This is a genomic window from Streptomyces sp. NPDC054883, assembly GCF_053610645.1.
Genome location: NZ_JBSGYT010000039.1, coordinates 1 through 57671, shown reverse-complemented (window position 1 = coordinate 57671; position 57671 = coordinate 1). Strand labels below are relative to the sequence as shown.

The 57671-nt window shown below is 72.7% G+C and carries 44 protein-coding genes, 10 tRNA genes and 1 other RNA gene (1 of these 55 running past the window's edge); 29 read left to right on the top strand and 26 right to left on the bottom strand.

Going from position 1 to position 57671, the window contains the following annotated elements; genetic code table 11:
* Positions 1–281: the 5' end (the start) of a scabin-related ADP-ribosyltransferase gene (locus ACWGH1_RS25450; protein WP_453357646.1), read on the bottom strand. It extends 409 nt beyond the left edge of the window; 281 of the gene's 690 nt are visible here — the first part of the coding sequence; its start codon is at positions 279–281; its stop codon lies off the left edge, out of view.
* A gap of 989 nt (positions 282–1270) precedes the next feature.
* Positions 1271–1358: transfer RNA gene (locus ACWGH1_RS25445), tRNA-Ser, on the bottom strand.
* A gap of 108 nt (positions 1359–1466) precedes the next feature.
* Here ACWGH1_RS25445 and ffs point away from each other — a divergent pair.
* The 6 genes from ffs (at position 1467) to ACWGH1_RS25415 (ending at position 9696) form a co-directional block, all read left to right on the top strand.
* Positions 1467–1565: signal recognition particle sRNA small type (gene ffs / locus ACWGH1_RS25440), an RNA gene on the top strand.
* A gap of 65 nt (positions 1566–1630) precedes the next feature.
* Complete coding sequence (locus ACWGH1_RS25435) at positions 1631–3787, top strand: DNA polymerase III subunit gamma and tau (protein ID WP_453409021.1); 2157 nt, start codon at positions 1631–1633, stop codon at positions 3785–3787.
* Positions 3788–3847: 60 nt separating this feature from the next.
* Complete coding sequence (gene purD / locus ACWGH1_RS25430; protein WP_453357533.1) at positions 3848–5101, top strand: phosphoribosylamine--glycine ligase; 1254 nt, start codon at positions 3848–3850, stop codon at positions 5099–5101.
* A gap of 277 nt (positions 5102–5378) precedes the next feature.
* Positions 5379–6974, top strand: a complete 1596-nt coding sequence (locus tag ACWGH1_RS25425) for a hypothetical protein (RefSeq protein ID WP_453356215.1) — start codon at positions 5379–5381, stop codon at positions 6972–6974.
* Positions 6975–7153: 179 nt separating this feature from the next.
* Positions 7154–8632: a N,N-dimethylformamidase beta subunit family domain-containing protein gene (locus ACWGH1_RS25420; protein ID WP_453356216.1), complete on the top strand. Its 1479-nt coding sequence runs from the start codon at positions 7154–7156 to the stop codon at positions 8630–8632.
* A 113-nt stretch (positions 8633–8745) separates the two neighbouring features.
* Positions 8746–9696, top strand: coding sequence for a phosphoribosylaminoimidazolesuccinocarboxamide synthase (locus tag ACWGH1_RS25415; RefSeq protein WP_453356217.1), 951 nt, complete (start codon positions 8746–8748; stop codon positions 9694–9696).
* Between the two features lie 47 nt (positions 9697–9743).
* Here the strand turns inward: ACWGH1_RS25415 and ACWGH1_RS25410 are convergent.
* The 6 genes from ACWGH1_RS25410 to ACWGH1_RS25385 form a co-directional block, all read right to left on the bottom strand.
* Positions 9744–9816: transfer RNA gene (locus ACWGH1_RS25410), tRNA-Gly, on the bottom strand.
* A 22-nt stretch (positions 9817–9838) separates the two neighbouring features.
* Positions 9839–10450, bottom strand: a complete 612-nt coding sequence (locus tag ACWGH1_RS25405; RefSeq protein ID WP_453355428.1) for a response regulator transcription factor — start codon at positions 10448–10450, stop codon at positions 9839–9841.
* Positions 10447–11694, bottom strand: coding sequence for a sensor histidine kinase (locus tag ACWGH1_RS25400; RefSeq protein WP_453355429.1), 1248 nt, complete (start codon positions 11692–11694; stop codon positions 10447–10449). Before ACWGH1_RS25400 ends, ACWGH1_RS25405 begins: the two co-directional genes overlap by 4 nt.
* 76 nt (positions 11695–11770) lie before the next feature.
* Positions 11771–11843, bottom strand: a tRNA-Gly gene (locus ACWGH1_RS25395).
* A gap of 82 nt (positions 11844–11925) precedes the next feature.
* Positions 11926–11997, bottom strand: a tRNA-Gly gene (locus ACWGH1_RS25390).
* Between the two features lie 88 nt (positions 11998–12085).
* Entirely contained in the window at positions 12086–12403 is a 318-nt protein-coding gene (locus tag ACWGH1_RS25385; protein WP_453355427.1) for a histone-like nucleoid-structuring protein Lsr2, read from the bottom strand.
* 326 nt (positions 12404–12729) lie between these two features.
* Here ACWGH1_RS25385 and purS point away from each other — a divergent pair, with 326 nt between their 5' ends.
* The 5 genes from purS to ACWGH1_RS25360 all read left to right on the top strand — a co-directional run bounded on the left by purS (position 12730) and on the right by ACWGH1_RS25360 (position 17331).
* Positions 12730–12975, top strand: coding sequence for a phosphoribosylformylglycinamidine synthase subunit PurS (purS, locus tag ACWGH1_RS25380; protein ID WP_042801325.1), 246 nt, complete (start codon positions 12730–12732; stop codon positions 12973–12975).
* Between the two features lie 2 nt (positions 12976–12977).
* The gene (gene purQ, locus ACWGH1_RS25375; RefSeq protein WP_453355426.1) at positions 12978–13658 is read left to right on the top strand and encodes a phosphoribosylformylglycinamidine synthase subunit PurQ; all 681 of its coding nucleotides are present in this window, start codon (positions 12978–12980) and stop codon (positions 13656–13658) included.
* Positions 13655–15904 (top strand): phosphoribosylformylglycinamidine synthase subunit PurL, encoded by a 2250-nt coding sequence (purL, locus tag ACWGH1_RS25370; RefSeq protein ID WP_453355425.1) that lies wholly within the window; start codon positions 13655–13657, stop codon positions 15902–15904. The genes purQ and purL overlap by 4 nt, the downstream gene beginning before the upstream one ends.
* Before the next feature lie 76 nt (positions 15905–15980).
* Positions 15981–16772: a sterol carrier family protein gene (locus ACWGH1_RS25365; protein WP_453355277.1), complete on the top strand. Its 792-nt coding sequence runs from the start codon at positions 15981–15983 to the stop codon at positions 16770–16772.
* Between the two features lie 40 nt (positions 16773–16812).
* Positions 16813–17331 carry an META domain-containing protein gene (locus ACWGH1_RS25360; RefSeq protein WP_453355275.1) on the top strand — a complete coding sequence of 173 codons (519 nt, stop codon included), beginning with the start codon at positions 16813–16815 and terminating at the stop codon, positions 17329–17331.
* 4 nt (positions 17332–17335) lie between these two features.
* On the opposite strand, the gene ACWGH1_RS25355 is transcribed toward ACWGH1_RS25360, so the two are convergent.
* Together ACWGH1_RS25355 and ACWGH1_RS25350 are read right to left on the bottom strand one after the other, a co-directional pair.
* Positions 17336–18781: a sulfatase family protein gene (locus ACWGH1_RS25355; protein WP_453355276.1), complete on the bottom strand. Its 1446-nt coding sequence runs from the start codon at positions 18779–18781 to the stop codon at positions 17336–17338.
* Between the two features lie 164 nt (positions 18782–18945).
* On the bottom strand, positions 18946–19041 hold the full coding sequence (locus ACWGH1_RS25350) for a putative leader peptide (RefSeq protein ID WP_324617183.1): 96 nt from the start codon (positions 19039–19041) through the stop codon (positions 18946–18948).
* Positions 19042–19188: 147 nt separating this feature from the next.
* Here ACWGH1_RS25350 and purF point away from each other — a divergent pair, with 147 nt between their 5' ends.
* On the top strand, positions 19189–20706 hold the full coding sequence (gene purF / locus ACWGH1_RS25345) for an amidophosphoribosyltransferase (RefSeq protein WP_136210585.1): 1518 nt from the start codon (positions 19189–19191) through the stop codon (positions 20704–20706).
* Positions 20707–20838: 132 nt separating this feature from the next.
* On the top strand, positions 20839–21909 hold the full coding sequence (gene purM / locus ACWGH1_RS25340) for a phosphoribosylformylglycinamidine cyclo-ligase (protein ID WP_399277368.1): 1071 nt from the start codon (positions 20839–20841) through the stop codon (positions 21907–21909).
* A gap of 96 nt (positions 21910–22005) precedes the next feature.
* Here purM and ACWGH1_RS25335 read toward each other — a convergent pair whose 3' ends face one another.
* Positions 22006–22269, bottom strand: coding sequence for a DUF3073 domain-containing protein (locus ACWGH1_RS25335; RefSeq protein WP_136210589.1), 264 nt, complete (start codon positions 22267–22269; stop codon positions 22006–22008).
* 312 nt (positions 22270–22581) lie between these two features.
* Positions 22582–23691: a Leu/Phe/Val dehydrogenase gene (locus ACWGH1_RS25330; RefSeq protein ID WP_453356993.1), complete on the bottom strand. Its 1110-nt coding sequence runs from the start codon at positions 23689–23691 to the stop codon at positions 22582–22584.
* 195 nt (positions 23692–23886) lie between these two features.
* Between ACWGH1_RS25330 and ACWGH1_RS25325 the strand changes: the two genes are divergently transcribed.
* Both ACWGH1_RS25325 and bldC read left to right on the top strand, forming a co-directional pair.
* A complete protein-coding gene (locus ACWGH1_RS25325; RefSeq protein ID WP_453356994.1) occupies positions 23887–24741 on the top strand; it encodes a hypothetical protein in 855 nt (284 codons plus the stop codon).
* Between the two features lie 659 nt (positions 24742–25400).
* A complete protein-coding gene (gene bldC, locus ACWGH1_RS25320) occupies positions 25401–25607 on the top strand; it encodes a developmental transcriptional regulator BldC (RefSeq protein WP_003949541.1) in 207 nt (68 codons plus the stop codon).
* A 621-nt stretch (positions 25608–26228) separates the two neighbouring features.
* Here bldC and ACWGH1_RS25315 read toward each other — a convergent pair.
* Positions 26229–26302, bottom strand: a tRNA-Asp gene (locus ACWGH1_RS25315).
* 70 nt (positions 26303–26372) lie between these two features.
* Positions 26373–30296 carry an ATP-dependent RNA helicase HrpA gene (hrpA, locus tag ACWGH1_RS25310; protein ID WP_453409020.1) on the bottom strand — a complete coding sequence of 1308 codons (3924 nt, stop codon included), beginning with the start codon at positions 30294–30296 and terminating at the stop codon, positions 26373–26375.
* Positions 30297–30414: 118 nt separating this feature from the next.
* Between hrpA and ACWGH1_RS25305 the strand changes: the two genes are divergently transcribed.
* The 3 genes from ACWGH1_RS25305 to ACWGH1_RS25295 all read left to right on the top strand — a co-directional run bounded on the left by ACWGH1_RS25305 (position 30415) and on the right by ACWGH1_RS25295 (position 32373).
* Entirely contained in the window at positions 30415–30762 is a 348-nt protein-coding gene (locus tag ACWGH1_RS25305) for a hypothetical protein (RefSeq protein WP_453409019.1), read from the top strand.
* 61 nt (positions 30763–30823) lie between these two features.
* Positions 30824–31546, top strand: a complete 723-nt coding sequence (locus tag ACWGH1_RS25300; RefSeq protein ID WP_453356716.1) for a DsbA family protein — start codon at positions 30824–30826, stop codon at positions 31544–31546.
* Positions 31543–32373, top strand: coding sequence for a cytochrome c biogenesis CcdA family protein (locus ACWGH1_RS25295; protein WP_453356717.1), 831 nt, complete (start codon positions 31543–31545; stop codon positions 32371–32373). Before ACWGH1_RS25300 ends, ACWGH1_RS25295 begins: the two co-directional genes overlap by 4 nt.
* A 38-nt stretch (positions 32374–32411) precedes the next feature.
* Here the strand turns inward: ACWGH1_RS25295 and ACWGH1_RS25290 are convergent.
* The 3 genes from ACWGH1_RS25290 to ACWGH1_RS25280 form a co-directional block, all read right to left on the bottom strand.
* Positions 32412–32488 (bottom strand) — tRNA-Phe (locus ACWGH1_RS25290).
* Between the two features lie 22 nt (positions 32489–32510).
* Positions 32511–32584, bottom strand: a tRNA-Asp gene (locus ACWGH1_RS25285).
* A 38-nt stretch (positions 32585–32622) separates the two neighbouring features.
* A tRNA-Glu gene (locus tag ACWGH1_RS25280) sits at positions 32623–32695 on the bottom strand.
* A gap of 111 nt (positions 32696–32806) precedes the next feature.
* On the opposite strand from ACWGH1_RS25280, the gene ACWGH1_RS25275 reads away from it, so the two are divergent.
* From ACWGH1_RS25275 to crcB, 3 genes are read left to right on the top strand one after another with little or no spacing between them, the layout of a single operon-like run.
* Positions 32807–33157 carry a metallopeptidase family protein gene (locus ACWGH1_RS25275; RefSeq protein ID WP_453356718.1) on the top strand — a complete coding sequence of 117 codons (351 nt, stop codon included), beginning with the start codon at positions 32807–32809 and terminating at the stop codon, positions 33155–33157.
* On the top strand, positions 33154–33633 hold the full coding sequence (locus ACWGH1_RS25270; protein WP_453356719.1) for a FluC/FEX family fluoride channel: 480 nt from the start codon (positions 33154–33156) through the stop codon (positions 33631–33633). Before ACWGH1_RS25275 ends, ACWGH1_RS25270 begins: the two co-directional genes overlap by 4 nt.
* On the top strand, positions 33630–34004 hold the full coding sequence (crcB, locus tag ACWGH1_RS25265) for a fluoride efflux transporter CrcB (protein WP_453356720.1): 375 nt from the start codon (positions 33630–33632) through the stop codon (positions 34002–34004). The genes ACWGH1_RS25270 and crcB overlap by 4 nt, the downstream gene beginning before the upstream one ends.
* Positions 34005–34435: 431 nt before the next feature.
* Here the strand turns inward: crcB and ACWGH1_RS25260 are convergent, their stop codons facing one another.
* Entirely contained in the window at positions 34436–34615 is a 180-nt protein-coding gene (locus tag ACWGH1_RS25260; protein WP_453357307.1) for a hypothetical protein, read from the bottom strand.
* Positions 34616–34917: 302 nt separating this feature from the next.
* On the opposite strand from ACWGH1_RS25260, the gene ACWGH1_RS25255 reads away from it, so the two are divergent.
* On the top strand, positions 34918–37128 hold the full coding sequence (locus tag ACWGH1_RS25255; RefSeq protein ID WP_453409018.1) for a DEAD/DEAH box helicase: 2211 nt from the start codon (positions 34918–34920) through the stop codon (positions 37126–37128).
* Positions 37129–37280: 152 nt separating this feature from the next.
* Here the strand turns inward: ACWGH1_RS25255 and ACWGH1_RS25250 are convergent.
* A tRNA-Lys gene (locus ACWGH1_RS25250) sits at positions 37281–37353 on the bottom strand.
* 312 nt (positions 37354–37665) lie between these two features.
* Here ACWGH1_RS25250 and ACWGH1_RS25245 point away from each other — a divergent pair.
* The 3 genes from ACWGH1_RS25245 (at position 37666) to ACWGH1_RS25235 (ending at position 40485) form a co-directional block, all read left to right on the top strand.
* Positions 37666–37739: transfer RNA gene (locus ACWGH1_RS25245), tRNA-Met, on the top strand.
* A 200-nt stretch (positions 37740–37939) separates the two neighbouring features.
* Positions 37940–39112, top strand: coding sequence for a PP2C family protein-serine/threonine phosphatase (locus tag ACWGH1_RS25240; RefSeq protein WP_453353202.1), 1173 nt, complete (start codon positions 37940–37942; stop codon positions 39110–39112).
* A gap of 317 nt (positions 39113–39429) precedes the next feature.
* Positions 39430–40485, top strand: coding sequence for a M23 family metallopeptidase (locus tag ACWGH1_RS25235; protein ID WP_453353201.1), 1056 nt, complete (start codon positions 39430–39432; stop codon positions 40483–40485).
* On the opposite strand, the gene ACWGH1_RS25230 is transcribed toward ACWGH1_RS25235, so the two are convergent.
* From ACWGH1_RS25230 to ACWGH1_RS25215, 4 genes are all read right to left on the bottom strand, one after another.
* Positions 40475–41767, bottom strand: coding sequence for a PrsW family intramembrane metalloprotease (locus tag ACWGH1_RS25230; protein WP_453353200.1), 1293 nt, complete (start codon positions 41765–41767; stop codon positions 40475–40477). The genes ACWGH1_RS25235 and ACWGH1_RS25230 overlap by 11 nt on opposite strands.
* A gap of 43 nt (positions 41768–41810) precedes the next feature.
* Positions 41811–42623 (bottom strand): tRNA (guanosine(46)-N7)-methyltransferase TrmB, encoded by an 813-nt coding sequence (gene trmB, locus ACWGH1_RS25225; RefSeq protein WP_453353199.1) that lies wholly within the window; start codon positions 42621–42623, stop codon positions 41811–41813.
* Positions 42624–42745: 122 nt separating this feature from the next.
* Complete coding sequence (gene lhgO / locus ACWGH1_RS25220; protein ID WP_453353203.1) at positions 42746–43948, bottom strand: L-2-hydroxyglutarate oxidase; 1203 nt, start codon at positions 43946–43948, stop codon at positions 42746–42748.
* Between the two features lie 61 nt (positions 43949–44009).
* The gene (locus ACWGH1_RS25215) at positions 44010–45587 is read right to left on the bottom strand and encodes a sporulation protein (RefSeq protein ID WP_453353198.1); all 1578 of its coding nucleotides are present in this window, start codon (positions 45585–45587) and stop codon (positions 44010–44012) included.
* A gap of 655 nt (positions 45588–46242) precedes the next feature.
* On the opposite strand from ACWGH1_RS25215, the gene ACWGH1_RS25210 reads away from it, so the two are divergent.
* Positions 46243–48498 carry an asparagine synthase-related protein gene (locus tag ACWGH1_RS25210; protein WP_453353197.1) on the top strand — a complete coding sequence of 752 codons (2256 nt, stop codon included), beginning with the start codon at positions 46243–46245 and terminating at the stop codon, positions 48496–48498.
* Between the two features lie 142 nt (positions 48499–48640).
* Here the strand turns inward: ACWGH1_RS25210 and ACWGH1_RS25205 are convergent, their stop codons facing one another.
* Complete coding sequence (locus ACWGH1_RS25205) at positions 48641–50560, bottom strand: sigma-70 family RNA polymerase sigma factor (protein ID WP_453409017.1); 1920 nt, start codon at positions 50558–50560, stop codon at positions 48641–48643.
* A 274-nt stretch (positions 50561–50834) separates the two neighbouring features.
* On the bottom strand, positions 50835–51605 hold the full coding sequence (locus ACWGH1_RS25200) for a TetR/AcrR family transcriptional regulator (RefSeq protein ID WP_453354520.1): 771 nt from the start codon (positions 51603–51605) through the stop codon (positions 50835–50837).
* A gap of 341 nt (positions 51606–51946) precedes the next feature.
* On the opposite strand from ACWGH1_RS25200, the gene ACWGH1_RS25195 reads away from it, so the two are divergent.
* Both ACWGH1_RS25195 and ACWGH1_RS25190 read left to right on the top strand, forming a co-directional pair.
* Positions 51947–53386 carry an NAD(P)/FAD-dependent oxidoreductase gene (locus ACWGH1_RS25195; protein WP_453354519.1) on the top strand — a complete coding sequence of 480 codons (1440 nt, stop codon included), beginning with the start codon at positions 51947–51949 and terminating at the stop codon, positions 53384–53386.
* 156 nt (positions 53387–53542) lie between these two features.
* Positions 53543–55273, top strand: coding sequence for an ATP-binding SpoIIE family protein phosphatase (locus ACWGH1_RS25190; RefSeq protein WP_453354523.1), 1731 nt, complete (start codon positions 53543–53545; stop codon positions 55271–55273).
* Positions 55274–55343: 70 nt separating this feature from the next.
* Here ACWGH1_RS25190 and ACWGH1_RS25185 read toward each other — a convergent pair whose 3' ends face one another.
* On the bottom strand, positions 55344–56633 hold the full coding sequence (locus tag ACWGH1_RS25185) for an MFS transporter (RefSeq protein ID WP_453354522.1): 1290 nt from the start codon (positions 56631–56633) through the stop codon (positions 55344–55346).
* A 123-nt stretch (positions 56634–56756) separates the two neighbouring features.
* Between ACWGH1_RS25185 and ACWGH1_RS25180 the strand changes: the two genes are divergently transcribed.
* Entirely contained in the window at positions 56757–57290 is a 534-nt protein-coding gene (locus ACWGH1_RS25180) for a MarR family winged helix-turn-helix transcriptional regulator (protein ID WP_136210625.1), read from the top strand.
* Positions 57291–57671: the final 381 nt, after the last annotated feature.

The following is a 57671-nucleotide window of genomic DNA, read 5'->3' as shown; positions in this document are numbered from 1 at the left end:
TTGAAGAGCTCCTCGACGGTTTCGCGGGTGTCGCCGCGCCAGAGGGTGTTGGTGTCGTCGCGCCACTGCCAGTTCTCGTCGAGGGCGGTGGCGGCGACGGCGTGGGCGATCAGTGGGTTCGTCGTCGTACGCCACCAGTCCGCGGCCCGGTACTCCGTGACGGGACCGCAGGGGGAGGTCAGGTCGGCGGTGGGCGCGGTCGGCGCGGCGACGGCGGGGGAGACGGCGACGGCGGAGACGACGGAAACGGCGGCGAGTAGACGCAGAGCGGCCTGCAACATGGTGGGAGCCCATCGGTCGGTCAACAGGACGGGCCCTTTATAGACGCGCCTCCTCCCGCCCCGGCCGACCCCGGCCCGCGGTCCACCCGCACGGGGGGAACAGTCGTACTGGCGAAAGGATTTGCCGCCCCACCGCGCCGCGCGGTGGGAACCGGGTTCGGCCTACGCGGGCATCACGCCCTGAACCCGGGAGGGCGAAGACGCGTTCGACGTCCCGCAGGTGGCACCAGGCTTCGAGACAGGGCGGGTCGCGGACGAGGCTCTCCAGGATGCGCACGGTGCGGGCTCCTGCAGTGGCGACGTAGTCGACCGTGACGGCCGTGCCCGAGTCGATGGCACGGGCCGGCCGGCGGACATCGCTGTACGACGGTTGCTCCGCGTATCCGGCGACGATCTCCTCGGTATCCGTCCCGAAGGGAACCCCGCCGGGTCCGAACGGGCCGGGTTCCGGTGCGCTCGGCGGGACGGTCAGGAGCCGGGCGGCCAGGGCGGGCGGTCGGGGCGGCGGCGGGAGCGCCGGCCGGCCGGGCGGCCGCTGGTCGAGGCGTACGACGGCAGAACCACCGAGCAGCGCCGGGACCGGGTCCTCTCCCGGCCCAAGGTCGCCGACACCGGTCATCGGCGACGTCGCCGCCTCGGACGCACCCCGGGCCGCGAGGTCGAGCCGGGTGATCACCTTCCGGTCGCCGCGCACGGTCAGGGCCGGGGTTCCGCAGTCGGCTGACGGTGAACCGGCCGGCGCAGTGGACAGACCGCGTGGCCGGGCGCGCGGTGCCGTGGAAGGCGCGGCTGGTGTGCCGGGAACGGTGGACCGCCGCGCCAGGGCGGACGCCCGCCGGCGCCCGCGCGCGGCCTCCGGCGCGACCGGTACCGCGCCGATCCTCCCGTCGTAGCCGCAGAAGGCGCACTGACAGTCGTACGCCGTCGGTGGAACGCAGAAGGCCCCGGCCGGTTTCCCGGTCGGGGCCTTCAAGTGCCCGGTGAGGCACTGGCGGAGGATACGAGATTCGAACTCGTGAGGGGTTGCCCCCAACACGCTTTCCAAGCGTGCGCCCTAGGCCACTAGGCGAATCCTCCGCCGCAAACAATACAAGACGTTGAGGGGTGCTCGCGAACGTGATCGTCGGCCGGTGGTCCCGCAGGGGGGCGGGTCGATTCCGGGGGGTTCCATCCGCTAGGGTGGGGCCCAGCCCCTCACGTGGCGCTATCTCACCCAACTCCCCCAGGGCCGGAAGGCAGCAAGGGTAAGTGGGCTCTGGCGGGTGCGTGGGGGGCGCTTTGCGTTCCGGGGCCGGGTCGCGGAGTCGGGTGGGCCGCCGTTGTCGGTGGGCCCGGATAACCTCGTAGACGTGTCGTCCCTTGCGCTGTACCGCCGCTACCGCCCCGAGTCGTTCGCCGAGGTCATCGGGCAGGAGCATGTCACTGTCCCCCTGATGCAGGCCCTGCGGAACAACCGGGTCAATCACGCGTACCTGTTCAGCGGGCCGCGCGGCTGCGGCAAGACCACCAGTGCGCGGATCCTCGCCCGGTGCCTGAACTGTGAGCAAGGTCCCACTCCCGAACCCTGCGGGGAATGCCAGTCCTGCCGCGACCTCGCGCGCAACGGCCCCGGGTCCATCGACGTCATCGAGATCGACGCCGCCTCGCACGGTGGTGTGGACGACGCCCGTGACCTGCGGGAAAAGGCGTTCTTCGGGCCGGCTTCCAGCCGCTACAAGATCTACATCATCGACGAGGCCCACATGGTCACCTCGGCGGGCTTCAACGCCCTGCTGAAGGTGGTCGAGGAGCCCCCGGAGCACCTCAAGTTCATCTTCGCCACGACCGAGCCGGAGAAGGTGATCGGGACGATCCGGTCCCGGACGCACCACTACCCCTTCCGGCTGGTGCCCCCCGGCACCCTGCGCGACTACCTCGGCGAGGTCTGCGCGCGGGAGGAGGCCACCGTCGAGGACGGGGTGCTGCCGCTCGTGGTCCGGGCGGGCGCCGGGTCGGTGCGTGACTCCATGTCCGTGATGGACCAGCTGCTCGCGGGCGCGGCCGACCAGGGTGTGACGTACGCCATGGCGACCTCCCTGCTCGGTTACACGGACGGCTCGCTGCTGGACGCCGTGGTCGACGCCTTCGCCGCCGGGGACGGGGCAGCGGCCTTCGAGGTCGTGGACCGAGTGGTGGAGGGCGGCAACGACCCGCGCCGGTTCGTCGCCGACCTGCTGGAGCGGCTGCGCGACCTGGTGATCCTGGCCGCGGTGCCCGATGCCGGGGAGAAGGGGCTCATCGACGCCCCCGCCGATGTCGTCGAGCGCATGCAGGCCCAGGCCGCCGTCTTCGGCGCGGCCGAGCTGTCGCGGGCCGCCGACCTGGTCAACACCGGGCTCACCGAGATGCGGGGGGCGACCTCGCCCCGGCTCCAGCTGGAGCTGATCTGCGCCCGGGTGCTGCTGCCCGCCGCCTTCGATGACGAGCGGTCCTTCCAGGCCCGGCTCGACCGACTGGAGCGGAGCGGGTTCACCGCCCCCGGCGTCGCCGCCGCGCCCGCCGCGATGCCTGCCATGGGGTACGTCCCCGGCCCCGAGGCCCACCCGATGGCGCCGGCCGGCCCCGCCGGCGGTGTCGCCGCGGCACGTGCCGCGGTACGGGCCCCGGAGCCCGAGCCGCAGCAGCCGTCGCCCGTGCAGCCGGAGCCCGGCCCCGCACCTGCGGCCCAGGCCGCGCCCGCCCCCGCACCGCAGCCCGCCGCGCCCGCGCCCGGCGCCTGGCCGGGGGCCGCCCAGCCGGGCGGTGGCGCCGCCGCACCGGGGGCCTGGCCCGGAGCCGCCGCGCCCGCCACCCCCGCGGCCGGGGCCTGGCCGACCGCCGCGGCCACTCCGCCCGCCGCGGGCCCCGCCCCGGTGCCCGCACCGCAGCCCGCCGCACCGGCGGCGCCCGCCGGGCCCGCCCCCGGGATGGCCGCCGGCGTCGGCCAGGTGCAGGCGATGTGGCCCGGCGTGCTGGAGGCCGTCAAGAACCGCCGCCGTTTCACCTGGATCCTGCTCAGCCAGAACGCCCAGGTCACGGGCTTCGACGGGACGACCCTCCAGCTCGGCTTCCCCAACGTCGGGGCCCGCGACAACTTCGCGAGCAGCGGCAGCGAAGACGTCCTCAAGGCGGTCCTGGCCGAGCAGTTCCAGGTCCACTGGAAGATCGACGCGGTCGTGGGCGGTGGCGGAGGCCAGCCGTCCGGGTCGGCCCCGGCCCCGTACACGCCGCCCTCGGCCCCGGCGCCGCCCTCGCAGCAGTCTCCGGCCCCGCAGCAGCAGCCCTGGCACCAGTCGCCCCAGCAGCAGCACCAGCAGACGCCGCCCGCACCGCAGCCCCCCGTGCAGCAGGCGCCGCCGCCGGTCGCCCCCGAGGACGACGTGCCAGAGGAGGACGATCCCGACCTCGTCGAGAGCGCGCTGACCGGACACGACCTGATCGTGCGCGAGCTCGGAGCCACCGTCATAGAGGAATATACGAACGAGTAGAGGCCCGTAATTGGGTGGCCGCACGAAGCCGGCCCGGCCACCCGGGCTAGGCTGCATGACGTGAAGGTCCTCGTCATCGGCGGCGGCGCCCGCGAACACGCCCTGTGCCGCTCTCTGTCCCTCGACCCCGACGTCAACGCGCTGTACTGCGCTCCCGGCAACGCCGGCATCTCCGAGGTGGCCGAGCTGCGCCCGGTCGACGCCCTCGACGGCGGGGCCGTGGCCCGGCTGGCCACCGAGCTCGGTGCCGACCTGGTCGTGGTCGGCCCGGAGGCCCCGTTGGTCGCCGGCGTCGCCGACGCCGTCCGCGCCGTCGGCATCCCCGTCTTCGGCCCGTCCGCCGAGGCGGCGCAGCTGGAGGGCTCCAAGGCCTTCGCCAAGGACGTGATGGCGGCGGCCGGGGTCCCGACCGCGCGCAGCTACGTCTGCACCACCCCGGAAGAGGTGGACGCCGCCCTCGACGCCTTCGGCGCGCCCTACGTCGTCAAGGACGACGGCCTGGCGGCGGGCAAGGGCGTCGTGGTCACCGAGGACCGGGCGGAGGCCCGCGCACACGCGCTCGCCTGCGACCGCGTCGTCATCGAGGAGTTCCTCGACGGCCCCGAGGTCTCCCTCTTCGCCATCACCGACGGCGTGACCGTGCTGCCGCTCCAGCCGGCCCAGGACTTCAAGCGCGCGCTCGACGGCGACGAGGGCCCCAACACCGGGGGCATGGGTGCGTACTCCCCGCTGCCCTGGGCCGACCCGAAGCTGGTCGAGGAGGTCATGCAGAGCGTCCTCCAGCCGACCGTGGACGAGCTGCGCCACCGCGGCACGCCCTTCTCCGGCCTGCTCTACGCCGGACTGGCGATCACCTCGCGCGGTGTCCGGGTCATCGAGTTCAACGCCCGGTTCGGCGACCCCGAGACCCAGGTGGTCCTGGCCCGGCTGCGCACCCCGCTGGCGAGCGTGCTGCTGAACGCGGCCCGGGGCACCCTGCACGCGGAGCCCCCGCTCAGCTGGCGCGAGGACGCGGCCGTCACGGTCGTCATCGCGTCGCACAACTACCCCGGCACCCCGCGCACCGGCGACCCCATCGAGGGCCTGGCCGAGGTGGCCGCCGAGGACGCCCCCGAGGCCTACGTCCTGCACGCCGGGACCCGCCGCGAGGGCGACGCGGTCGTCAGCGCGGGCGGTCGGGTGCTGTCGGTGACGGCGACCGGTTCCGACCTGGCACAGGCGCGCGAGCGGGCGTATAAGGCCGTCGCGCGGATCGGGCTCGACGGCTCGCAGTACCGGACGGACATCGCGGCCAGGGCGGCCGAAGGCCGCTGACCAGCGGTTCCACGTCCTTCGCGGGCCCGGGTGCGCAGAGCGCGCCCGGGCCCGCGCGTGCGAGTGCAGCCGCCCGCGCTCGAAGGCGGCCAGCTTTACCCAAAGCCATTCCATCGGGTGATCGTGTCGCGGTCTGCCTGACGCCCGGCCCCGCCCCAACTAGGGTGCGGCGCAAGCATTCCGGCACATGGCCCACCGGCATTGCGATGTCAGTGGCGGGTGTCACAGTGGGGGAGTGAGCAAAGCCGCCGCAGGGCAGAGGGGGTGAGGTCCGGCCGTGTCCGGAATCGGTTCGATCGCTGAAGTGGGCGTGCCGTCCGCGCGTTCCCGCGCCCTCGCCGTGCTGCGCGTTCGCAGCAGGGCGCTGGCCGTCGTGCTACTGCCGGCCGCCGTCGCCGTGGTGCTCCTGACCGGGCTCACGACGGGCCGGCTGGCCGGTGACCCGTGGCCCCTGGTGACCCTCGTCGTCTGTGTGGCCGCCGCGCTGGTGCTGCTCGTCGGCGGGACGTTCGCCGCGGTGGTGCTGCGCGCGGGGCCGGCCCTGACGCCGACGGTGCCGCTGTCGGAGGCGGCCGCGCCCGACCTCTACCGGCTGGTGCGGGACCTCGCCGACCGGATGGACGTCCCCGCGCCCTCGGCGATAGCCCTGACCCCGGACTGCGACAGCTGGCTGGAAGACCGTACGCACCCGGCCCACCGCCGGTCCGGGATAGCGGCGGGCCGGCCGGAGTCCGCGCCCGGCGCGGCCCCCGTGCTGGTGATCGGGTCGCCGTTCCTGTGGTGGATGCGGGTCGCGGAGCTGCGCGCCGTGCTCGCGCCGGTCGTCGCGGGTACGGGCCCTTCCGCGCACCCGGACATAGCCGACGCGCGCGGCTTCGTGCGGGGGCTGGACGCCGCGGTGGACGTGGCGTCCCGCCGTGGGATGGGCTGGATCGCCCGGCCGGCCGGGCTGCTGCTGAGGCTGTGCCGGGTGGACGCGGCGGAGATGGAGCGCGGGGTGGCGGCCGCCGCCTCCGACCGCGCCCAGGACGTGGACTACGGGCTGCGCATCATGGCCCAGGAGCAGGTCGGGCTCGCCTACGCGGGCTGGGACCGGCTGCTCACCCGGGTCGCGCTGCCGGCCTGGCGGATGGGCCGGTGGCCGGCGCGGCTCGACGCCGGGGTGGTTTCCGCCCTGACCGAGCTGTCCCGGCGGGACCGGCTGGCCGAGGGGTTCACCTCCCGGCTCGGCGAGCGGCCCGCCTGTGACCTGCTGGAACAGCCGGGCGCGGTGGACGAGGCGGCTTCGCTGCTGGCCGCGCGGCTGTTCCACGGCGGTCCGGCCGAGGCGGGACCGCAGTGGTCGCCGGTGGACTGGGCGGAGTACCCGCAACAGGTCGTGGACCGCAAGTGGCGCCTGGAGGCTGCCCGGCTGCACGCGGCCCTCGACGCGCTGGCGGTGCCCGCGGGGCCTCCGGTGGAGCGGGTGCTGGGCTTCCTCACGGACACCGGCGGGCAGGGCGCCGCCGGGGAGTCCCTGGCCGGTCACCTGGCGCGGGAGGAACGGTCCGCCACCGGCGGCCCGGAGCCGGGCGCGGGCAAGGCGCGGGCCGCCGACGCGGTGCCGCTGTTCCCGCTCCAGGAGCCGAGGAGCGGGCGGGACCTGCTTGCCGACCACGTCACGGCGCTGGTGTGCTGCGCGGCGGTGGATTCCGCCGGGGCGGAGCCGGGCCTGGACTGGCTGGACGGCCCCGTGTTGCGGGTGGCGGGCGAGCGGCGTTCCGACCTGGCGCCGAGCGTGCTCTGCCTGGTGGAGGACGGCGACCCGGAGCCCCTGCGGGCGTGGCTCGCGAAGATCGGCCTCCGACCGGAGAAGCCGGTCCGGCTGGTCTGAGGCCCCGCACCCGGGCTTCCGCCGCGCCCACCCCGGCGCGCCGACATCGGCGGTATTCCCCCGCAAGTTGGTTTCCGGGAGGTCTTTTCGCGACGAACGGTGATGGAGTGCGTGCGTTATGTGATGTGCTGGGGAAACGTGGATGTGCGTTCGGGGGAGCGAGGGAGGGGAACAGCGGTATGGCTACGGACCAGATCCGGCGGTGGGAGTCAGGTGCGCTCGCGCACGCGGTGACCGACCCCTTCGGCCAAGGCCCGCTGCCCTGGTTCCGGGGCAGCGAACTGTACTTCGACGACACCGGCCACGTCGTGCCCTGGTACGTCGACCCGGCCGTCGCCCCCGGCCAGATCCCCCGCGCCCGCAGCAACGGCGGCCCCCGCACCGCGGACGACGTGCACCGGCAGATCAAGGGCTTCGCCTCCACCGGGGCCGTCGCCCCCGGCGAGGCCATCGACTTCCACATCACCGTCGACCCGCCCCAGCAGTTCTCCGTCGACATCTACCGCATCGGCCACTACGGCGGCGACGGCGCCAGCAAGATCCACTCCAGCCCCCGGCTCTCCGGCATCGTCCAGCCCGCCCCGCTCACCGCCGACCGCACGGTCTCGTGCCACCACTGGTGGCTGTCCTGGCGGCTCCAGGTGCCCTCGTACTGGAGCCTCGGCGCGTACGTGGCCGTCCTCACCACCGTCGACGGCTACCGGTCCCACATCCCGTTCACGGTCCGGGACGACCACCGCGCCGATCTGCTCCTGCTGCTCCCGGACATCACCTGGCAGGCCTACAACCTCTACCCCGAGGACGGCCGCACCGGCGCCAGCCTCTACCACGCCTGGGACGAGGAGGGACGGCTGCTGGGCGAGCAGGACGCGGCGACCACCGTCTCCTTCGACCGCCCGTACGCGGGCGCCGGCCTCCCGCTCCACGTGGGCCACGCCTACGACTTCATCCGCTGGGCCGAGCGCTACGGCTACGACCTCGCCTACGCGGACACCCGCGACCTGCACGCCGGCCGCGTCGACCCCGCCCGCTACCGCGGCCTGGTCTTCCCCGGTCACGACGAGTACTGGTCGGCCCCCATGCGCCGCACCGTCGAGCGCGCCCGCGAGCACGGCACGTCCCTCGTCTTCCTCTCCGCCAACACCATGTACTGGCAGGTCGAGCTCGGCCCCTCGCCCTCCGGGGTCCCCGACCGGCTCCTCACCTGCCGAAAACGTCGTGGCCCCGGCCGCGCCAGCCTGTGGCGGGAGGTCGACCGCCCGGAGCAGCAGCTCCTCGGCATCCAGTACGCGGGCCGGGTCCCCGAACCCGCGCCGCTCATCGTGCGCAACGCCGGCCACTGGCTGTGGGACTCCACCGGGGCCGCCGAGAACGACGAACTCGACGGCCTGGTGGCCGGCGAGGCCGACCGGTACTTCCCGCGCACCCAGTTGCCCGAGCACCAGGACCGGATCCTCCTCGCGCACTCCCCGTACCGCGACAGCGAGGGCGCCAAGCGCCACCAGGAGACGTCCCTCTACCGGGCGCCGAGCGGGGCCCTCGTCTTCGCCTCCGGCACCTTCGCCTGGTCGCCCGCGCTCGACCGCCCGGGCCATGTCGACGAGCGCGTGCAGCGCGCCACCGCCAATCTCCTCGACCGGATCTGCAAGCGGGACTGACCCGCGCCCCGGGCGGTGGCGCCTGGGCTCCCCCGGCCGCGCCCCGGAGTCGGGCCGTCCGGCCGGGTACGGGACAATGGGGTTGCGCTCGTACAGAACCACAGGGAGATCCCGTGTCCGGATTCGTCGAAAAGCCCGAGCCGGTTCAGGTGCCCGGCCTCGTCCACCTCCACACCGGGAAGGTGCGCGACCTCTACCGCAACGAGGACGGCAACCTCGTCATGGTCGCCAGCGACCGGATGTCCGCCTTCGACTGGGTGCTGCCCACCGGGATCCCGGACAAGGGTCGCGTCCTCACCCAGCTCTCCCTGTGGTGGTTCGACCAGCTCGCGGACCTGGTCCCGAACCACGTCATCAGCACCGAGCTGCCCGTCGGCGCCCCGGCCGACTGGGCCGGCCGCACGATGGTCTGCCGGAACCTCGACATGGTCCCCGTCGAGTGCGTGGCCCGCGGCTACCTCACCGGCTCCGGCCTCGCCGAGTACCGGCAGAGCCGCACCGTCTGCGGCCTCGCGCTCCCCGAGGGGCTCGTCGACGGCTCCGAGCTGCCCGCCCCGATCTTCACCCCGGCCGCCAAGGCCGAGGTCGGCGAGCACGACGAGAACGTCTCCTACGAGGAGGTCGCGCGCACCGTCGGCGCCGACACGGCGGCGGCCCTGCGCCAGCTCACCCTGGCCGTCTACAGCCGCGCCCGGGACATCGCCCGGAACCGCGGGATCATCCTCGCCGACACCAAGTTCGAGTTCGGTCACACGGCCGACGGCACCCTCGTCGCCGCCGACGAGGTCCTGACCCCGGACTCCTCGCGCTTCTGGCCCGCCGACCAGTGGCAGCCGGGCCGCACCCAGTTCTCCTACGACAAGCAGTACGTCCGGAACTGGCTGAGCTCCCCCGAATCCGGCTGGGACCCGAAGGGCGAGCTGCCGCCGCCGGCCCTGCCGCGCGAGGTCGTCGAGCAGACCCGGGCCAAGTACATCGAGGCCTACGAGCGGCTCACCGGCCAGAGCTGGGCCGCCCACAGCGGCGCCGCGACCCGGCCCGCGCCCGCGACCACCGAGTCCTGAACACGAAGAAGCCCCCCGGTCCGAGGACCGGGGGGCTTCTCACACTGAGCGGACAACGCGACTCGAACGCGCGACATCCACCTTGGCAAGGTGGTGCTCTACCAACTGAGCTATGTCCGCATGCGCCGTAGCGCGGTACCCACTATACCCAACCCCGCTCGCGCGCGAGACGCACCGCCGTGTGCCGGTTCTCCGCCCCCAGCTTCGTCGCCGCCGAGGACAGATAGTTCCGTACCGTCCCCGGGGACAGGCACGCCCGCTCCGCGATCTCCGCGATCGGCGCCCCGTCCCCGGCGAGTTCCAGGACCTCCGCCTCGCGGGCGGTCAGCGGGGAATCCCCGGCGCTGATCGCGTCGGCCGCCAACTCCGGGTCCACGTAACGCCCCCCGGACTGCACGGTCCGGATGAGTTCGGCCAGCCGTTGCGCCGAGACGGTCTTCGGGGCGAAGGCCCGTACGCCCGCCGCCAGGGCCCGCTTGAGGTGGCCGGGACGGCCGTGGCTGGTCACGATCATGACCTTGCAGTCGGGGAGTTCGGACCGCAGCGATGTGGCCACACTCACACCGTCCGCCCCCGGCATCTGGAGGTCCAGGACCGCCACGTCCGGCCGGTGCGCCCGGGCCATGGCGAGCGCCTCCGGCCCCGAGGCCGCCTCCGCGACGACCAGCAGGTCGTCCTCCAGGGCAAGCAGCGCTGCCAGCGCCCCGCGGATCAGGTGCTCGTCGTCGGCCAGCAGCACGCGTACGGGGTTCACGCCCCCACCTCCGTCGTCCTGCCCCGCGGGCGGGGAACCTCCGCGACCAGCCGGAACCGGCCGCCCGGCGCGGGACCCGCCCGCAACGCGCCGTCCACGGCCGCGAGCCGCTCGCGCAGCCCGGCGAGCCCCGACCCGGGCGGTCCGGAGGGGGCGCCGGCCGGGGCGCCGTCGTTCTCCACCAGCAGCGTCACCGGGTCGGCGGCCCCCTGCCCGGTCGTCAGCCGGATCAGGCAGCTGCGGGCGTCACCGTGCCGCAGCACGTTGGTGGTCGCCTCCCGGACCACCCAGCCCAGCGCGGACTGCACCTCGGCCGGGAGCGCCCGCCCGGCCTCGAACTCGACCCGGCAGTCCATCCCGGCGGCGCTCAGCACCCCTCGGGCGCCCTCCAGTTCCACCGCCAGGTCCGCTTCCCGGTAGCCGCGCACGACGTCCCGTACCTCCCGCTGGGACTCGCGCGCGATCCGCTGCACCTCGGTCATCTGCTCCACCGCCTCCGGGCGTCCGCGCCGGGCCAGCTGGACGGCCAGCTCGCTCTTGAGCGCGATCACCGCCAGGTTGCGGCCCATCACATCGTGCAGGTCCCGCCCGAACCGCAGCCGCTCCTCCGCCACCGCCAGCCGCGCCTGGTACTCCCGCGAGCGGTCCAGCTCGCGCACGGTCTTCAGCAGCCACGCGGAGAAACCGTAGGCGACGCTGAAGAAGAGCCCGCTGGCCGGCACCCCTATGACGTACCCGAGGACGGAAGCCGCCGGGAGGCCCGTGGCGAGCGCCGCCCCGCCCATCAGAACGGCGGCGCCCAGCGGCGCGTACGTCATGTGCCGGATCCGCTTGACGCACAGGGCGAACGATCCGCAGGCGAAACCCGTCATGCCGATGACCGGGGCCGGGGCCACGGCCGCGTCCACCCGGCCGGTCCGCACCAGGACCAGGGCGGTGAGGCAGGCGGCGCCGGTGACCAGGGCCGTCACCACCGGGAGCCGGACCGGGCGCTCACGGCGCTCCACGAGCCAGTCCAGGGCCCGGGAGGAGAGGAACCCGACGAGGACCGACTGGGCGCAGAGCAGCAGGAACAGCCCGGTGGCCACCGGCCAGGAGGACCGGGCGGAGTCGTCCCCGGCCGCCGACGCGAGCGCGCCCAGCCCGAACGACGCGATTTCGAGCACGACGAAGGAATGGAACGACCAGCGGGTGTACAGCTCGACCTTGCCCGCGCTGCCGCGGCTGCGCCACCACCCGGTCATCTTCGGCACGTCCCGCCCCCGGCTTCCTGGACATACGACAAAGGCCCTGATCGATGATCAGGGCCTTTGTCCTCTGAGCGGACGACGAGACTCGAACTCGCGACATCCACCTTGGCAAGGTGGTGCTCTACCAACTGAGCTACGTCCGCACGCTCGCGACGACATGAATGCCGTGCCGAGATGCGAGCATCACTGTACCTGATCCACGACCGTGGCCGGTAAAGCGTGCAGAGCGGGTGACAGGGATTGCACACTGCGCCTCCCCCCTGGAAGGGGGGTGTTCTGCTACTGAACTACACCCGCACGACCTTCGGGGCTCTGACCTGCGGTCTGGCCCCTCGGCGTGATCCACACACTAGCCGATCGGAGGGGGTGGATGGCAAATCCGGGGTCAGTGGGCAGCGTTGTAGGCCTCGTAGACCCGCTTCGGGATGCGGCCGCGCGGCGGCACGTCGTGGTCGTTCGACCGGGCCCAGGCCCGTACGGCGGCCGGGTCGGGGGCGATGCTGGTGTGCCGGTACGCCTTGCCGGAGCGGGCCTGCCGACGGCCGGCGGCCACGTAAGGGGCCAGGCTCTTCCGCAGTTTCTTTGCGTTGGCCGGATTGAGGTCGATCTCGTACGACTTACCGTCCAGGGCGAACGAGACCGTTTCCTCCGCCGCTCCGCCGTCGATGTCATCGGAGAGCGTGACTACTACGCGCTGCGCCACGGATATCGGTCCCTTCGTGCGAGGTCACCACGTGCTGACGTGCGGTGATGTCGCCTGTGTGGATGTTTCGGAGCAATGCGTCAATCGGCCGGAATCTCAGCCGATTCCTTTGTACCGCGATTCCCATTGAATTGCGAAGCCCAGTTAATTATCTCCGCGTGTCCGGCCGCAATGGCGGGCGAGTGGTTTTCCGGTGGATTTTGCGAAGCGTTGGTGAAGCCCAAACGCCGCCCCTCCGGACGCCTGCGGATATCTACCCGCGTAGAAATTTCGGACGGGTACGCTGGAGGAACCGCCTCGCACCAACCACCACACGGGAGTGCCCGATGGCACGCGTCGTAGTCGACGTCATGCTCAAGCCGGAGATCCTCGACCCCCAGGGCCAGGCGGTGCAGCGTGCACTGCCGCGCCTGGGCTTCGATGGGATCGCCGACGTCCGCCAGGGGAAGCGCTTCGAACTGGAGGTGGAGGGACCGGTCGACCAGGCCGCCCTCGACCGCATCCACAAGATGGCCGAAACGTTCCTCGCCAACACCGTCATCGAAGACTTCACCGTGAAGGTCGAGGCCTGACGGTGACCACTCGCATCGGAGTCGTCACGTTCCCCGGAACGCTGGACGACCGTGACTCGCTGCGCGCCGTGCGGCTCGCCGGAGCCGAGCCCGTCTCGCTGTGGCACCGCGACAAGGACCTCCACCAGGTCGACGCGGTCGTCCTCGCGGGCGGCTTCTCCTACGGCGACTACCTGCGCGCCGGGGCCATCTCCCGCTTCTCGCCGGTGATGGAGACCGTCATCGAGCAGGCCAGGGCCGGCATGCCCGTCCTCGGCATCTGCAACGGCTTCCAGGTCCTCACGGAGGCCCACCTGCTGCCGGGGGCGATGCTCCGCAACAACCACCTGCACTTCATCTGCCGCGAGCAGAAGCTGCGCGTGGAGAACGCGGAGAGCGCGTGGACCGGCGACTACAGCGCCGGCCAGGAGATCTCCATCCCGCTCAAGAACATGGACGGCCGCTACACCGCCGACGAGCGCACGCTCGACGAACTGGAGGCCGAGGGCCGCGTGGCCTTCCGGTACCTCGACGGGAACCCGAACGGCTCGCTGCGTGACATCGCCGGCATCACCAACGCCGCCGGCAACGTCCTGGGCCTCATGCCGCACCCCGAGCACGCGGTCGAACCGCTGGTCGGAACCGGCCGCACCGACGGCCTCCCGTTCTTCACGTCGGTCCTGAAGAAGCTGGTTTCCGCATGACCCTCGATACCGTCAAGAACGCCACCGGGACCCCGGACGCGGCGCAGCCCTGGAAGGAACTCGGCCTCAAGGAGGACGAGTACGCCCGCATCCGGGAGATCCTCGGCCGCCGCCCCACGGGCGCCGAGCTCGCCATGTACTCCGTCATGTGGTCCGAGCACTGCTCGTACAAGAGCAGCAAGGTGCACCTGAAGCAGTTCGGTGAGAAGGCCCCCGAGAACACGGCCATGCTCGTCGGCATCGGCGAGAACGCCGGCGTCGTCGACGTCGGCCAGGGCTACGCGGTCACCTTCAAGGTCGAGTCGCACAACCACCCTTCGTACATCGAGCCCTACCAGGGCGCGGCCACCGGCGTCGGCGGCATCGTCCGCGACATCCTCGCCATGGGCGCCCGCCCGGTCGCCGTCGTGGACCCGCTGCGCTTCGGCGCGGCCGACCACCCCGACACCAAGCGCGTCCTGCCGGGCGTGGTCGCGGGCATCGGCGGCTACGGCAACTGCCTGGGGCTGCCGAACATCGGCGGCGAGGTCGTCTTCGACGCCTGCTACCAGGGCAACCCGCTGGTCAACGCCGGCTGCATCGGCGTGATGAAGCACGAGGACATCCACCTCGCCAAGGCGTCCGGCCCCGGCAACAAGGTCATCCTCTACGGTGCCCGCACCGGCGGCGACGGCATCGGCGGCGTGTCCGTGCTGGCCTCGGAGACCTTCGACGCCTCGAAGCCGACCAAGCGCCCCGCCGTCCAGGTCGGCGACCCGTTCCAGGAGAAGCTCCTCATCGAGTGCACCCTGGAGATCTTCAAGGAGAAGCTGGTCGCCGGCATCCAGGACCTCGGCGGCGCCGGGCTGTCCTGCGCCACCAGCGAGCTGGCCTCCGCCGGCAGCGGCGGCATGCGCGTCGAGCTGGACACCGTGCCGCTGCGCGACGCGACGCTCTCGCCCGAGGAGATCCTCATGAGCGAGTCGCAGGAGCGCATGTGCGCGATCGTCGAGCCGCAGCACGTCGACCGCTTCATGGAGATCTGCGAGAAGTGGGACGTCATCGCCACCGTCATCGGTGAAGTCACCGACGGCGAGCGCCTGGAGATCTTCTGGCACGGCGAGCAGATCGTGGACGTGCCCCCGGGCACCGTCGCCCACGAGGGCCCGGTCTACCACCGCCCGTACGCCCGCCCCGAGTGGCAGGACGCGCTCCAGGCCGACGACGCGGGGAAGCTGCCCCGGCCGCAGACCTCCGAGGAACTGCGCGCGCAGGTCCTGGCACTGGTCTCGTCCCCGAACCAGGCCTCGAAGTCCTGGGTCACCGACCAGTACGACCGGTTCGTGCAGGGCAACACGGTGCTCGCGCAGCCCGAGGACGCCGGAATGGTCCGCATCGACGAGGAGACCAACCTCGGCGTCGCGATGGCCACCGACGGCAACGGCCGCTTCGCGAAGCTCGACCCGTACACGGGCGCGCAGCTCGCGCTCGCGGAGGCGTACCGCAACGTCGCCGCGACCGGTGCCAAGCCCCTCGCGATCTCCGACTGCCTGAACTTCGGCTCCCCCGAGGACCCGGGCGTCATGTGGCAGTTCGCGGAGGCCACCCGTGGTCTCGCGGACGGCTGCCTGGAGCTGGGCACCCCGGTGACCGGCGGCAATGTCTCGCTCTACAACCAGACCGGTGACATCGCGATCCACCCGACCCCGGTCGTGGCGGTCCTCGGTGTGATCGACGACGTCAACCGCCGTACGCCGATGGCGTTCACGGAGGCCGGCCAGCTGCTCTACCTGCTCGGCGACACGGCCGAGGAGTTCGGCGGCTCGGCGTGGTCCCAGGTCGTCCACGACCACCTCGGCGGCATGCCGCCCAAGGTGGACCTGGGCCGCGAGAAGCTGCTCGGCGATATCCTGATCTCGGCCTCGCGCGACGGCATGATCGACGCCGCGCACGACCTGTCGGACGGCGGCGTGATCCAGGCGCTCACCGAATCCTGCCTGCGCGGCGGCAACGGCGCGCGGATCGTGGTCCCGGACGGCCTGGACGCCTTCACCTTCCTCTTCTCCGAGTCCGCGGGCCGCGCCATCGTGGCGGTCCCGCGCAGCGAGGAACTCCGCTTCACCGACATGTGCGGTGCGCGGGGCCTGCCGGCGGCCCGCATCGGCGTGGTCGACGGCGAGGAGATCGAGGTCCAGGGCGAGTTCACGATCCCGCTCGCGGAACTGCGCACCGCCCACGAGGCGACGATCCCGGCGCTCCTCGCCTGATCCCGCCCCACCGCACGGGCCCCCGGCCGGTTTCCGGCCGGGGGCCCGTGCGTCGGCGCCCGAGTAGGGTCGGGCCATGCCGCCCGCCAAGAGGAAAACGCGCACCTACGACTCCGCCAAGATCCGCGCCGCCGTCACGGCCCAGTTCGGCCATGTCGCGGACGCCGTACGGGAGCTGACCCCCGAGCAGCTGGCCCGGCCCAGTGGGCTCGGGCAGTGGGCGGTCGGGGATCTGGCCGCGCACATCGCGTGGATCGCCGACTCGCTGGCCGCCGGTCTCGCCCGGCCGCCCGCCGCCGTCCCGGAGCTGACCGCGGTCGAGTGGCCCTTCGCCACCGCCTCGCTCGCCGGGAAGATCGCCGAGGCGGCGAAGGAGACGCTGGTCGGCGCGCCGCTGCCCGAGCTGTACGAGCGCGCCGGGGCGCGGCTGGCCGAGGCGCTCGCCGCGAACCCGGACCGCCGGGTGCTGAACCTGTGGATCGGAGCCATGACCCTGGGCGACTTCCTGGTCACCCGGACCGTGGAGCTGGTGGTGCACACCGATGACCTGAACCGGGCCGCCGGGCTGGACGTCCCGATCGAGCGGCAGGCCCTGGCCGCCTGCACCCGGCTCCTCGCCGACGCCCTCGCCGTCACCGCGCCGGGCGCCTCCGTCGAGGTACGGATCCCGCCCTTCGCCGTGGTCCAGTGCGTCGAGGGACCCCGCCACACCCGCGGTACCCCGCCGAACGTCGTCGAGACCGACCCGCTGACCTGGATCCGGCTCGCCACGGGCCGCACCGGCTGGGCGGAGACGGTGCGGGAAGCCCGCGTACGGGCGAGCGGCGAGCGGGCCGACCTGTCGGCGCTGCTGCCCCTGATGAGCTGAGGGCGGGGAACCGGCCGGCCGGGCCGCCCGTCACAGGGGCATGGGTACACCCCGCCCGCAGCTGCCCGCCGCCGTCCTGGCCGCCGTCCTCGCGCTGGCGGGAACCACCGCCTGCAGCGTGCAGGACGCCCCGCCCCGGGCCGTCCACTCCGGCACCTTCGACGCGAAGCCCGCCCCGGAGCCGCCGGTCGTGGACGCGCCGCTCACCGTCACCGAGTGGACCGTCACCGCCCTGGGCCGGGGCGGAACGGCTTCCGCCGTGGCCGCCGAAGCCGCCGGGAGGGCCCGCTTCGCCCTCGCCCCCGACGGCTCGGCGAGCGGTGGCCTCGGCTGCAACCGGTTCACGGCCCAGGCCGTCGTGGCGGGCCCCTCCCTCACCTTCGGCCCGCTCGCCACGACCCGGATGGCCTGCGAGGGCCCGGCGGCCGAGGTCGAGCAGGCCCTGACCGCGCTGTTCGGCGGCGGCCCGCTCAGCTGGCGGGTCCAGGGCCGGACGCTGACCCTGACCGGCGCGGACGGCACCGGCCTGACCGCCGAAGCGGCCTCGGCGGCGGAGTGACGGCTCACGCCGGGTAGGGCAGCAGTCCCGCGTTCGTCTTCTCCCACGCGGCTCGCAACCCCGCCAGCCGGGCCGGCTCCACGGCCGCCTTGTCGGCCTGCTCGCGCGCATCCTCCGCCAGGTCGAAGAGCTGGTCCCGGCCGCTCTTGCCCTGGTAGTACTTCCAGTCCCCGCGGCGCAGCGCCCGCTCCCCGCGCACCCGCCAGAACAGGTCCCGCTCCGCGGGCCGCTCCCCGCGCAGCAGGTACCCCGCGAGGCTCACCCCGTCCAGCGGGTACGCCGGGTGCGGCCGGGTACCGGCCAGCTCCAGCAGCGTCGCCGTCCAGTCCGGGCTGAACACCGGGACGCGGCTGACCTGGCCGGCGTCCAGCCGTGCGGGCCAGCGCACGAGCGTCGGCACCCGGATCCCGCCCTCCTGGAGGGACGCCTTGTTGCCCGAGAGCGGCCAGTTGTAGGAGAAGCGTTCACCGCCGTTGTCGCTGGCGAAGACGACCAGGGTGTCCTCCTCCTGCCCCGACCGCGCCAGGGCGTTCAGCACCTCGCCGACCGAGCGGTCCAGGTCCTCCACCATCTGCTTGTACTTCTCCACCGACCCGCCGTCCTGGTGCCACAGCGCCCGGGCGTCACCCGCCTTGATCCGCCGCACGACCTCGGCGCTCTGCGCCGTGTCCCCGTCCGCGATCCACGGCCAGTGCGGGGTGGTGAAGTTGAGGTTCAGCAGCCAGGGCCTGTCGTGGTGGTCGCGGGAGACGTACTCGCTCGCCCGTTCCGTGATGATCCGCGTGTAGTAGCGCAGGTCCTTGTACTCGGCGTCACCCTCGTACAGGTCGTACTCGCCGCCCAGGCCCAGCTTGGAGTAGTACTCCAGCGCCCCGCCGAAGTTGCCGAAGAACTCGTCCCAGCCCGAGCGGGTCGGGCTGTAGTCCGGCAGGTAGCCGCAGTGCCACTTGCCGATCAGCGCCGTCGCGTACCCGGAGTCGCGCAGCAGTGAGGCCAGCGTCGGGTGCGTGGGCTCCAGCCCGGCCGACTTGTCGGCGATCGGTTCGGCCAGCCCGCCCTTCGTCCGGCCCGGGTAGCGGCCGGTGTACAGGCTGAACCGGGTCGGGGAGCAGGTCGCGGAGCCCGCGTAGGCGTCGGTGAAACGGACGCCCTGGCGGCCCAGCCGGTCCAGGTTCGGGGTCTTGATGTGCGGGGAGCCGTACGAGGACAGGTCCGCCCAGCCGAGGTCGTCACCCAGGATGAACAGGATGTTCGGGCGCCGGGAGTGACGCCCCCGGGCCGCCCGGAAGTCCCGCTCGCCGGGGCCGGTCCCGTGGTCCTGGGCGGTGGCGGTCTCTTGCGGCCCGGCGGCGGCGGGCGTCGCGCCCAGCCCCACCGCGGCGGCGGCCGCGCTCGCACCGACCGCGCCGCCGAAGGCGCGCCGGGACAGGGGGGATTCGTACGAGGTCACAGGTACTCCAGGGCACGGCCCGCCGGCCCGGCTCCGGGCGGCGCGGGACGGCGCACGGCACGGCGGAGCGGGCTCAGGCGGGGAGCGGGAAAAGGGCGGCGCGCGTCAGAGCGCGCGCCATGGCGCGCAACGGAGCGCGAAAGGCGTGGGAAAGCGGCGTGTGACTACGCGGAACAGCGACAGATGGCGCTCGCGACACGGACCAGGTCCACGTGCCGGCGCTCGACGAGGGTGACCGTACGGTCACCGAGGGGCTGCATGGGGCGAGAGCCTGTCGAATGCCCGCGTACCTGTCAACAATGGGTTCCGCATACCGAGACGGAAGCGTCCCGTCACCCTGTGTGCTGTGAGATTTCCCGGCCGTCCCCAATTCGGACCAGTGGTCGATCTCGCCTACACTCGGAAGCGTGCCTCGTGGTGATGGACGACTCAACCACGACCTGCTCCCCGGCGAAAAGGGCCCCCAGGACGCTTGCGGCGTCTTCGGTGTCTGGGCTCCGGGTGAAGAGGTCGCCAAGCTCACCTACTTCGGACTGTATGCACTACAGCACCGCGGACAAGAGTCCGCGGGAATCGCTGTGAGCAACGGTTCCCAGATCCTCGTCTTCAAGGACATGGGCCTCGTTTCCCAGGTCTTCGACGAAACCTCTCTCGGCTCGCTCCAAGGTCATATCGCGGTCGGTCACGCCCGCTATTCGACCACCGGGGCCTCCGTCTGGGAGAACGCCCAGCCGACCTTCCGCGCGACCGCCCACGGCTCCATCGCCCTGGGTCACAACGGCAACCTGGTGAACACCGCCGAGCTCGCCGAGATGGTCGCCGATCTCCCCCGTCAGGACGGGCGCGCCACCCAGGTGGCAGCCACCAACGACACCGATCTGGTCACCGCCCTGCTGGCCGGCCAGACCGACGACGAGGGCAAGCCCCTGACCATCGAGGAGTCGGCCGCCAAGGTCCTCCCCCAGGTCAAGGGCGCGTTCTCGCTGGTCTTCATGGACGAGGGAACCCTCTACACCGCCCGTGACCCGCAGGGCATCCGCCCGCTGGTCCTCGGCCGCCTGGAGCGCGGCTGGGTCGTCGCGAGCGAGACCGCCGCCCTCGACATCTGCGGCGCCAGCTTCGTCCGCGAGGTCGAGCCGGGTGAGCTCATCGCGATCGACGAGAACGGTCTGCGGACCTCCCGATTCGCGGAAGCGAAGCCCAAGGGCTGCGTGTTCGAGTACGTCTACCTGGCGCGCCCGGACACCGACATCGCCGGCCGGAACGTCTACCTCTCGCGTGTCGAGATGGGCCGGCGGCTGGCCAAGGAAGCCCCGGTCGAAGCGGACCTGGTGATAGCGACGCCGGAATCCGGCACGCCCGCCGCGGTCGGCTACGCCGAGGCCAGCGGCATCCCGTACGGCTCGGGCCTGGTCAAGAACGCCTACGTGGGGCGGACCTTCATCCAGCCCTCGCAGACGATCCGCCAGCTCGGCATCCGGCTCAAGCTCAACCCCCTCAAGGAAGTCATCCGGGGCAAGCGCCTGGTGGTCGTGGACGACTCGATCGTCCGCGGCAACACCCAGCGCGCCCTGGTCAAGATGCTCCGCGAGGCCGGCGCGGCCGAGGTCCACATCCGGATCTCCTCGCCGCCGGTGAAGTGGCCGTGCTTCTTCGGCATCGACTTCGCCACCCGGGCCGAGCTGATCGCCAACGGCATGACGGTCGACGAGATCGCCACGTCGCTCGGGGCCGACTCGCTCTCGTACATCTCGCTCGACGCGATGGTCGAGGCGACCACCATCCAGAAGCCCAACCTCTGCCGGGCCTGCTTCGACGGCGAGTACCCGATGGAGTTGCCCGACCCGCAGCTGCTCGGCAAGCAGCTCCTGGAGACCGAGCTCGCGGGCGGCACCGACGCCGCCGACGCGCTCCGGCGCCCGTAGGACGCACCGGACCCGCCCCACCGGGCGGGTCCGCTCCGCGCTCCCCGTACGACCTGCGCCCGGCCCTGTCTTTCAGGCTTTTCCCAGGGCCGTGCACCACCCGCAGTAACGACACGAAAGCTCTCTCCTGTCATGACAGAGAAGACCACCGGTGCCAGCTACGCAGCAGCAGGTGTCGACATCGAAGCGGGAGACCGCGCCGTCGAGCTCATGAAGGAGTGGGTGAAGAAGACGCAGCGCCCCGAGGTCCTCGGCGGCCTCGGCGGGTTCGCCGGCCTCTTCGACGCCTCCGCCCTCAAGCGGTACGAGCGCCCCCTGCTCGCCTCCGCCACCGACGGCGTCGGCACCAAGGTGGACGTCGCCCGCCGGCTCGGCGTGTACGACACCATCGGCCACGACCTGGTCGCGATGGTCATGGACGACATCGTCGTCTGCGGCGCCGAACCGCTCTTCATGACCGACTACATCTGCGTCGGCAAGGTGCACCCCGAGCGTGTCGCGGCCATCGTCAAGGGCATCGCCGAGGGCTGTGTCCTCGCCGGCTGCGCCCTGGTGGGCGGCGAGACCGCCGAGCACCCGGGCCTGCTGGGCCCGGACGACTTCGACGTGGCGGGCGCGGGCACCGGTGTGGTCGAGTACGACCGGCTGCTGGGCGCGGATCGCATCCGTACGGGTGACGCCGTCATCGCGATGGCATCGTCCGGCCTTCACTCGAACGGGTACTCGCTGGTCCGCCACGTCCTGCTCGACCAGGCCGGCATGGCCCTGGAGCAGCACGTCGACGAGCTCGGCCGGACCCTCGGCGAGGAACTGCTGGAGCCGACCAAGATCTACTCGCTGGACTGCATGGCCCTCACCCGTACGGCCGAGGTCCACGCGTACTCGCACATCACGGGCGGCGGCCTCGCCGCCAACCTCGCCCGGGTGATCCCGGACCACCTGCACGCCACGGTCGACCGCTCGACCTGGGCGCCCGGCGCCATCTTCGACCTGGTCGGCAGGACCGGCCGGGTGGAGCAGCTGGAGCTGGAGAAGACGCTGAACATGGGCGTCGGCATGATGGCCGTCGTCCCGCAGGAGTCGGTGGACGTGGCCCTGACCGCGCTGGCCGACCGGGGCGTCGACGCCTGGGTCGCGGGGGAGATCCTGGACCGCGGCGACCACACCGAGGGCGCGACCCTCACCGGTTCCTACGCAAGCTGAGCAGCACTGAAACCCGGTCCGGGGCCATGCCCTGGACCGGGTTTCACTACTTCGAGTCGCTCAAGACTCTGAGCGGGTGCAGACGCGGTGTGTGCGTCAAGCGCCGCGACGGTGCGCCGACGGACCGGACTCCTCGTCCTCGTCCTCGTCGTCATCGCTGTTGTACAGCTCCGCGTACTTGGCGTACGGGTCGTCGTCGTCCAGATCGTCATCGACTTCGACCGGCGCGCTGATAGGCAGCGGCTCTGTCGGCGATGCGCCCAGCTCATTGGCCAGACGCGAGAGGTCAGTCCCGCCGCTGTTGTACTTCAGCTGGCGGGCGACCTTTGTCTGCTTGGCCTTGGCCCGGCCGCGCCCCATGGCTCGACCCCCTCGGTGACGGGGCTCGACGGCCCCAGAGTCTGACACGCGTTCATGTTTCGGAGCGGGCTCTCCGTGGAGAGACCGTCCGTAGGTGTTCAACGGTACCTGCTTCCGCGGCCATACGGTACGCCGCCCGCATGACGCGCCCCGGTGCAGGACCAACGAGACACCCCGTACTCGCTGGTCAGCTGCGATTTTAACCCTTTCCTGGCGGACGACCCGCCGAAGCGCAGTGAGTTCCGTCTCCCCTGCGGTCCGGGGGACCCTTCCGGCGGTAGCGGAAGGGTCCCCCGGACGTCGCGGGACGGATCAGACCGCGCGCGCGGCGCGGGCGTCCGACATCCGCTGCTCGGCGATCCGGTCCGCCGCCGCGGCCGGCGGGATCCCATCCGCCTTCGCACGTGCGAATATGGCCAGCGTGGTGTCGAAGATCTTCGCCGCCTTCGCCTTGCAGCGATCGAAGTCGAAGCCGTGCAGCTCGTCCGCGACCTGGATGACACCGCCTGCGTTCACCACGTAGTCGGGGGCGTAGAGGATCCCGCGGTCCGCGAGGTCCTTCTCCACCCCCGGGTGGGCGAGCTGGTTGTTCGCCGCGCCGCACACGACCTTCGCGGTCAGGGCCGGCACCGACTCGTCGTTCAGCGCACCGCCCAGCGCGCAGGGCGCGTAGATGTCCAGGCCCTCGACGCGGATCAGCGCGTCCGTGCCGGCGACGGCGGTGACCCGGCCCGCGTACTTCCCGGTGGCGTGCTTGTCGAGGATCGTCTGCACCGAGTCCAGGCGGACGTCGGTGATCACGACCTCGGCGCCGTCCTCCAGCAGGTGCTCGACCAGGTGCTTGCCGACCTTGCCGACACCCGCGACCGCGACCTTGCGGCCGCGCAGCGTCGGGTCGCCCCACAGGTGCTGGGCGCTCGCGCGCATGCCCTGGAACACGCCGAAGGAGGTGAGCACGGAGGAGTCGCCCGCGCCGCCGTTCTCGGGGGAGCGGCCCGTCGCCCAGCGGGTCTCGCGGGCCACCACGTCCATGTCCGCGACGTACGTGCCGACGTCGCAGGCGGTCACGTAGCGGCCGCCGAGGGAGTCCACGAACCGGCCGTAGGCCAGCAGCAGTTCCTCGCTCTTCAGGGTGTCCGGGTCACCGATGATGACGGCCTTGCCGCCGCCGTGGTCGAGACCGGCGAGGGCGTTCTTGTACGACATGCCGCGCGAGAGGTTCAGCGCGTCGAGGACGGCTTCCTCGTCCGAGGCGTACGCGTGGAAGCGCGTGCCGCCGAGGGCCGGGCCCAGGGCGGTGGAGTGGATCGCGATGACGGCCTTGAGGCCCGTGGCTCGGTCCTGGCACAGCACGACTTGCTCGTGGCCGCCCTGCTCCGTGCGGAACAGGGTGTGCAGGACGCCGTCGGTCATTTCGGTCACGGTGGTGACTCCCATGGAAGAGATGCGGCGGAAAGACGCCCGCCCTGCGGGTGGGGGAGGGCGTGCTGGGAGCAGCGTAAGACCTGGACGGCGGATGGGAACGCCCTGTCCGTAGATCGGAACACTCCCGGGTTACCGGCGATGCGGGGACCCCCGTGCGGAGTACCGCCGGGCGGGTCGGGGGAGTACGAGAGCGTGAGCGAATCCGCCGACCGCCGACTGCCCTCCGCGCGCACCGGGCCGACCGTCCCGTACGCCTCCTACCTGCGAGTCTACGAGCCCCTGGCGGCCTTCCCCGAGGCCGAGCGCGCGCACTGGGCCGGCTACGCCCGGCGCGGGGACGCCCCGACCGCCCAGGACGAACTGCGCAGGTCGCTGGCGGACTTGGTTCGGGTACCCGTGGTCGGGGTGCCGGCGCACGAGAGCGGGGACGCGTTCACGGCGGAGCTGGGCGGGGCGCTGCTGGTCTGCCCGTGGCGGACCAGGCTGCGCGGCTGGCTGGCGCTCCAGGAGCTGGAGGCGGACTTCCCGCGTCCGGTGCTGGACGCGGCGCTGCCCCCGTCGGCCCGCCGCCGGGCGACCGAGGCGTACGAGGCCTGGCGCGAGCGGAACCCGGACGGGCGGCCGTGGATCCGCACCGCGGTGTGGCAGGTCCCGCTGCGCTGGTTCGTGCTGGTTGCGGACGAGGAGCGGGAGTACCTGCCGGGCGAGCGGCTGCGCTACCGGACGCCGATGGTGCAGGCCCGGCGGCGCCTGGCGCGCGGGCTGCGGACGCTGCGGGCCGCGGAGGGCTACGGGGTGCTCGCCGAGGCCCTGGTGGAGGTCGGGAGCTGGCTGGAGGAGTTCCACCCGCGCTCGATGGTGGAGCTGGACTACGGCGGGCTGCTGTACGCACTGCCGGAGGCCGCCCTGGCCGGCGACCGCTCGGCCCGCGACCTGGCGGCGGGCATCGCGGCGCTGCGGGCGGGGGACGCGGAGGGCGCGGCCGGGACGTACGCGGAGCTGGCGGAACGCTGGAGGGCGGTCCGGGAGCGGCTCTTCGCGAACTAGCGCCGCGGCCGGGCCGGGCGAGCGGCCCGATGCCCGCGCTCCGGCGGGGAGGGCACCGGGGCGGCGCCCGGACGGCGCCGGGGGGCCTTCCGGGGCGGCATCGGCCGAACCGGCCCGGATTGTCCCTAGCGGAGGGCGCCGGGTCACCCGTATCGTCCGATCGGCCGTAAAACGCAGATCAGAGGCTTGATCGCGGCATTTGGGTCTTTGTTCCAGGACCTACGTCCCGATCCGGGCCATTGACTCAAGCGTGACGGACCGCACTAACTACACCCTTGCGCCCTTCCCCTACCCTCGTGCCAAAATAGGACAAGGAGTCCGGGGAGGGTTCCTTCCACCCAACTTTGGGCGGAATGCTCGGTATTGCGCTCTACGGGGGGTCTGACGACTCCTGATCGCTCTGTGACTGATCGTCACAGTGGGGTGACTGTCCGTTATGGGACGGTCCATCGGCTTCCGCCGCTGATGAACACCTCGGAGGGCAATTCCATCGGTTTGGCCGTCGAGGCTGGACGGATGGTGTAGTTGTAGTGCCGAGGACAAGCCGTTCGTCCTATAACCGACTCGGCCTGCGTATGTCCATTTCGGGCAACGTGGGCCAAGGTGCAGAATTTAGAGGAAAGAACCGAGATGGTTCGGTTCTCCCGAGGAGGCCGCTCATGACCGCTCGCACCCCTGATGCCGAGCCGCTGCTGACCCCGGCTGAGGTTGCCACGATGTTCCGCGTGGACCCGAAGACGGTCACCCGCTGGGCCAAGGCTGGCAAGCTCACGTCCATCCGCACCCTGGGTGGACACCGCCGTTATCGCGAGGCTGAGGTCCGCGCACTGCTCGCGGGAATTCCGCAGCAGCGCAGCGAGGCCTGAGGCTCGCGGCACCACCCCTTTTTTTGGGGACAGCTCCCGGCGATCGCCGGGGGAGGGCATGAACCGGATCCCCCAATCCGATGAAACCCACAAGGCTTCAAACGGCGGGACCTGCCCCAACAGGTTCTCGTCGTTCGATCGCGCTGGACTCCGCCGGGTCCAGCGCGGTCTTTTTTTATGCCCGGAGGGGGCCCGAATCGCCGGTACCCGGGGAGCCCGGCCGGACGGGTGCCATTGCACATATTAAATCGAGTCGCCATATGGGTGCGATAAATGTGCGACTCGCGGAAACTCGTGTGGTGACACCCGTCACAGCTGATGCCTCTTGTACATCCGGCAATGCACCCGCAAGGGGACGTGTCACCCGTCCGCCTCACGCGAAAGGAGGATGCGGGTGCGCGGCGCCGTCCGTCCGCCCCCTCTGTGCGACGGGCCGCCGGAGGGCGCGTACGGGCCCGTGGGCGCCCCGGAGGCCCCCACGGGCACCCAGGAGAACCGCCGGCCCCCTTGGGCGGCCGAGTGCCCGGCTCCGGCGCCTCCACGGCCACGACGGGCGGGCGGCCGACCCGACAACGCGTCAGGGCCCGCATCCCCTGGGGGATGCGGGCCCTGACGTTTCTGCGAACCTGACGGGACTTGAACCCGCGACCTCCACCTTGACAGGGTGGCGAGCTAACCAACTGCTCCACAGGTCCTCGATGCACCACCCAGCGGGCGGCTGCGAATCAGACTGTACAGCAGCTCAGGGGGTGCAGTCGAACCGGATCAGGGCGCCGCGGCGTCCACCGCCTTCACGATGCGCTTGTCGGAGACCGGGTACGCCGTGCCGAGCGCGTGCGCGAAGTAACTGACGCGCAGTTCCTCGATCATCCAGCGGATCTCGGTGACCGCCTCCGGCACCGGGCGGCCCTTCGGCAACTGCTCCAGCAGCCACAGGTACTCGTCCCGCATCTCGTGGACCTTCTCCATGCGGGTCGTGTCCCGCTGGACGCCCGTGGGCATCTGCTGGAGCCGCCGGTCGGCCGCCACCAGGTAGCGCATCAGGTCCGGCAGCCGCCGCAGCCCCGTCAGCGTCACGAAGCCCGCCGGCATCAGCGCCGCCAGCTGCGCCTTCACGTCCTGGACGTTCGCCATCAACGCCAGGCTGTTGGTGGACTTCACGCGTCGCTCGCAGGCCTGCCAGGCGGCCAGGATCTGCTGGACCTGCCCGACGGTGCGCACGGTCGTGTCCACCAGATCGGCCCGTACCGCGTCGAACAGCTTCCGGAAGCCCGCCTCGTCCCATGCCGGACCGCCGTGGTCGGCGATCAGCTTGTCCGTCGCCGCCGTCGCGCAGTCCTCGAACAGCGCCTGGACCGAACCGTGCGGATTGCGGGACAGAGCCAGCTTCTGCTGGTTGGTCAGCTTGTCCGAGGCGAACTTGGCCGGGTTGACCGGGATGTTGAGCAGGATCAGCTTCCGGGTGCCGAGCCACATCGCCCGCTGCTGCTCGGCCTCGGTGTCGAAGAGCCGTACGGACACGCTGTCGCCGGCGTCCACCAGCGCCGGGTACGCCTTCACCGGCTGGCCCGCGCGCCGGGTCTCGAAGACCTTGCTCAGCGTCCCGATCGTCCAGTCCGTCAGCCCGGTCCGCTCCACCGACTCCCCGCCCGCCCGCTCGGCGGTGGCCGCGGCGGCCTTGGACAGGGCCTGGCGGGCCTTCGGCTTGAGCTGGAGGCGCAGCGCCTCCAGGTCCTTGGCCTCGGCGAGCTTCTTGCGCCGCTCGTCGACGATCCGGAAGGTGATCTTCAAGTGGTCCGGGATGCGGCCCAGGTCGAAGTCCTCGGCCGCGACCGGCACCCCGACCATCCGGTGCAGCTCGCGCGCCAGCGTCACGTGCAGCGGCTCCTGGAGCGGCTGCGCCGTCGCCAGGAAGCGGGCCGCGTAGTTCGGAGCGGGCACGTAGTGGCGGCGGACCGGCTTGGGCAGAGAGCGGATCAGCTCGGTGACGACCTCTTCCCGAAGGCCCGGGATCTGCCAGTCGAAGCCCTCGTCGGTGACCTGGTTCAGCACCTGGAGCGGGATGTGCACGGTCACGCCGTCCGCGTCCGCGCCCGGTTCGAACTGGTAGGTCACCCGGAACTTCAGCTGCCCCTGCCGCCAGGTGTCCGGGTAGTCGGCCTTGGTGACCCCGGCCGCCTTCTCGGTCAGCAGCATCTCGCGCTCGAAGTCGAGGAGTTCGGGCTCCTCGCGCTTCTTGTGCTTCCACCAGGAGTCGAAGTGCGCCCCCGACACCACGTGCTCGGGGATGCGCTGGTCGTAGAAGTCGAACAGGGTCTCGTCGTCCACGACGATGTCCCGGCGCCGGGCCCGGTTCTCCAGCTCCTCCACCTCGGTGAGGAGCTTGCGGTTGTCGGCGTAGAACTTGTGGTGGGTCCGCCAGTCGCCCTCGACCAGCGCGTTGCGGATGAACAGCTCCCGCGAGACCTCGGGGTCGATACGGCCGTAATTGATCTTCCGCTGGGCCACGATCGGCACGCCGTACAGCGTGACCTTCTCGTACGCCATCACGGCGGCCTGGTCCTTCTCCCAGTGCGGCTCGCTGTAGGTGCGCTTGATCAGGTGCTCCGCGAGCGGCTCCACCCACTCCGGCTCCACCTTGGCGTTCACCCGGGCCCACAGCCGGGAGGTCTCCACCAGCTCCGCCGACATCAGGAACTTCGGCTGCTTCTTGAACAGCGCCGAGCCCGGGAAGATCGCGAACTTGGCGCCCCGGGCGCCGAGGTACTCGTTCTTGTCGGTGTCCTTGAGTCCGATGTGCGAGAGCAGCCCGGCCAGCAGCGAGACGTGGACGCTCTGCTCGGGGGCGTCGGCGTCATTGACGTGGATGCCCATCGTCTTGGCGACCGTACGCAGCTGCGAGTAGATGTCCTGCCACTCGCGGATCCGGAGGAAGTTCAGGTACTCCTGCTTGCACATCCGGCGGAAGGAGGACGAGCCGCGCTCCTTCTGCTGTTCGCGGATGTACCGCCACATGTTCAGGAACGACAGGAAGTCGCTCGTCTCGTCCTTGAACCGGGCGTGGTTCTGATCGGCCTGCGTCTGCTTGTCCGAGGGCCGCTCGCGCGGGTCCTGGATGGACAGGGCCGCCGCGATGACCATCACCTCGCGGACGCAGTTGTTCTTGTCCGCCTCCACGACCATGCGGGCCAGGCGCGGGTCGACCGGCAGCTGGGAGAGCTGGCGGCCCATCGGGGTGAGCCGCTTGCGGGCGTCCTTCTCCGACGGGTCCAGCGCGCCGAGCTCCTGGAGGAGCTGCACGCCGTCGCGGATGTTGCGGTGGTCCGGCGGGTCGATGAAGGGGAACTTCTCGATCTCTCCGAGGCCGGCCGCGGTCATCTGCAGGATGACGGAGGCCAGGTTGGTGCGCAGGATTTCGGCGTCGGTGAACTCCGGGCGGGCGTTGAAGTCGTCCTCGGAGTACAGCCGGATGCAGATTCCGTCGCTGGTACGGCCGCAGCGGCCCTTGCGCTGGTTGGCGCTGGCCTGCGAGATCCGCTCGATGGGCAGCCGCTGCACCTTGGTGCGGTGGCTGTAGCGGGAGATCCGGGCGGTGCCCGGGTCGATCACGTACTTGATGCCCGGCACGGTCAGCGAGGTCTCGGCGACGTTCGTCGCGAGGACGATCCGGCGCCCCGTGTGCTGCTGGAAGACGCGGTGCTGCTCGGCGTGCGAGAGGCGTGCGTAGAGGGGCAGCACCTCGGTGAAGCGCAGATTCCGTTTGTTCAGTGCGTCCGCCGTGTCGCGGATCTCGCGCTCGCCGGAGAGGAACACCAGGACGTCGCCCGGCCCCTCGGACTGGAGCTCGTCCACGGCCTCGCAGATCGCGGTGATCTGGTCGCGGTCGCTGTCCTCGGAGTCGTCTTCCAACAGGGGCCGGTACCGCACCTCCACCGGGTACGTCCGGCCGCTGACCTCCACGACCGGCGCGTCCCCGAAGTGCCGGGAGAACCGCTGCGGGTCGATGGTCGCCGAAGTGATCACGACCTTGAGGTCGGGGCGCTTCGGCAGCAGCTGGGACAGGTAGCCCAGCAGGAAGTCGATGTTCAGGGACCGCTCGTGCGCCTCGTCGATGATGATCGTGTCGTACGCGCGCAGTTCGCGGTCCGTCTGGATCTCGGCGAGCAGGATGCCGTCCGTCATCAGCTTCACGAAGGTGGCGTCCTGGTCCACCTGGTCGGTGAAGCGGACCTTCCAGCCGACGGTCTGCCCGATCTCGGACTTCAGCTCCTCGGCGATCCGCTCCGCGACCGTGCGGGCGGCGATCCGGCGGGGCTGGGTGTGCCCGATCATGCCCCGGACGCCGCGGCCGAGCTCCATGCAGATCTTCGGGATCTGCGTGGTCTTGCCGGAGCCGGTCTCGCCCGCGACGATCACGACCTGGTGGTCGCGTATCGCCTCGGCGATCTCGTCCTTCTTCTGGCTGACGGGCAGGTTCTCGGGATACGTGACCGCAGGTCTGCGCGAGGCACGGCCGGCCAGACGCGCGGCGGCCTTCTCGGCCTCCGCGGCGATCTCGTCGAGCACGGCCTGCCTGGCCTCGGTCTTTCGGATGCGGCGGGCGCCTTCGAGGCGGCGGCCGAGGCGGTGCGCGTCACGGAGGGAGATCTCACCGAGAAGCGTCTGCAGGGCGGCGAAGGAAGTAGACATACCTGATCGAGGATCTCACCCGGGAGCGTCGGGTGGCGAACGCATTTGTTGCTCCTGCCCGTACCATTTCGGGACGAGATCACCTTAAACCGACCGTGCCCCGAGTGAGAGGCCTGCCATGTCCCGCGCCCGTGGAGTGTGGTGGCTGCTCGGCGCCGTCCTCGCGGTGCTGCTGGCGGGCACGGCTCCCGCGGCCCCCTCGGCCGCCGAAGCGCCCGTCGCGGGTGCCGAGGCCACCGCCGTGGCGTACGAGGGCCACGGCCCGGCCTGCTCGCCCGGCGCGGGGGACCACGGTCAGGCCCCTGCCGTGCCGCCGCGCGACGGGCGGGACCACGCCTGCGCCCCGGCGGTCCGGCTCCCGGCCGGGCCGGACCCCGTCGCCCGGGCGGTGCCGGCGGGGGTGCGCGTGCGCGGGCCGGACCGCCCGGCGCCGGGACCGCTGGAGCTGTCCGTGATGCGGGTGTAGCGGACCGGCCTGCCCGCCGGTCCCCTCACTCACACCCGCAACACCGCTCTGGAGCACCCGTATGCCTTCCGCCCCCTCCCGCAAGCCCCTGCTGTACGCCGCCGGGACCGCCCTCGCCGCGATCACCCTCGGCATCGTGTCCTGGCAGGCCACCGCGCCCCGGGACCACACCGCCGCCTCCGCCTCCTCGGCCTCCGCGCCCGGGGCCGCCGGGGCGCCGGACCCGCTGGCGGCCCTCGCCCGCCGCGAGGACGGCGACAAGCTCGCCGCCGGGCGCGCCGACGCCCCCGTGGTGCTGATCGAGTACTCCGACTTCAAGTGCGGCTATTGCGGCAAGTTCGCCCGCGACACCGAACCCGTGCTCATGCGCAAGTACGTGGAGGACGGCACCCTGCGCATCGAGTGGCGCAACTTCCCGATCTTCGGTGCCGAGTCGGAGGCCGCCGCCAAGGCCGCCTGGGCCGCGGGCCGGCAGGACCGGTTCGCGCAGTTCCACGCGGCCGCGTACGCCGAGGGGGCCAAGGAGAAGGGCTTCGGCGAGGAACGGCTGACCGAGCTGGCCCGCCAGGCCGGGGTGCCCGATCTCGACCGCTTCCGGCAGGACACGGCCGGCGCCGCGGCCTCCGGCGCCCTGCGCAAGGACCAGGAGGAGGGCTACCGGATCGGGGTCACCTCCACCCCCTCCTTCCTGGTCAACGGGGAGCCGCTGGCCGGCGCGCAGCCGCTCGGCGCCTTCGAGGCGGCCATCACCCGGGCCAAGGCGCAGGCGCGGGCCGCGAAGTGAACGGCATCGGATACCTCGCCGCCCTGCTGGGCGGCCTGCTGGCGCTGCTCAGCCCGTGCAGTGCGCTGCTGCTGCCCGCCTTCTTCGCGTACTCGATCGACTCCGCCTCCCGGCTGCTGGCCCGGACCGGAATCTTCTACGCGGGCCTCGCGAGCACCCTCGTACCGCTGGGCGCGGCCGGTTCGTACGCGGGCCGCTTCTTCCACGGGCACCGGGACGGGCTGGTCCTGGCGGGCGGCTGGCTGATCATCGCCCTCGGCGTCGCCCAGCTCCTCGGCCTGGGCTTCGCCTCCAAGCGGGCCGCCGAACTCTCGGGCCGGATCCGTCCGGCCACCGCCCTGTCGGTGTACGCCCTGGGCGCGCTCTACGGGCTGGCCGGATTCTGCGCCGGGCCGATCCTGGGCAGCGTGCTGACGGTGGCCGCGGTCAGCGCCAGCCCGGTCTACGGCGGGCTGCTGCTGGCGGTGTACGCCCTGGGCATGGCCGTACCGCTGTTCCTGCTGGCACTGCTGTGGGAGCGCTTCGACCTGGGCCGGCGGCGCTGGCTGCGCGGGCGGACCGTCGCGTTCGGCCGGCTCGGGCTGCACACCACCTCGCTGCTGTCCGGGCTGTTCTTCATCACCCTGGGCGCGCTGTTCCTGCTCTACGACGGGGCGAGCGCCCTGCCCGGGCTGCTGGACGTGGACGACTCGTTCGCCGTCGAGCGGCGGGTCCAGTCGGTGACGCGGGCCGTACCGGACTGGGCGGTGCTGGCGCTGGTGGCCGTAGGAGCCCCGGCGGTGGCGCTGGCACGGTGGCGCCGCAAGGCCCGGGAGACCACCGGGTGACGCAGGAAGGCCCCGTCCGATGGACGGGGCCTTCCCTGTGGTGGCTGGGGCCGGGGTCGAACCGGCGACCTATCGCTTTTCAGGCGATCGCTCGTACCAACTGAGCTACCCAGCCACGAGACTGTTTCCAGCCTCAGCGATCCTGACGGGACTTGAACCCGCGACCTCCACCTTGACAGGGTGGCGAGCTAACCAACTGCTCCACAGGACCTGGTTTGTGCAAGAACAAGTCTTGCACATGGTGTTGCGTACCCCCAACGGGATTCGAACCCGTGCTACCGCCTTGAAAGGGCGGCGTCCTGGGCCACTAGACGATGAGGGCTAAAGGCCCGCCGGGCACTTTTCAGCGCGTCGGGGACGTGAGAAGCATATGGGATGTCGGGACCTATCGCCAAAACGGTTTCCGCGAGTGTCCCGGAGGGACAATGACCGGGTGCTGGAGATGACGCGCGAGGAGTTCGAGGAACTCGTCGCAGAGGCCCTGGACCGGATCCCGCCCGAGCTCACCCGCCTGATGGACAACGTGGCGGTCTTCGTCGAGGACGAGCCGCCCGCCGCGGACCCGGAGCTGCTCGGTCTCTACGAGGGCACCCCCCTGACCGACCGCGGCGAGTGGTACGCCGGGGTCCTCCCCGACCGGATCACCATCTACCGCAACCCCACCTTGCGCATGTGCGAGGACCGGGAGAGCGTGGTCGCGGAGACGGAGGTCACGGTCGTGCACGAGATCGCCCACCACTTCGGGATCGACGACGAGCGGCTCCACGACCTGGGCTACGGATGACCCGGCCGGTCGGCGGCGCCGAGGCGATCGACCCGGACGTCGACCTCCATGTGCCGCAGCAGCGAGCCGAACCGCAGGGGCGGGTGCTCGCGGCCGTGGCGGCGGGCGGGGCCGCGGGCGCCTCGGCGCGGTACGGGCTCGCCCTGCTGTGGCCGGCCGGGCCCGGCGCGTTCCCGTGGGCGACCTTCTGGACCAACGTGGCGGGCTGCGCGCTGATCGGGGTGCTCATGGTGCTGATCAGCGAGGGCGGCCGGACGGCGCCGCACCCGCTGCTGCGGCCGTTCGCGGGGGTCGGGGTGCTGGGCGGTTTCACCACCTTCTCCACGTACGCGGCGGACTTCTCGCGGCTGCTGGACGAGGGGGAAGCCGCCACCGCGCTCTGGTACGCCGGGCTGACGGTGGCCGCGGCGCTGGGGGCGGTCTGGGCGGCGGCGGCCGCGACCCGGCTCGCCCTGCGGGGCCGGGGGCGCGCGTGAACTGGCTGGTCGTGGTGGTGGGTGCGGTGGCCGGGGCGCCGCTGCGCTACCTCACCGACCGGGCGGTGCAGGCCCGGCACGATTCGGTCTTCCCGTGGGGGACCTTCGTGGTGAACGCGGCCGCCTGCCTGGCGCTGGGGCTGCTGACCGGGGCCGCGCTGGCCGGGGCGGCCTCCTCGCGGCTCGGCCTGCTGCTCGGCACGGGGCTGTGCGGGGCGCTCAGCACGTACTCGACGTTCTCCTACGAGACCCTGCGGCTGGCCGAGCGCGGCTGGAAGTTCCTGGCCGTCGCGAACGTGGCGGCTTCGGTGCTGGTCGGGCTGGGTTCCGTACACCTCGGGTCGCAGGTGGCGCGAGCGCTGTTCGCCTGAGGGCGTGTCTCTTACGGGGTAAAGGGAGTTGGGCACATTGACCCGCCCGGTGCGGATCGTGCTCCCTGTCCCCTTCCGGAGGTGCCACCCGTGCGCCAGTTGTCCGCTTCTCTCCGACTGGCCGCTGCCGCGCTCGCGGTCGCGGCGTCGGCCGGCTGCATGAGCGTCGGCGAGGACGCCGCCAAGCCCGGTCCATCCGCCTCGGTGGGTGACAAGGGCCTCACCGCCGTCGGGGGCACCAGCTCCGGACGCGGATCCGGAGTGCACGGCGACGGCCACAGCACGAAGGACGCGGCCGGCAACCCCTCGGGCAAGCCCGGGGAGCCCGGCAAGGCCGCCGGCGGGGCGGGTGCCTCGCCCAGCCCGGGCGCGCCGGCCGGGCGGCCCGGGATCCCCTCGCCGTCGGCCGGGCCGGGCGGTGGCGCGGGCGGTCAGGGGTCCCAGGTGCCGTCGGGCGGCGGGTCGGGGGCCGGCGGTGGTTCCGGTTCCGCCGGGTCGGGCTCCGGCGGGTCCGGTTCCGGGTCGGGATCGGGGTCCGGGTCGGGCTCCGGCGGGCCCGTCGCATCGCCGCCCACGCAGCCGCCCACCGAGCCGCCTGTGACGGAACCCACGCCGACGCCTCCGCCGCAGCCGCAGCCCGATCCGAGCCCTCCGGCAGCGTAGGACCGACTCGACCGCACCCACCCCTCGGGGCATCGCCGCAGGTCAGAACCTTTCTTCGGGAGGAACTTGCCAGACCCCGGGGAGGGTGCGTATGGTTATAGATCGTTTGATCCCATTGCCCGGCGCCGAATCCGAAGAGCGCCGTGTGGCGCGTACTCTCCCTAGCCGTGGCTGACCGCATTGAGGCGGTCGATTTGCGATTCACGGAGTTTGGGCGCGTGCCGAGACTCCGGAAGGTTTCGCATTTCGCATGTCCATTTCCAGTTCTGACCGTGCCGTCATGCCCGAGAACGACTCCAACGAGATCGTCGACGCCGTTGAGGCCCTTGTGGTCACCGAGGCCATCGAGGCCGCCGAGGCGAACGACATCATCGAGGCTCTTGAGGCCGATGTGACGACCGACCAGTCCACCGACGCCGCCTCCGACGAGGCCGACGCCGAGCCCGGCATCACCTTCGGCGACCTCGGTCTGCCCGAGGGCATCGTGCGCAAGCTCGCGCAGAACGGCGTCACCGCCCCCTTCCCGATCCAGGCCGCGACCATCCCGGACGCCCTGGCCGGCAAGGACATCCTCGGCCGCGGCCGCACCGGCTCCGGCAAGACCCTCTCCTTCGGTCTGCCGACCCTGGCCTCGCTGGCCGGCGGCCACACCGAGAAGAAGAAGCCCCGAGCGATCATCCTCACGCCGACGCGTGAACTCGCGATGCAGGTCGCGGACGCCCTCCAGCCCTACGGCGACGTCCTCGGCCTCAAGATGAAGGTCGTCTGCGGCGGTACCTCCATGGGCAACCAGATCTACGCCCTGGAGCGCGGCGTCGACGTCCTCGTCGCCACCCCGGGCCGCCTGCGCGACATCATCAACCGCGGCGCCTGCTCCCTCGAGAACGTCAAGATCGCCGTCCTCGACGAGGCCGACCAGATGGCCGACCTGGGCTTCCTGCCCGAGGTCACCGAGCTGCTCGACCAGATCCCCGGCGGCGGCCAGCGCATGCTCTTCTCCGCCACCATGGAGAACGAGATCGGCACCCTGGTCAAGCGCTACCTGTCCAACCCCGTCACGCACGAGGTCGACAGCGCCCAGGGCAACGTCACGACCATGACGCACCACGTGCTCGTCGTGAAGCCGAAGGACAAGGCGCCGGTCACGGCCGCCATCGCCGCCCGCAAGGGCCGCACCATCATCTTCGTCCGCACCCAGCTGGGCGCCGACCGCATCGCCGAGCAGCTCATCGAGGCCGGCGTGAAGGCCGACGCGCTGCACGGCGGCATGACGCAGGGCGCCCGTACCCGCGTCCTCGCCGACTTCAAGGACGGCTACGTCAACGCGCTCGTCGCCACCGACGTCGCCGCCCGCGGCATCCACGTCGACGGCATCGACCTGGTCCTGAACGTGGACCCGGCCGGCGACCACAAGGACTACCTGCACCGCTCGGGCCGTACCGCCCGCGCCGGCAAGTCCGGTGTCGTCGTGTCGCTGGCGCTCCCGCACCAGCGCCGCCAGATCTTCCGCCTGATGGAGGACGCGGGCGTCGACGCCTCGCGCCACATCGTCCAGGGCGTCGGCGCCTTCGACCCCGAGGTCGCCGAGATCACCGGTGCCCGTTCGCTGACGCAGGTCCAGGCCGACTCCGCGAACAACGCCGCCAAGCAGGCCGAGCGCGAGGTCGCCGACCTCACCAAGCAGCTGGAGCGCGCGACCCGTCGCGCCGCGGAGCTGCGCGAGGAGGCCGACCGCCTCGTTGCCCGTTCCGCCCGTGAGCGCGGCGAGGACCCGGAGGCCGCTGTCGCCGAGGTGGCCGAGGCCGCCGAGGCCGAGGTCGCGGCTGCCGTCGCGGCCGAGCCGGTCGTCGAGGAGCGCCCGGCCTTCCAGAGCCGTGACGAGCGCGGCAACTACGAGCGCCGCGACAACCGTCGTGACGACCGCGGTGGCGACCGTGGCGGCTTCCGCCGTGACGACCGTCCGTCGGGTGGCTTCCGTTCCGGTGGCGACCGTCCGTCCGGTGGGTTCCGTTCCGGTGGCGACCGTCCGTCCGGTGGTTTCCGTCGGGATGACCGTCCGTCGGGTGGTTTCAACCGTGACGACCGTGGTGGCGACCGTGGCGGCTTCCGTCGCGATGACCGTCCGTCCGGTGGGTTCCGTTCCGGTGGCGACCGTCCGTCCGGTGGTTTCCGCCGCGATGACCGTCCGTCGGGTGGTTTCAACCGTGACGACCGTGGTGGCGACAACCGTGGTGGCGACAACCGTGGTGGCGACAACCGTGGCGGTGGCTTCCGCCGTGACGACCGTCCGTCCGGTGGCTTCCGTTCCGGCGGCGGCGACCGTCCGTCCGGTGGCTTCCGTGCCGGTGGCGGTGACCGCCCCTACGGCCGCCGTGACGACAACCGCCCCTCCGGCTCCGGTTCCACCGGTTCCTTCGGCGGCCGTCGTGACGACAAGCCGCGCTGGAAGCGCAACGGCTGACGGCTGACCGTCCTCTGACGCAGACTCGGCCCCCACGGCACTCCGGTGCGGTGGGGGCCGAGCCCGTTCCCCGGGCCCGCCGACCCGTCGGCTCCGGGGGAACGACGAACGCCCCGCCCGGCTGGAACCGGACGGGGCGCTGCGCTGAGCAGTAGGCCATGTCGGACTCGAACCGACAACCAACGGATTAAAAGTCCGCTGCTCTGCCAATTGAGCTAATGGCCCTCGGCGTGCTCACCCCAGAGCATAGCCGCAGCGGGCCGCGAGGCCGATCGGGTATCGACCGGAGTGGCCCGGGCGGGTTCCCGCGAGCGGCACCGACGGGTGCGTGGCGCCGCCGGCCGTGCGGTCGGGGGAGGGAACTTGCACCGCGCGGGCCGGTGTTCGTCGCCCGGGCTGCCGCCGACCGATGGCGGCCACTGCCCCCGCGGAACCTTTCTGCACGGCGCTGACCTGCGATTATGGTCGGTCGGAGGGGGTCCGGGACGGTAATTGGCGGGAGCCGTCCCCCGAATGACGTAGAGTTGTGTTTACCGACGCGGGGTGGAGCAGCTCGGTAGCTCGCTGGGCTCATAACCCAGAGGTCGTAGGTTCAAATCCTGCCCCCGCTACTCAGTACGAAGGCCCGGTTCCCTTTGGGGAGCCGGGCCTTCGTCGTTCCCTGCGTCCGTGGCCCCGCCTTCGCCGTCCTCGCCGCCGTCACCCGGACGGCCTCGGCCGGGTCGACGGATGGGCCCGCCCGGCGACAGCCTTGGGGGGCGAGGTGGCAGCGTGCCCGCACCCCGCGAGGGACCGGGCGGCAGGAGACAGCGTGGTGGGGCGGAGCCGGCAGGACAGCGACGAGCTCGTGACGGGCCCCGGCGACGGCGTGGCCCGGCGGGTGGTCCGGACGCTGCCGTTCGTGCTGATCGTTCTGGGCTTCGTCTTCGACCTGGCGTCACCGCCGAGCTACACGGGTTCGCCGTTCTTCTCCGCCGCCCCGTTGATCGCGGCTCCGCTCTACTCGTTCCGGGCGACGGCTCTGACGGGGTGCGCCGCCTCGCTCGCGGTGGTCGTGCTGCGCGCCTACGCCGACACCGGCGCGCGGGCCGAGGCGCTGACCGAGCTGGCGACCGTGGTCACCGTGTCCGGGATGGCGTTGCTGATCAACCGGGTCGTGCGGCGCAGCGGGGAGCGGCTCGCCTCGGCGCGCGAGATCGCCGAGGCCGCCCAACGGGCCGTACTGCCCACCCCGGCCGAGCGGATCGGGGGCTTGCAGGTCGCCGCCCGGTACGAGGCCGCGCAGGCGGACGCCTTCATCGGCGGGGACCTGTACGCGGTGCAGGACACCCCGTACGGGGTGCGGCTGGTGGTGGGCGACGTACGGGGGAAGGGGCTGGGGGCGGTGGAGGCCGTCGCGGTGGTGCTCGGCGCCTTCCGGGAGGCGGCGGAGACCGAGCCGACGCTGGAGGCGCTCGCGCAGCGGCTGGAGCGGGCCCTGGCCCGGGAGGGCGTGCGGCGTGACAGCCTCGACGCGGTGGAGGGGTTCACGACCTGCGTGCTCGGTGAGGTCCCGGCGGGCACGGAGGTGCTGCGGCTCGTCAACCGGGGCCACCCCGAGCCGCTGCTGCTGTACCCGGACGGCCGTCTGGTGGCGCTCGCCCCGCGCGAACCCGCGCTGCCACTGGGGATGGGCGAGCTGGGCGGCTGGCCCGACCGGGCGGACGAGGGGCCCTTCCCGGCGGGCAGCACGCTGCTGCTGTACACGGACGGGCTGACGGAGGCCCGGGACGCGGCGGGGGAGTTCTACGATCCGGCGGCCCGGCTGCGGGGGCGGGTCTTCCCGGGGCCGGACGAGCTGCTGGACGCGCTGAGCACCGACGTACGCCGGCACACGGGCGGTGGGGCCACGGACGACATGGCGCTGCTGGCCGTGGGGCGCCCGGCGCGGGGGCAGCCGGACCGGCGCCGCACGGTGCCGGTGGTGCGGCGCGGCGGCGGGTAGGGCCTGCGGCAGGGCATGCGGCATCACCCTGGGTGTTCGGGCCGCGCCCTTGAGTGAGGCGGGGCAGTGGGGCGGGGGTCGGCCGTTGTGGCGTGAAGTCATGGGTGGTGGAACGATATTCGCCCCAGATGGCCATCAATGGGCGCAATGTTCAGGCCAACGCTGTGCGGACGGTGGCTGATTGGGGTTAACGATCAATCGCTACAGCTTGGAATCACTCCCCCGCGTCTATTACCGTTCGATAACGCAGCGCGGTCGTCCCAGCCGTCGCAAGAGACGGCACCGTGCGCGTTCCCGCCCATGAGGAGTGTGCCCCCGTGGCCTCCAACTCGCCTGCCCACGAAGGCACCGACATCCAGGAGACGCCCACCGCCGGCGCCTGGGGCGAGTGGAACCCGACCGAGGACTCGGCCCGCCCGGTCCGCGGCAAGCACCGGGTGCCGAAGCCGCGCGGCGGACTGGCCCGCAGCTCGACCGTGCTCGGCGTCGGCGTGATCGCGGCGGTCGGAGCCGGCGGCATAGCCACCGCGCAGGACCGGCCCCAGGCCGCCATATCCCTGCCTTCGTTCCCGGACCTGCTGGGCGGCGGCGACCACGGAGCCGCACAGGCCGCCGTGCCGGCCTCCGCGGCGACGGTCGCACCGGGCGGGGAGCGGGCGCAGGAGCCGGGTCCGGGGCACGCCGACGCCGGTGAGGCGCTGCTCCACCGGATCCTGCAGCAGGCCGAGTCGCAGCAGGACACCGCCGAGAGCCAGGCCCGGGCGGACGCCGAGCGGGTGGCGCGAGAAGCCGCGGCCCAAGAGGCCAAGGCGCAGCGGGAGGCGGCGCAGAAGGAGGCCGACGAGGCCCGCGCGGCGGCACAAGCGCGTGCGGCCGCCGAGCAGGAGGCGGCGCAGCAGCAGGCCGCCCAGCAGCAGGCGGCGAAGGACGGGGCCGGATCGGCGCACGCGGAGGGCGCCGCGGCGGTGCCGGCGGCCGGCGGCTATGCGCTGCCGACCTCCGCCTACACCCTCACCTCACACTACGGGGACTCCGGCTCCATGTGGTCCTCCGGCCACCACACCGGCCTCGACTTCGCCGCGCCGACCGGTACCCCGGTCAAGGCCGTGGGCGGCGGCACCGTCATCTCGGCGGGCTGGTCCGGTGCGTACGGCTACCGGATCGTGCTCCGCCTCGATGACGGCACGGAGATCTGGTACTGCCACCTGTCCTCGATGTCGGTGACCTCCGGCGCGGTCGGTACGGGGGACACCATCGGCCGGGTCGGCGCGACCGGCAACGTCACCGGGGCCCACCTCCACCTGGAAGTGCGCCGGGGCGGCTCCACGATGGACCCGCTGGCCTGGCTGACGTCCAAGGGGCTCAGCGTCTAGCGTCCGCAGCCCCGGTGTTCGAAGTCCTCGCCCGTGCCGGTCTGGGGCTCGGTACGACGCCGGGCCGGGCCGGTACCGGGACCGGGTCGAACCACGGCGGCAGGAGCTCCTCCAGCACCGCCGCCCGGGAGAGGGCGGGTCCGGCGGTCGCCCGGCGCAGCCACAGGCCCCGCAGCAACTCCCGCTCGTGCAGCGCGAAGTCCCGCTCCCGGACCGGGCCGCCGCGACGGGCGCGGTGGCGCAGCAGGGCGAGGGCGGCCGCGTCCGCCTCGTACAGGGCGACGGCTCTGCCCGCGGCCCGGCCGCCGGTGCGCCGGGCCAGGGAACGGGCCAGCGAGCGGGCCGGGATCGAAGCCAGGGCCGGCACCTCCGCCGGACCGAGCCAGCCCGCGGCGGCGTACACCGCCAGTTCGGTGGCGACGGCCCGCAGCCGGCGCTGCCGTATCCGCACCGCCAGCCACAGCAGCAGCCCGAACACCGGGACCATCACGCAGCCGTAGACCACGTAGAACCCGTACTCCCCGAAGCGGGAGGAGCTGTTCCACAGCGCGTGCAGGCCCATGGCGGCGGCCAGCCCGAGCAACGGCAGGCCGATCCGGCCCCGTCGGCGCCGACTGAGCGCGGCCATGCCGAAGCCGAGCCCGGTGAGCACCGTGAACAGCGGGTGCGCGAACGGCGACAGCACTATCCGTACGAAGAAGGTCGCCGCCGTGACGGAGTCGAGTACGCCGCTGCCGTCGGCCACGTCCTCGTCGAAGGCGTTGCCCAGGTAGAGGATGTTCTCGGTGAAGGCGAAGCCGGTGGCGGTGAACCCGGCGAGGACGAAGCCGTCGGCGGGCCCGGCCAGCCGTCGTCTTCGGAGCACGAACACCAGCAGCAGGGCCGCCGCCTTGGCGCTTTCCTCGACCACCGGAGCGATCACCACTGAGCCGAGCTGGTCCGCATCGGAGGGGTCGGCGGTGGCCGCGGCTATCCACTGGGTGGCGAAGCTGTTGGCCAGTATGGCGATCAGCGCCGCGGCGCAGGCCCCCCAGCCGCAGCAGAACAGCAACTGCCGCCAAGGGCCGGGCGCGGCCCGCCCGAGCCACCGGAACGCCGCCATGAGCGGCGGCACCGGCAGCACGGCCAGGGCGATGCCCACGCAGAAGCCGGCCGTGCCGGTCTGCCGCCGTACGAGTTCGAGGATCGCGACGCCGGGCGCGGCGAGCAGGACGACGAGCACGCGCGTACGGACCGGGTCCGACGGACGCGCGAGCACACCTGACAGCGCTCGGTACTCCACCTCATCACCCTAGCGAGCCGGTCTGACACGGGGAGTGACGTTGTCAGTTCTCCGTACGACGGAAGAGCAAGTCGTGTACCACGTGCCCCTTGTCGAGGCCCTGACCCTCGAAGCGGGTCAGCGGTCGGAAGTCGGGGCGCGGCGCGTAGCCGCCGTCGGGCCGGGTGTTCTCGAACTTAGGGTGCGCGGTGAGCACTTCGAGCATCTGCTTGGCGTACGGCTCCCAGTCGGTCGCGCAGTGCAGGACAGCGCCCGGCGCCAGCCGGGTGGCGGCGAGGTCGAGGAACTCCGGCTGGATCAGGCGCCGCTTGTGGTGGCGGGCCTTGGGCCAGGGGTCGGGGAAGTAGACGCGCAGTCCGGCGAGGGAGTCCGGCGGCAGCATCTCGCGGAGCAGGATGATGGCGTCGCCGTTGGCGACGCGGACGTTGGTCAGCCCGTTCCGCTCGGCGAGGGCGAGGAGGTTGCCCTGGCCCGGGGTGTGCACGTCGGCCGCGAGGATGCCGGTGCCGGGGTCGGCGGCGGCCATCTGCGCGGTGGCCTCGCCCATGCCGAAGCCGATCTCCAGGACGACCGGGAGACCGTCGAACATCGCCTTGAGGTCGATGACCTCGTGCCCGTCGATGTCCAGGCCCCAGGTGCCCCAGAGCCGCTTCAAGGCTTCGCCCTGCCCGGTCGTCACCCGGCTGCGCCGCGGCTGGAAGCTGCGGATGCGGCGCTCGTGGTGCGAGCCGGCCGGGTCGGGGGCGGGCCCGTCGGGGAAGCGGGGCTCGGTGCGCCACTTCGGGGGCGTGTACGAGGCGGCGCCCTCTGCGGGGGCGCTGGCGCTCGGCGGCTGGGGGTTCAGGGACTCAGACACAATATGCCGATTCTACGACTCGGGCACCGCCCCGTTCCGCGCTGGCGATGGCGCACAGCCGCCGGTGCCCACAGCCGCCGACCGCGCCGCCGTGCGTTCGCCGGGCCGCCGGACGCGCGGGGTCAGCTCGCGGCGAGGGCAGCCAGGGCGCGGCGGGCCACCTCGCGGCCGATCGGGAGGGACGCGGTCGCTGCCGGCGACGGGGCGTTCAGGACGTGCACCGTACGGGGCGCCTCCCGGATCAGGAAGTCGTCCACCAGCGTCCCGTCCCGCAGGACGGCCTGTGCCCGCACCCCCGCCGCCGCCGGGACCAGGTCCGCCGGGGAGACCCCCGGCAGCAGCCGCCGCACCGCCTCGGTGAAGGCCCGCTTCGACAGCGAACGCCGGATCTCCCCGGCGCCGTACCGCCAGTGCCGCGCGGCCATCCGCCAGGATCCGGGCCAGGCCAGCTCGTCTGCGAGGTCCCGCGGCGAGGCCGTGCCCCAGCCGTACCCCTCGCGTGCCAGGGCCGGCACCGCGTTCGGCCCGACATGGACCCCGCCCCCGATGCCCCGGGTCAGGTGCACCCCGAGGAAGGGGAACGCCGGATCCGGCACCGGATAGACCAGCCCGCGCACCAGCGACGGCCGGGCCAGGTCGTAGTACTCCCCCCTGAACGGCACGATCCGCATCCCGGGTTCGTCGCCGGCCAGCCGGGCGATCCGGTCGCACTGCAGGCCCGCGCAGTTCACCAGCACCCGGGCGCGCACCACCGCGCCGGCCGTCGTGCGGACCGCGACGCCGCCCGGGCGGCGCGAGATCAGGTCCACTGCCCCGCCGTAGACGATCTCCGCACCCGAGGCCTCCGCCAGCTGCGCCGCGACCTGCCCGTAGTCCACGATCCCGGTCGTGCCGACATGGATCGCCGCCAGGCCCCGCACCTCCGGCTCGTACTCCGTGATCTGCGCCGGCCCCAGCTCCCGCACCGGGATGCCGTTCTCCCGGCCCCGCTGCACCAGTGCGTGCAGTCGCGGCAGCTCGTCCCGCTCGGTGGCGACGATCAGCTTCCCGGTCACCTCGTGCGCGATGCCGTGCTCGGCGCAGAACTTGACCATCTCGGCGGCTCCGCGCACCGCGAACCGCGCCTTCAGGGAGCCGGGACGGTAGTAGATGCCGCTGTGGATCACCCCGCTGTTGCGGCCCGTCTGGTGCCGGGCCGGACCGGCCTCCTTCTCCAGGACGGTCACCCGGGTGCCCGGAGCCAGGCGCGACAAGGCATGCGCTGTCGACAGACCGACGATCCCGCCGCCGATCACCAGTACGTCACAGTCCACGCCCACGCCCATGCCGCCGCCCAACCCGACACCTCCCACCCCTGCATACTGCACCCCGCCACCGACAACGCGGCTAAGCGGGTGTCACCAGCAGCGGTCGGGCCCGTTCGCGCAGTTCCGCGACGCGCGGTTCGTCCCCGTACGGCTCCAGCCGGTGCAGCAGGTCCCGTACGTACTCGTTCGTCCGGGCCGAGGAGATGCGGCCCGCGACCTCCACCGCCCGGGTGCCCGCCGCGCACGCCGCGTCGAGGTTGCCCGACTCCAGCTCGGCGACCGCGCTCACCACCAGGCGCAGCCCGTGCGAGCGGACGTACTCCTCCGTCGGGCGGGACAGTGCCTGCTCGGTGAACCTGCGTACCTGCCGGGGCAGTTTCAGGTCCCGGTAGCATTCCGCCGCATCCGCCGCGAAACGGTCGTACGAGTAGAAACCCAGCCAGGTCGGATCCGGATCGCCGTCCCGCGCCCGCTCCAGCCAGCCCTCCGCCGCCCGCAGCGCCGCCCCGGCGGCCACCGGATCGCCCGCCTTGGCGTGCGCCCGCGCCTCCACCAGCCGGAAGAAGCTCATGGTGCGGGCGGTGGCCAGACCCCGGTTGCGTTCCACGGCCGCCTGCGCGAGATCGACGCCCTCGTCGGGGAAGTCCCGGTACGTCGCCTGGAGGGACATCGAAGCGAGCACGTACCCGCCGAGCGGTACGTCGGCGGCCGCGCGGGCGAGCCGCAGCGCCTGGATGTAGTAGCGCTGTGCGGCCTCCTGCTGACCGGTGTCGAAGGCCATCCACCCGGCCAGCCGGGTCAGCTCGGCGGTCGCACCGAACAGCGCCCGGCCCACCTCGTCCGTGTAAGAGCCCAGCAGCAGCGGCGCCGCGTCCACGCGCAGGCACTCCGGGACCATCGAGGAACGCCAGTCGCCGCCGCCGTACTTGGAATCCCAGCGGCGGGCGTCCTCAGCGGCCTCGCGCAGCTTCGTCACGTCGCTGTGCCCGACGCGCTGCGGGGAGGCGTCCGGGATCCCGGCGGTCCCCCCTCCCGCGCTCGGACCGGCGGCTCCCGGGCCCTGTGCCGCGGCGCCCGGTTCCCGGGGGGAGTGCGCGGTGCGCGGGCTCGGCCGGGCCAGCCCGGGCGGCCCGGCCGCCACGGCGGGCTCGGCCGTCTCCCGCTCCGGCCCCGCGCCGCCCGGCTCGCGGGCCACCGAACTGTCGGCGGGCGATATCAGCCAGCGCGAAGCGGGCGTCGCGTACGCGGACACGGCGAACGAACCGGCGAGCGACTGCCAGATCCCACCGCCCCCGCGCCGTCCCACCAGGTCCAGCCGGTACAGATCGGTGGCCGACCGCACGGCCGCCCCCACGTCGCGCGGGAAGGACAGGCCGACCTCCGGCGCCGGATCCGCGTCCGCCAGGCCGATCTCGTGCAGCGGCACCGGACGCCCCAGCTTCGCGCCGATGGCCGCGGCGATCAGATGCGGCGCCGCGCCCTGCGGCACCATCCCCTTCGACACCCACCGGGCCACCGAGGTCTTGTCGTACCGGAGCGTCAGGCCGCGCTGCGCGCCGAGGTCGTTCACCCGCCGGGCCAGCCCGGCGTTGCTGATGCCCGCCAGGGCGAGCACGGCGCCGAGCTTCTCATTGGGCTCGCGGAGCTCCCTGGACATGCGCCACCCCTCGTCACACGCGGAACGCAGACGCCGCCGGGGCATAGGCGCCCGGCATTTCGTAAACCCAGCGTAGTTCCCCGCCTCCCAAGCGTTAAGGCCCCGCCTTCCGTATGGCGAGATTGTTGTCCGCACGCACAGTCGGGAGGGGGCCCGGACCCGGGGCGCGCGGGTCGGCGCGTGCTCCGCCCGTGGTGCCGTGCGCCCGGCCGTGCGCTCTGGCCGCCTGCCGGGGCCGGCGATTCGATGTGCGGTGCGTGGGTCGGCCCGCCGCGCGGATCCCGTGGGAGCCGGGTGGGCCGGGGGATGCCGCTGCCTCAATCCCCGCGGGTGGCGGAACGGTCCGGGGGGTGGATCCCGCCCCTCGGGCCGCGCCCCGCCGACGGTCCGTAGGGGCCGTCGCGGGCCGTCACGGCCGCTCAGTACGGCCGAAGAATGGCTGAAACCGACCTATGGGACGGTGGGAACGGAACGCCAAATACCGTGTGCTGGGGGCGTGTTCGTTTGCATGTGCGCCCCCCGAACCCGTCTCGCACGCCACGTCTCGTGGCAGCATGGACCCCGAGCCACCCGGGGCCCCGGACGGTCGCGCCCGCACGCCGACCGCACTGCCCGTGCCCCGGTCATTTGCCCACAGGCTGGGGAGGCGGCGGCGGTGCGCTGGTTGGTCGGGTGGAGCAGTATCGCCGCGAGCTTCGGCACGGCCGGAAGGGTCTCCGGCCAGGGCGTTTCCGGCTCCCCGTACGAATACGGGACCACGGGCGGATCCCCGTACGGATCGGCGGCCCACGCGGCCACGGCGTACGGCTCCACCGCCGGGACCCCCTACTCGGACACCCCCCGCGGCGGCCTCGCCGACGCCGCCTACCCCGACGACCCGGCCGCCCAGGACGCCGAGCGCAGCGTCCACCCCGTCGGGGCCCAGCTCCTGTGGGGGGACCCCGACCCGCTCTGGGCCGTCGGCGACTGGCGCCCCGACGAGATCCGCACCATCACGGCCGACCCCGACCCCTTCACCCGGCTCGCCGTCCTCGGCTGCTGCGGCGCCACCGACGCCGAACTGCGCCGCGCGCTGTACGCGGCCCGGGGCGGGGCGCTGCGCCACCTCACCCAGTGGTCCGGCAGTTACACCGCCGTCGTGCAGGCCGGCCGCCGGATCACCGTCCTCGGCGACCTGGCCGGCGCCCGGCCCGTCTTCTACACGCCCTGGGCGGGCGGCACCGCGTACGCCACCGCCGCCCTCCCGCTCGCCGACCTCATCGAGGCGCAGCTCGACATCGGCCATCTCGCCGCCCTCCTGGCCTGCCCCGACAGCCCGGAGGCACTGGGCGACGGCACACCGTACGTCGGCGTCCGGCGCATCCCGCCCGGCCACACCCTCATCCTCCGCGAGGGCTCCCGGGAGATCACCGGGTACGAACCGGTCGCCTCCCTCGCCGTCGCCGCCCCCGAAGCCGACCCCGAGCGTGCGATGGAGGGCGTACGCGAAGCTTTGGTCGACGCGGTGCGCGCCCGGCTCACGGCTCCCCGGCATGCTCCCGACGCGCTGGTTCCCGACCCCGGACCGGTGCCCGGCATGGGACCCGCCGACCGGCGCGCGGCCCGTGGCGCCCCCGCCCCGGTGCCCGGGGTGGGCGCCGACCTGTCCGGCGGCAGCGCCTCAGCGACGCTGGCCCTGCTCGCGGCCGGGCTGCCCGGCGTACCCGGGAGCCTGCCCGGAACCGGCTCGCGGCTCCTCGCCGTCACCTTCAACGACCTCGCCACGCCCCGGGGGCGCGAGGCCGAGCTGGAACGGGCCCACGCCATCGCGACCGACCCCCGGCTGCACCACGTCGTCGTGGCCGCCGCCGAGGAAGCCCTCCCGTACGCGGAACTCGACGGGCCGCTGACCGACGAACCCGGCCCCTCGCTCGTGTTCGCCGCGCGCGAGCGCCGCCGCCTGGCGGCCGGATCCGCCGACCACTTCACCGGGCACGGCGCCCGCCAGGTCCTCGACGCACACCCGGCCCGGCTGGCCGACCTGCTGATGGACCGCCGCCGACGCCACCTGCTGCGCCCGGTGGCGGCACTGGCGCGGACGGCGTCCGCTGACTCCCACTCCCTGCTGGTCCCGCTGACCGTCTACGCGGCCGCCCGGCGGCTCGCCCGTACCTCGTACCGCGCGGGCATGGAAGCCGCCGCGGCCCGGCTCCGCGAAGGGGCGGTCGCGGCGACCGCCGCCGGGCCGGTGGACGCCTCGCTGGCGTCCCTGACCTGGTCCCGGCCGGGTCCGGCAGCGGGCTGGCTGACCGGCGAAGCCCTGGCGGAAGTATCGATCCGGCTGGCCACCGCCGCGGGCCGGCCACCGCTGTCCTTGCGCCCCGGCGAGGCCCGGGCCCGCGCCGCCCTGACCCGGCACGCCGCCGACCACCGGGTCTTCGAGCAGGCCGTGGAGGTCCGCAGCCAGCGCCTGCACGCCCCGTTCCTGGACAACCAGGTCGTACGGGCCGCGCGCGCCCTGCCCGAGTCCCTGCGGGTACAGCCCGGGGCCCGGGCGGCGATCCTGCGCAGCGTGCTGTCGGCCTCCGGGGTACGGGAACTCCCGCCGGGCTGGGGGGTGAGCTCCCCCGAGCCCAACGAGACGGCGACCCGCCTGGGGCTGCGCGCCGCCCTGACCCCGCTGCTGTCCCTGTTCACCGCGCCGCTGCTGGCGGACGCCGGCCTGATCGAGGCCCGGGTGGTCCGCCAGGCCCTGCTCGACGCGGCGGAGGGCCGGCCGGTCCCGCTGGACGGGCTGGCGGAACTCGTCTCGATGGAACTGTGGCTCCGCCGCCTGCTGTCCCGCCGCGGCACCTGCTGGACGGGTACCTCCACCCCCCGCCGCCGCGCGGTCCCCACGGGCCTCCCCCACCGCCGCCCGGCCCTGTCCTGACCGCCCGCCCTGGGCGGGCGGCGTTTCACGCGCTCCCGGGCGGGAACCCCGCCGCACTCGGACGCCGAACTCGGACCGGCCCGCTTCGCCGAGGCGCAGGCGGCGGGCGCCGCGCCGACCCCGGGGCGAGCGGCGGGACTGCTCAACCGCAGCCGACCACCGCGTCGGCCCAGCTCGCCAGCGCCGGCAACCGCCCCTGCCCGGCCCGCTCCACCACCAGCCGCAGCGTCGTGGTCCCGGCCAGGGGCACCTCGACACCGACCGGGGCGTCGTCGTACCCCAGGGGATGCGACTGCCACAGCCGACGGCCGTCCCCGTACACGGAGAACCGCACCTCGCCGTCGGCGATCAGGGTCGTCCGGTCCACCCCGACCCGCGCCGAGAAGGCGCTGCACTGCCGGTTGAGGCTGATCTCCACCGACGAACGGGAGTTCACGGTGATCCCCTGCCCGAACTGCTGTCCGCCCACCACCAGGCCCCAGCGCTGCCACACCCAGCTGCTGCGCCAGGTCTCCAGTTCGGGACCGGCGTGCTCCCCGTACACGGAGTGCTCCAGCCGGGCCAGCTGATACCCCTGCGGCGGCTTCGGCGCGGGCTTCGGGGGCCGGGACGCGGCCGGCGGCTTCGACGGCGACGGCGCCGGCGACGGGGAAGCCGGCCGCTTGGCAGCCGGGGTCCGGGACGGCGCCGCCGCCCTCCGCCGTGGCGGTACCGGTACCTCCGCCACCCGCGTCTCCGCCTCCGGCGGGCCCACCTCCGGCGCGGGCGGCGCGGCAGACCCCGGCACGGGCCGGACCGGCGCCACCACCCCCGGCACCGGCTGCGCGCCCGCCTGCTGCTCGGCATCGTCGCCCGTGAGGGCGAACACCACCCCTGCGGCCGCCGCGACCGCGAGCCCGGCGGCGATGGCGGCCTTGGCGGGCATCCCCAGCCCCTCGGAGACCACCGCACCGCCCGCCCCGGCCCCCGACCCCGCACCTCCGGCCGCCCCGGCCCCGCCGGCGGCTCCGGCACCCGTCGTCGATCCGCCGGCCGCCGCGGCGGCAACCCCGGCCCCTCCGGCGGCGAACGCGCCGCCGGCCACCACGCCCGCCGCCTTCGCGGCGTACCCGGCGGCGAACCACCCGATGACCGCGACCGGCAGCAGCGCGGGAATCCCCGCGTTGACGTCCTTGAGTTCCCGCGCGGCCAGCCGGCACTTGGCGCACTCCTCCAGGTGCTTGCGCAGCCCCCGCTCCGCCCGCAGCCGCAGCCCGCCCCGCGCGTACGCGCCCAGCCGGTCCGCGTACCGGGCGCAGTCGCCGCCCTCGCTCAGCGCCGAGCTCACATGCGCCTGGAGGTAGGCCTGCTTGAGCCCCTCACGGGCCCTGCTGGCCAGTACCGCCGTCGCGTTGGCGCTCAGCCCGAACAGCGGGGCGATCGCGCTCGGCGTGGACTCCTCCACGGTGGTGTGCCAGAGCACGGCCTGCCACCGCTCGGGCAGGCTGCGGAACGCCTGCATCGCCAGCGACTGTTCGGCCTCGTGCATCGCCCGTACGTCGGCGCCCAGTTCCAGGGTGTCGTCCCCCGACAGCCCGCCGAGCCCGCCACCGCCCTCCGTACCGGTGGCCGCCTGCTCTGCGAACACGGCGAAGTCCTCGACGAGATGCTCCCGTCTGGCTGTCTTCGCCCAGGCTGCGGCGACCCGCCGCACGGTTGTCAGCAGGTAGGCCCGCACCGAATGGTCCGGCCCGGCCCCGCCCCGTACCGCCTGCAGGGTCCGCGCGAACACCTCGGCCGTCAGGTCGTCGGCGGTGTGCGCGTCCCGGCAGCAGGTGCGCGCGTAGCGCCGTACGGCATCGGCGTGCCGGCGGAACAACTCTTCGTAGGCGCCGTCGTTCCCACCGCGCATCCGGGCGACCAAGTCGGCGTCCGAGGGCGGAAGATCCCCGCCGGGCCCGCCCGCGGCGGCGTGCCGGCCGGCGGGATCACGCTGCGCCGGTACCTGCCGCGCGGGCAAACCACCCGCCCCGGTCTTGTCACCGGCGTCACCGAGTGACCCGCCGCGCCCGTCAACGCCCATCGCGCAAGCCCCCGCACGCCACACTGAACCGGTACACCGATCCAGCGTGGCACACGGCATGCGCACGCCGGGCCGCTCTGCGCAGCATCCACTCATCCGGGGACAATCCGGGAATCGCCGTGCCGACCCCACCCGTTCGAGTGGCCGACGTCCGAGTGACGGGCCTCCCGTCCGCCCGCGCACGCCCGGCTCACACCGCCCGCACCGCGAGCCCCGACCGAAGGTCAGGCCCAGAGGTCAGGCCCGGACGACAGGCCCGGACGCCTCGCCGTCGTCACGCCGTCCGCGAGCGCAGCCCCTCCAGCAGGATGTCGAGCAGCCGCGAGGAAGCGGCGGCCTGGTGTGCCGGGTCCGGCAGCGCCGGAGCGGCGGTGGCTATCACCAGCAGCACATCGGCCACCGTGACATCGGCGCGCAGCTCGCCCGCCTCCCGGGCGCGGTCCACGAGCCGGCCCACGACCTCCAGCAGCGCACCCGCCCCGGCGTCCTCGGACGGCTCCTCATGGGCGGCCCGCGAACCCACCACGCGCAGGTCCGGAGCACCGGTGACGACGGCCTGCCGCTGCTGCGGAACGCGCACCGCCTCCGCCTCCGCCTCCTCGACCCCGTCCTCCTCGGCCGGGCCGACCCGCAGCACCTGCGGCGGCAGCAGCCGGCCCGCTCCCGAGGCCACCGAAGTGCGCAGGAAGCGGGAGAGGGCCTGCCACGGCTCCTCCTCCTGACCCAGCGCGGCCTTCGCCTGGTCGGTCAGCCGGGCGGTCTCCTCCTCGGCTATCCGCCGGACCAGCACGTCCTTGCTCGGGAAACGCCGGTACACGGTGCCGACACCGACTCGCGCCCGCCGCGCCACGTCTTCCATCGGCGCCCCGTAGCCCAGCTCGCCGAACACCTCGCGCGCCGCGCGCAGGACGTGTTCGAGGTTGCGCTGGGCGTCGACCCGCAGGGGCGTGGAGCGCCCCACGCCGTGAGTCGTCGCGCCGGTCATCACGCGGCCGCCGTCAGCCGACAGAGCGGTCGCAGAACCATGGAAATCGGACATGTTCATATGTATCCCCCGGTAATCATTTGTCTCCCCCCGGAGACACTCCCCGCCTTCGTGTCGAGGTGGGCCACGGTCAGTGGGCCCCGGTCCTGCTCCTCGACGAGATACGAACATAGTTGAGCCAGAGTCAATTCAGAAGAGGCAGCCCCGCACGGAGCACCCCCCGATCGGAGCATTCACCCCCACTTTTCCGCCGGAAGCCTCCGGAATCACCCCCTCCGTACCCCCTGACCTGCGGCGCTCTGCCCGGATCCGGACCCCCTGACAGCCCTGCCCCACCCCTCCCGCCAGTCACACAATTTGCCGAGCCTGTGGACAAACTCCCAGCCACGTTGCGTCATGGGATGGTGAAGGCTGCTAACTCCCCGGGCACGGCACCCGGCACCCCGCCCCGCGCGCGCATCCTCGTCGTCGGCGGCGGCTACGTCGGCATGTACACGGCCCTCCGGCTCCAGCGGAAGCTGAGACCGGGCGAGGCCGAGGTCACGGTGGTCACCCCGGACCCCTACATGACGTACCAGCCCTTCCTCCCCGAGGCGGCCGCCGGCGCCATCTCCCCGCGCCACGTCGTCGTCCCGCTGCGCCGCGTCCTCGACAAGTGCCGCATCGTCATCGGCGAGGCCGACCACATCGACCACGCCAAGCGCACCGCGACCGTCACCACCCTCGCCACCAGCGACGAGGGGACCGGCCCCATGCAGATCGAGTACGACGAACTCGTCCTCGCGCCCGGCTCCATCTCCCGCACGCTCCCCATCCCGGGCCTCGCCGACTACGGCATCGGCTTCAAGAGCGTCGAAGAGGCCATCGGCCTGCGCAACCACGTCATCGAACAGATGGACATCGCCTCCTCCACCCGCGATCCCGCGATCCGCGACGCCGCCCTCACCTTCCTCTTCGTCGGCGGCGGCTACGCCGGCGTCGAGGCCCTCGGCGAACTCGAGGACATGGCCCGGTACGCGGCCCGGTACTACCACAACATCAAGCCCGAGGACATGAAGTGGGTGCTGGTCGAGGCCAGCGACCGGATCCTTCCCGAAGTCGGCCCGGAGATGGGCGTCTACACCATCCGTGAGCTGCGCAGACGCAATATCGACGTCCGCCTCGACACCCGCCTCGAATCCTGCGAGGACCGGGTCGCCGTCCTCAGCGACGGCTCCCGCTTCCCCACCCGCACCGTCGTGTGGACCGCCGGCGTCAAACCGCACCCGATCCTCGCCGCCACCGACCTCCCCAAGAACGAACGCGGCCGCCTCGCCTGCACCGCCTTCCTCACCGTCGAAGGCGTCGAACACGCCTGGGCCGCCGGCGATGCCGCCGCCGTCCCCGACATCACCGCCGACGAGCGCGGCCGCGAATGCGCCCCCAACGCCCAGCACGCCGTCCGCCAGGCCAAAGCCCTCGCCGACAACCTCGTCGCCGCACTGCGCGGAGAGGTCCTCACCGAGTACGCACACAAGTACGCCGGCTCCGTCGCCTCCCTCGGCCTCCACAAGGGCGTCGCCTACATCTACGGCCGCAAGCTCAAGGGCTACCCCGCCTGGTTCATGCACCGCGCCTACCACCTCAGCCGCGTCCCCACCTTCAACCGCAAGATGCGCGTCCTCGCCGAATGGACCCTCTCCGGGCTCTTCAAACGCGAGATCGTCTCCCTCGGCTCCCTGGAACACCCCCGCGCGGAATTCGAACTCGCCGCAGGTGGCACCCCCAAAGCCACGCCCGCGCCCCCGTCCGCGCCCCCGGCCGGCCCCGCCGCCGACCCCCCGAAGGACAACGGGGACTGACGCTGTCAGTGCGCTCGGCCACACTGGACGTGTGACCATAGGTGGGCTCACACCTGCACAGAGTGACACCGTCCAGCGCTCGACCCTGGGGGCAGCTCCCGGCCGTTGCTGGGGCAGAAACAGCGACCACTCGCGACACCACGAGGCTTGAACGCAGTGAACTTCACGCGCTGGAGCGCCCGGTTCCCCGGAACGCAGCGCCGCGCCGCCGCCCGGACCGAAAACGCCGCCGCCCAGGCCAAACGGGGCGAGGGCTCGGTCCCGGCGGCCCGCGGCGCGGCCACCCACTCCCCGGCGCCCCCGGACGGTGTCCCCGCCGACCCCACCGTCCGCGGCACCGGGTCGGGCCCCCTCACCGCCGTGCCGTCCCTCGACGAACTATCCGCTCGGGAAGTCCTCGGTCTGCTGCCCGCCCTCGTGGCCCTCGTCCACGGCCCCGAGCACCGGGTCGCCTACGTCAACGACGCGTACACCGCCGGGTTCGGCGCCCGCACCACCGGCGCCCCCGCGCACGTCGCCCTCCCCGAACTCGGCGAGCTCGGCCTGCTCCCGCTCCTCGACCAGGTCCAGCGCAGCGGCAAGCCCCGTACCGCCAAGAACCGCTCCGCACCGGGCGGCGGCAGTTCGTACACCGTCACCTGCACTCCCGTCGTCTTCCCCAAAGCCGGAGCCGGAGACGACACGGACGCCGACCACACCGGCGTCCTGGTCCACCTCGCCGACGTCACCGACCACGCCGAGGCCGCCGAACGCCTGCGCGCCAGCGAGCGGCGCCAGCGCGAGGCCGCCGTCACCCTCCAGCGCTCCCTCCTCCCGCAGGAGCTGGAACAGCCCGACGACCTGCGCATCGCCGCCACCTACCAGCCCGGCGGCACCGAAGCCGCCGTCGGCGGCGACTGGTACGACGTCATCACCCTCGGCGCCGGCCGCACCGCCCTGGTCATCGGAGACGTCATGGGCCGCGGCGTCCGCGCCGCCGCCGTCATGGGTCAGCTGCGTACCGCCGTCCGCGCCTACGCCCGCCTCGACCTGCCGCCCCACGAGGTGCTCCAGCTCCTCGACGGCCTCGCCGCGGAAATCGACGCCAGCCAGATCGCCACTTGCGTCTACGCCGTCCACGACCCCAACGAGGGCCTGCTCGCCTACGCTTCGGCCGGCCACCTCCCGATCCTGGTCCGCGACGAGAACGGCACCGTACGCCGCGCCGCCGACCCCACCGGACCGCCGCTCGGCACCGGCGGCTGGCTCCACACCTCCGGCACCATCGCCCTCGGCCCCGGCTCCACCGCCGTCCTCTACACCGACGGCCTGGTCGAACGCCGGGGCGAGGACATCGACGAAGGCGTAGCCGCCCTTGAACGCGCCCTCTCCGGCGCCCAGGGCACCCCGGCCGTCATCTGCGACCGTCTGATGCGCGCCCTCGGCGTCGACGCCGACCACGACGACGACGTCGCCGTCATGGTGCTCCAGCAGCCCGCCCGCACCGGCGCCGACGCCGAGCTCTTCCACAACGCAGCCCTCGAACTCCTCGGCGGAGTCGAAGCCGCCCCGCGCGCCCGCGCCTTCGCCCAGGGCGTCCTGGCCTCCTGGCGCTTCCCGGTGGAGCTGTGCGACCTCGGGGTACTGGCCGCGAGCGAACTCGTGGCCAACTCCCTCCAGCACGGAACGCCGCCCATGCGCCTGCGGCTGCGCCGCACCGACCGCCGCCTGATCGTCGAGGTCACCGACGGCGACGACCACCTCCCGCGCCGCCGCCGCGCCGAACCGGCCGACGAGACCGGCCGCGGCATCTCCATCGTCGCGACCATCGCCTCCAGCTGGGGCACGCGCCGCACCCCGGGCGGTGGCAAGGCCGTCTGGTGCGAGTTCGCCCTGCCGGACAAATAGCCGGCACACATCCCGGACACGCGAAAGGCCCGGCCCCCACGGACCGGGCCTTTCCCCACGCGCACCCGGACTACGCGGCCACGCGCTCCGACACCTGCACGGCGACCGGCTCGGCGACCGGCCCGGCCGGAGCCGCGACCTTGGCCAGCGACGGGTTGTCCTGCACCGCAGTCAGCTGCTTGCCGATCCGCAGCGCCAGCCACGAGATCCCGAGCGAGACCGCGATGAAGACCCCGACGTACAGCATCGGCACGCCCGCACCCAGCGGCACCCCGAGCGGCCCGAGCGCCAGCGCCATCTGCTTGACCAGGGCGAACGCCGAGTTGTACTGACCCACCGAGCCTTCCGGCGCCAGATCCGCCACCAGCGGCGCCAGCGTCGGCGACAGCATGGCCTCGCCGATGCCGAAGAGCGCGTACGTGGTGATGAACGCACCGGCGGCCATCAGCGCACTGCCGTGCCCCAGCCCCGAGAACCCGGCGATGACCCACGCCCCGGTCCAGATCACCCCGACCAGCGCGATGACCCGGGACCGCCGGCGCTTCTCGACCAGCCTGAGCACGACGAACTGCGCGACGACGATCGCGCCCGTGTTGGCGGCGAGCGCGAAGCCGAGGGTCGACGGGGAGATGCCGGCGGCCTCGGTCCCGAAGGCGGCGAGCCCGGACTCGAACTGCCCGTAGCAGGCGAAGAAGATCACGAAGCCTAGCACCAGCAGCTTCACCATGGCCCGGTGCCGGAGCATCCGCTTCCAGCCGCCACCGGCCCGCGGGTCCTTCGGTACGGCGTCCTTGATGCTCGGCGCGTGCGGCATCCGCACGGTGGCGACGACGCCGGCCAGCACCAGGAACATCACGGCCTCGATGCCGAAGAGCAGCGTGAAGCTGCCCGGACGGCTGACGTCCACGATCTGGCCGCCGATGAGACCGCCGATGCCCAGACCCAGGTTCTGCATGAAGAACTGGAGGGCGAAGGCGCGCGTCCGGGTGGACGGCGTCGAGCACCACACGATCATCGTGGCCAGCGCGGGCTGCATCACGGCCTGCCCGGCGCCGAGCGCCAGGGCCGACAGCAGGATCGGTACGACGCCGGTGGACAGCCCCAGCGACAGCGCCCCGGCGGACGCGGCCACGGCGGCGCCCATCACGACCGGGACCGGCCCGCGCCGGTCGATGACGCGACCGGTGAAGGGCAGCGCGATCAGTGCACCCAGCGCGAACGCCACGAACGCGCTCGTGGCGGCCATGGAGCCCAGACCTCGCACCTGCGCCACATAGATGTAGAGGAACGGAACCGTGAAGCCGATGCCGAACGCGGTCAGCGCGTTGCCGGCCTGGATCCGCCGCATCGCAGCGCCCATCACCTTGGTCACTTCTCACCTGCCTCGATACTGAAGCCTCAAGACTTCATGCCTAAAGTTCGATGCTTAACTCTACACATCGAAGGAGTTAGATGCCAACGAGCTCGTGCGATACTTAGGGGCATGGGTGAAACCGACGGCACTACCCCCGTCCACGAGCCGAGCCTCGACGAGCAGATCGCCGTCTACCAGCGCGAGTTCCAGGACCTCGACCCCCAGGTCGAGAAGGTGGTCTCGGCTCTGAGCCGGCTGAACCGCCGCATGAACGTCGCGTACGGACGCCAGACCGCGGCCCTGGGCATCAGCAACGCGGAGTGGGAGGTCCTCAAGGCCCTCGTCATCTCCGGCGCCCCGTACCGGATGGGTCCGAGCGAGCTCGCGAAGCAGCTGGGCCTGACGCCGGCGGCGATGACCCACCGGATCGACCGCATGACGGCGGAGGGACTCGTCACCCGCGAACGGGACGAGTCGAACCGCGTCCGCGTCATCGTGGAGCTGACGGACGAGGGGCGCAGCAAGTGGCTCGACGCCATGCGCGCGGCGACGGTCTTCGAGGAGGACCTCCTCCAGGACCTGTCCACGGCGGAACGGGGCGTCCTGGGCGACATGCTCACGCGCCTGTTGGACCGCGTCGAGGACCTCCAGGCCCGGGGTTGACACGCACTCCGTGGATCCATAGGGTTCTTCGAGTTGTCCCAGGACCGGAAGGTCCTGACGACGACACATCCCGCCGCCTCGTTGCGGCACCCAACTCAGCACGATCACCCACTGGGAATAATTTCGGCATGCCCGAATGAATTCCCGAAGGCCGATTATGAATCGCCGGGGAAATCAACTAGAGTTCTGGGAGTCGGAAGGGCCCAACAGCCCGGAAGACAAACCCCGCTGACCGGGGGTCAGGCCCGAAAGGATCTGATAGAGTCGGAAACGCAAGAACGAAAAGAAGAACAAAGGAAGCGCCCGGAGGAAAGCCCGCGAGGGTGAGTACAAAGGAAGCGTCCGTTCCTTGAGAACTCAACAGCGTGCCAAAAATCAACG

Excerpts from the sequence above, each read along its gene's own strand:
- ACWGH1_RS25420 (WP_453356216.1), top strand. The coding sequence starts at position 7,154 with ATGGCTACGGACCAGATCCGGCGGTGGGAGTCAGGTGCGCTCGCGCAC.
- ACWGH1_RS25400 (WP_453355429.1), bottom strand. The coding sequence starts at position 11,694 with ATGACCGGGTGGTGGCGCAGCCGCGGCAGCGCGGGCAAGGTCGAGCTG.
- purS (WP_042801325.1), top strand. The coding sequence starts at position 12,730 with ATGGCACGCGTCGTAGTCGACGTCATGCTCAAGCCGGAGATCCTCGAC.
- purL (WP_453355425.1), top strand. The coding sequence starts at position 13,655 with ATGACCCTCGATACCGTCAAGAACGCCACCGGGACCCCGGACGCGGCG.
- ACWGH1_RS25365 (WP_453355277.1), top strand. The coding sequence starts at position 15,981 with ATGCCGCCCGCCAAGAGGAAAACGCGCACCTACGACTCCGCCAAGATC.
- ACWGH1_RS25360 (WP_453355275.1), top strand. The coding sequence starts at position 16,813 with ATGGGTACACCCCGCCCGCAGCTGCCCGCCGCCGTCCTGGCCGCCGTC.
- ACWGH1_RS25350 (WP_324617183.1), bottom strand. The coding sequence starts at position 19,041 with ATGCAGCCCCTCGGTGACCGTACGGTCACCCTCGTCGAGCGCCGGCAC.
- purM (WP_399277368.1), top strand. The coding sequence starts at position 20,839 with ATGACAGAGAAGACCACCGGTGCCAGCTACGCAGCAGCAGGTGTCGAC.
- ACWGH1_RS25335 (WP_136210589.1), bottom strand. The coding sequence starts at position 22,269 with ATGGGGCGCGGCCGGGCCAAGGCCAAGCAGACAAAGGTCGCCCGCCAG.
- bldC (WP_003949541.1), top strand. The coding sequence starts at position 25,401 with ATGACCGCTCGCACCCCTGATGCCGAGCCGCTGCTGACCCCGGCTGAG.
- hrpA (WP_453409020.1), bottom strand. The coding sequence starts at position 30,296 with ATGTCTACTTCCTTCGCCGCCCTGCAGACGCTTCTCGGTGAGATCTCC.
- ACWGH1_RS25305 (WP_453409019.1), top strand. The coding sequence starts at position 30,415 with ATGTCCCGCGCCCGTGGAGTGTGGTGGCTGCTCGGCGCCGTCCTCGCG.
- ACWGH1_RS25300 (WP_453356716.1), top strand. The coding sequence starts at position 30,824 with ATGCCTTCCGCCCCCTCCCGCAAGCCCCTGCTGTACGCCGCCGGGACC.
- ACWGH1_RS25270 (WP_453356719.1), top strand. The coding sequence starts at position 33,154 with ATGACCCGGCCGGTCGGCGGCGCCGAGGCGATCGACCCGGACGTCGAC.
- ACWGH1_RS25255 (WP_453409018.1), top strand. The coding sequence starts at position 34,918 with ATGTCCATTTCCAGTTCTGACCGTGCCGTCATGCCCGAGAACGACTCC.
- lhgO (WP_453353203.1), bottom strand. The coding sequence starts at position 43,948 with ATGGGCGTGGGCGTGGACTGTGACGTACTGGTGATCGGCGGCGGGATC.
- ACWGH1_RS25215 (WP_453353198.1), bottom strand. The coding sequence starts at position 45,587 with ATGTCCAGGGAGCTCCGCGAGCCCAATGAGAAGCTCGGCGCCGTGCTC.
- ACWGH1_RS25205 (WP_453409017.1), bottom strand. The coding sequence starts at position 50,560 with ATGGGCGTTGACGGGCGCGGCGGGTCACTCGGTGACGCCGGTGACAAG.
- ACWGH1_RS25200 (WP_453354520.1), bottom strand. The coding sequence starts at position 51,605 with ATGAACATGTCCGATTTCCATGGTTCTGCGACCGCTCTGTCGGCTGAC.
- ACWGH1_RS25195 (WP_453354519.1), top strand. The coding sequence starts at position 51,947 with ATGGTGAAGGCTGCTAACTCCCCGGGCACGGCACCCGGCACCCCGCCC.
- ACWGH1_RS25185 (WP_453354522.1), bottom strand. The coding sequence starts at position 56,633 with ATGGGCGCTGCGATGCGGCGGATCCAGGCCGGCAACGCGCTGACCGCG.
- ACWGH1_RS25180 (WP_136210625.1), top strand. The coding sequence starts at position 56,757 with ATGGGTGAAACCGACGGCACTACCCCCGTCCACGAGCCGAGCCTCGAC.